Raw genomic sequence first — 57671 nt, forward strand, 5'->3', positions numbered from 1 at the left:
AACCCGGACAGCCGGCGCAGGGCGTCGGCGAACCGCACGGGCTGCCGGACGTTCCGCCACCAGTAGCCGGCGTCCAGCTCGCCGCCGTCGACCCGGTCGCCGGTCACGCTCGACACCAGGGGGACCTCGGCCGTGCGGGGCCGGATGGTGCGCAGGGCCGCCAGGAGCGGTTCGCGGATCTCCTCCATCTGGTGGCTGTGGTAGGCCACTTCGACCCGGAGCCGCTTCACGGAAGCGCCGGCCGCCTCCAGCCGCGGGATCAGCGCGTCCATGGCGCCGGCGTCGCCGGCGAGGGTCGTCGCCGTCGCGCCGTTGACCGCCGCCACGTCCACACCGTCGGACAGATACGGGCGCAGGGCGTCCTCCGGCATGTCCACGGCCGCCATCACCCCGCGTCCGGCCAGCCGGGCCTGGAGGCTCGCGCGGTGGTACGAGATCGTCAGCGCGTCCCGCAGCGTGTACACGCCTGCCGCGTGGGCCGCCGCCACCTCGCCGACGCTGTGCCCCACGATCGCGGCGGGCTCGATGCCCCACTCGCGCCACATCGCGGTCAGCCCCGCCTGCACCACGAAGTTGGCGACCTGTGCGTACAGCGTCTCCGTCAGCCGTGACTCCGGCTCGGGACGGCTCAGTTCGGCACCGATCGACAGGCCGAGGGGCGCGAGGATCTCGTCGCACGCCGCGACGGTCTCGGCGAACCGCTCGGACGTGCGCAGCAGTTCGGCGCCCATGCCCCACCACTGCGGGCCCATGCCGGTGTAGACGAAGGCCACGCCCGGCCGGGACGCGGGCCGGGCGGCGGGCTCCAGCGCCCGCAACTGCTCGGCGGCCCGCGCCGGTTCGTCCGCGACGACGAAGGCCCGCACCTGGTGGTGCTGGCGCTGCCGTGCCGCGGCCCGCGCGGCCCGGTGCAGGGCGGGCGCGCCGGGCTCCGCCAGCAGGTCCGCGTACCGCTCGGCGAGCGCCCGCAGCGCCTGCGGGTCGCGGGCCGACAGCGGCAGCAACCGGGGCGCCCCGCCGTCGGGTTCGCCCGGGGCGGCTTCCTGTTCCGAGGCGGCCTGCGCGGCAGGAGCGGCCACGGCGGCAGGGGCCTGTTCGAGGATGGCGTGCGCGTTGGTGCCGCCGAACCCGAAGGAGTTCACACCGGCGCGGCGCGGGCCGTCCCACGCCGGGAACGGGACCGTCTCCGTGGGCACACGCAGCGGCAGCGAGTCGAACGGGATCTTCGGGTTCGGCTTCTCGAAGTGCAGATTGGGCGGGACGAGGCCGCGTTCGAGACAGAGCGCGGCCTTGATCACACCGGCGACCCCGGCCGCCGCCTCCGTGTGCCCGAAGTTGGACTTCACCGAGCCGATCCAGCTCGTGCGGCCCGGGTCGCCGAGCACGGTGCCGATGGCGTCCGCCTCGATGGGATCGCCCACGGCCGTTCCCGTGCCGTGCGCCTCGTAGTACCCGACCGAGGCGGGGTCGACGTCCCCCGCAGCGCATGCCCGGCGGATCACCGCACGCTGGGCCTCGGCGCTGGGAACGGTGATGCCCGGTGTCCGCCCGTCCTGGTTCACGGCGGTGCCGCGCACCACCGCGTAGATGTGGTCGCCGTCGCGCTCGGCGGCGGCCAGCGGCTTGAGGAGCACGATGCCCGCGCCCTCGCCGCGTGCGTAGCCGTTGGCGCGGTGGTCGAAGGACTTGCACCGTGCGTCCGGGGAGAGGAACTGGCCCTTGGACATGAGGATCGTGGTGACCGGGTTGGTCATCACGTTGACCCCGCCCGCCACGGCCAGTTCGCACTCGCCGCGGGAGACGGCGACGCAGGCGTGGTGGAAGGCGACCAGCGAGGAGGAGCACGCGGTGTCCATCGTCAGCGACGGCCCGTGCCAGTCGAAGGCGTAGGAGAGCCTGGCGGCCAGCATCGTCATGCTGACGCCCGTCGGCGTGGACGTACCGATCAGTTCCCGTTCGGTGACGCCGAGTTGCTGTGTCGCGGCGTCGAAGGTGAACCCGCCGATGTAGCTGCCGACGCCGGTCCCCGCGGTCCGCTCCGGGGGCAGGCCCGCGTCCTCGAACGCCTCCCAGGCGACTTCGAGGAGCAGCCGCTGCTGCGGGTCCAGCGCGGCGGCCTCCCTCGGCGTCATACCGAAGAAGCCGGCGTCGAACCGGTCGACGCGGTCCCGCAGGAAGCCGCCCTGACGTACGGTCATCCGGCCCGGGGTGGCCGGGTCGGCGTCGTAGAAGGCGTCCGCGTTCCAGCGGTCCGGCGGTATGTCGCCGATGGCGTCGGTCCCGGATATGAGCAGATCCCAGAAGCCGCGCGGGTCGGTGATGCCGCCGGGATAGCGGCAGCCGATACCGATGAGGGCCACCGGCTCCTGCACCGGCGCCCCGCTCGCGGCGTCCGTGTCCTGCCCGGCGGCTGTACCGGCACTGCCCGGCGCCTCGGTGACCGACCGACTCATGGTTCGTCCTCCCCGGGCAGCGCCCCGATCAAGATCACGTACGCCCCACACGATCGCATACGACCGCGGCGACTCCCCGCGCAGGTTCACCACAGCAATCGGACGGGGTTGCCGTGAACCGCGCATGGCGACACGGTTATCGGCGTGTAACGGACGCCCGAGGCCGCCTCGCTTTCCGGCAGCACGCTTTGCAGAGCTGTGCGCGCCGCCCTTCCCGTGAGGGGCCCCGGACCGGGCCGGACGGCCCTGCCGGGGCGTTCCCTGTGCGGTGACGCGAGCGAGGGTGCTTCGGTTGCCCGGCCCGGTCATCCGGTTTCGTCGACCGGTCCCGTCGACCGATCCGGTTGACGAGGGCGCCGACCGGTTCCGTTGACCGGAGAATGAAACTGTAACTAGTCTGGTTGCGGTTGATCGGTGCGACGGCGGGAGCGGCGGATGGCGGGGCTCAGCAGCAGGAGCGCGGTCGCCGTGCACGCGCTGGCGATGCTGGCGCACCGGCGTGGCGGCTCGCTCACCTCCGCGGAGATCGCCGACAGCCTGGAGAGCAACCCCGTCCTCGTGCGGCGTGTTCTCGGCCGGTTGCGGGACGCCGGGCTGGTGTGGTCCACCGAGGGGCGGGGCGGCGGATGGTCGCTGGCCCGCGCGCCGCGGGACATCACGCTCTACGACGCGTACGCCGCCGTCGAGGAGGGGCAGATCTTCTCCCGGCATACCCATCCGCCCAGCGGGGCCTGCGAGGTGGGGCGCGGCATCGGCACTCTGCTCGACGCCGAGTTCCGGGACGCGGAGCGCGCCCTGGAGGAGCAGCTCGGCAAAACGACGATCGCCGGACTGCTGCGGCGGATCCTGGCCTTCGACGGCGAACCGGGGAGCCACTGATCACCTGACGACGCGGGCCCGGCCCGCGTCGTTCCCGCACGAGCAAACTGTAACCAGCACGGTTGCAATTCTGGTGCCTCGCGGCTCTGGGCCTCAGCGCCCCGCGGACCCTCCGCGTACACCCGTCCCGCACATCGACCCCCGAACGCCAGGAGTGACAGCGGTGCCCCAGGAATCCGAAGCGACGACGGCGAACACCGAGGTCCGCGGCCCCGCGGGTCCACGACCTCGTGATCAGTCGTGCCCATGTCTTCGACGGCCGCCGGGCGCTCGCCGGTCTGTACGACATCGCCGTCGACGGCGGAGAGATCGCCGGTGTCTCGGCCCGGCCGCTTCGGGGCAGGCGCCAGGTGGACGCGGACGGGGGATGGGTCGTGCCGGGCCTGATCGACACGCACATCCACTTCTACGATGTGCGGGCGGTCTCCGGGCCGGAGTCGCTGCGGGCCTTCGAGCAGAGCGAACTCCCCGGAAAGCTGGGCCTGTTCCTCGACCACGGGATCACCACCATCAAGTCCGTGGGCGACCCGACGGACGGCATCCTCCGTACACGGGCCGCGCTCGCCGCCGGCACGCTGCGGGGCCCGCGCCTGCTGGCGACCGGTTGCGGTATCACCGGACGCGGCGGGCATCCCGCCGCCACCGTCTTCGGCGGCAACCCCTGGGCACGCGCGCGCTTCACGGGCGAGGCCGAGAGCGTGCAGCAGATGCGCGACCTGGTGCACCACCTCGCCGACCGCGAGGTGGACGCGGTCAAGCTGCTCTCGGAGGGCGCGTGCGCACACTCCGGCGGGCCGGCCTACCTCTGGCAGAACCCCGCCTTCCCGGACGGTGTCGCACTGGAACGGCTTCCTCTCGAACTCCTCCGGGCGGGCGTCGAGGCCGGGCACGAACGGGGCCTTCGGGTCACCGTGCACACCACTCAGCAGGCCGCGGCACGCGAGGCGATCGAGGCCGGGGCGGACGGCCTGGAACACGGCGTCACCGTCGAGCCCCTCACCGACCACGCGCTCATCGACCTGATGCTCGACCACGGCGTCACCTACACGCCGACGCTGTGGATCGACGACGCCCGCCCGGACGCGCGCGGCAATCTCCGGAAGGCCGCCGAGGCCGGTGTGCACATCGCGCTGGGCAGCGACACCTTCAGCGGCCGGGGCCGGTACGGGGCCAACACCCTGGAAGAGGCCGAGTTGATGGTGGCGGCCGGGATGACACCGGCCCAGGTGCTGGCCGCGGGCACCAGCGGCGCTGCGCGGCAGTGCGCCCGGCCCGATCTCGGTGCGGTGGCTCCCGGCAAGCGCGCCGATCTGCTCGTCCTGAACGCCGATCCCACCGCGGACATCACCGGCCTGCGGGACCTCCGCATGGTCGTCCTCGGCGGTGAACCCGTCGTCGACAAACGCTAGCTGCGCGGTGGGAAGCCTCCTCGCCCGCACCGGCGGGGGAGGCATGCGACCGGGGCGGCCAGTGGCTTCCGGGCCGCCCCGGGGGTGTTACTTGTTCACCGCGAACTGCATCAGGGCCTGTTCGTTGCCCTGCTTGATCTTCCCGGTCTCGTTGATGACCTTCAGCTTCCAACCGCCGCCCGTGCGCATGGCCTTCGCGATGGCACAGCCGTTGTCGGTGGTGAGCAGGCTCGGCCAGATGTCGGCGACCTGCTCGCTGCTGCCGCCCGTCGAGTCGTACACCTTGAAGCTGATGTTCCGCGCCTTGTTGAAGGCGCTGCCCTTCTTGTAGGCGGCGGCGACGAACACGATGGAGGTGATGTTGGACGGGATCTTGTCGAATTCGACGGTCACCGTCTCGTCGTCACCGTCGCCGCGGCCGGTCTGGTTGTCGCCGGAGTGCAGCAGGGAGCGATTGCCCATCGGATCCAGGGAGTCCAGGCCCGCGAGCCGGACCGGGTCGCCTCCCTGCATGGCGATCGCGATCAGATCGAGGTCGGTGCCGACCTTCCGGCGCAGCTTGCCCATGACGCCGCCGCTGCTGCCGGCGGTCGGGTCCCAGGAGACCCCGATGGACAGATGGGTCACGCCGTCCAGGTCGGCCGGCTCGTCGTCCTTCGTCAGCGTAATCATGCGTATTCCTCCAGGTGGGACATATGCCATCAGTCTGCCTGGTGGCTTCCTGCCGCGGCCTACCGGGTCCGACGCGTGCGGGCTTCTCCCGCGGTGCTCCGCTCCGTTGGGGCCGCACCCGCGGACGAGCGACGACTTCAGGCCACAATGAGCCGTGTTCACCGTGGGCGGGAGGGGAGGCCGGGATGGCCGAGGGGTTCAAGCGCCGCACACCGAGCCGGTGGGGGGAGGGTGCCGCGCTGCGGGACGAGATCCTCGCGGCGGCGGCACGGCTGTTGGCGCGGTCGGGACGGGAGGGCGATCTGTCCCTGCGCGCGGTCGCCCGTGAGGTGGGCATCTCGGCGCCCAGCATCTATCTGCACTTCAAGGACCGTGCGGAGCTGGTGGCGACGGTCACGCAGCGGGCCTACGAGTGGCTGGTGGCGGAGTTGTGCGAGGCCAGGGAGCGCGGTTCGGCGGACGGGCCGCGCGCGGGGCTGCGTGCGATGGTGCAGCGGTACTGCCGGCTGGCGCTGGACAATCCGCGGTTCTACCGGCTGATGTTCGGCATCGAGCGGATCGAGGTGCCCCGCGAGGAGAGGGCCGCACATCCGGTGTGGCTGGTGTCCGAGGTGTGGGCGGAGGCGGTGGCGGCCTGCCGGGAGGAGCGCACCGGCCGGGCCGACGACGCGCGGGTGGCCAGGCTGTTGTGGTTCTCCCTGCACGGGGTGGTGGCGATGGCCATGTCCACCCCGTTCGAGACCGACCGGCGGGCCCTGGAGGAGATGGCGGACGAGCTTCTCGATGTGGCGATGACCAGATAGTGCGGGTGGGCGAGGCCGCTTCCGTCCAAATGGTTGCCCAGGGCACCTAACGGTGTTAGCAAAACGGGGACGCGAATCCCCTGCCCACGGAGGCACGCATGGCCGACACCGCGACATCCGCCCCGGCGGGATTGCCCGAACACCCCTCACCCCGGGCGGCCGGATGCCCCTTCGACCCGCCCCCCGCCCTCCGCTCGCTCCAGACGGACCGGCCCGTCTCCCGGGTGCAGATCTGGGACGGCAGCCGGCCCTGGCTGATCACCCGGCACGAGGACGTGCGCACCCTGCTCAACGACCCGCGCGTCAGCGCCGACGCCACCCGCGACGGCTATCCGCACCGCTCCGCCGCGATGCAGGGCAGCGACCCCGCCAGCCAGACGTTCCTCACCATGGACGATCCCGAACACGCCCGGCTGCGCCGGATGGTGACGGCGCCTTTCGCGATCAAGAAGATCGAGGCGCTGCGGCCGTCCATCCAGAAGATCGTCGACGATCTCGTCGACACCCTGCTCGCCGGCCCCAAACCGGTGGACCTCGTCGAGGCGTTCGCGCTGCCGGTGCCCAGCCTCGTCATCTGCGAACTGCTCGGCGTGCCCTACGAGAAGCACGACTTCTTCCAGCGCAACACCCGGATCATCGTCCGCCGCACCTCCACGCCGGAGGAGGTGGCGGCGGCGAACGCGGCGCTCATCGACTACATGGACGACCTCCTCGCCGACAAGCTCGCCCGGCCCGCCGACGACCTGCTGTCCGTCCTGGCCACCGAGCGCGTGGCGACCGGCGAGCTGACCCGGCGCGAGGCCGCGCGGCTGGGCAATCTCCTGCTCGCGGCGGGCCACGAGACCACCGCCAACATGATCGCCCTCGGCACCCTCGCCCTGCTGCGGAACCCCGGCCAACTCGCCCTCCTGCGCGAGACCGAGGATCCCGAGGTGGTGGCCGGAGCGGTCGAGGAACTGCTGCGCTATCTCAACATCACCCACTCCGGCCGCCGCCGGGTGGCGCTGGAGGACATCGAGGCCGGCGGTGAGACGATCCGCGCGGGCGAGGGGATCATCTTCGCCAACGACGTCGCCAACCGCGACCCGGCGGCCTTCCCCGGCCCCGACCGGCTCGACCTCACCCGCAACGCCCGCCGCCATGTCGCCTTCGGCTACGGCGTGCACCAGTGCCTCGGCCAGCCGCTCGCCCGTGTCGAACTCCAGGTCGTCTACGGCACGTTGTACCGCCGTATCCCGACCCTCGCCACGGCGATACCGTTCGACGAGATCGAGTTCAAGCACGACGGCATCGTCTACGGCGTCTACAAGCTTCCCGTCACCTGGTGACCCCCTCCAACCCCTCGCGGAGAATCGAGAAGCCCATGCGCGTGGAAGTCGACCGGCCCCGGTGCGTCGCCTCCGGACAGTGCGTCCTGGTCGCCCCCGACGTCTTCGACCAGGACGACGACGGCATCGTCGTGACGCTCGACGAGCGCCCGGACGCCCCGCGGCACGAGGACGTACGGGAAGCGGCCGCGATCTGCCCGGCCGCCGCCATCGCCCTGCGGGAGGAGTGACGGCCCACCGCCGTCGCGGCCCGTCACCCTGACAACCGCACGCCAGCACAACGCCAGCACAACGCCAGCTCCACGACAGCCCCTGACGGAGGCCCCGGCGCCGGACACCGGCCGTCGGGGCCTCGCGCTGTGTGACGAGCGCCACAGGTGCAGGAAAACCTCACGTCCCGCGCAGGCGTCTAGCGGGTGTGAGATCAGTGAGGAAGCGAGCGGGCGAGGCCGACGAGGAGCGCCTCGTCCGGCAGGTGGCCAAGGGCGACCGCGCCGCGTTCGAGGAACTGTACCGGCGTACGGCGCCCTGGCTGGCGGTGCGGCTGCGCCGCCGCTGCGCGGACGAGCAGCTCGTCGCCGAGGTCATGCAGGAGACCTATCTGGCCGTGTGGCGCGCAGCGGGCGCGTTCGCCGGCTCCACGGTGGGCGGGACCGCCGTCGGCTGGCTGTGGACGATCGCCGCACGCCGCCTCGTCGACGCCTTCCGGCGCCGGGCGCACCACGCCGAGCCGCCCCCCGCCGCCGCGTTCCCGGACGCGGCGCCGGCGGCCGAGGACGAGGCGCTCTCCGCGTCCGTCGGCGGCGACGTCGGGGACGCGCTGCGGAGCCTGGCACCCGAACTCAGACAGGTGTTGCAGGCCCTCGTGCTCGACGGGCTGTCGGTGCGGGAGGCCGCCGTCCTGCTCGGGCTGCCGGAAGGGACCGTCAAGACCCGCGCCCGCCGGGCCCGGATCGCGATGCGAAAGGCGTTGGCATGAGTGGCGAACACGCGTCGGTGCGGATCATCGACGCCTATGTGCGCGGGGGCGGCGAACTGGCCGCCGACGAGACCTGGGCCCTGGAGGCCCATCTGGAGGCGTGCCACGGATGCCGGGAGCGGCTGTCGGCCGCCGTCACGGCACAGGAGCCCGCCGTGACGGAACTGGTCGACACCGTGTGGTCCGGCCTCGAACCCCGGCTCGCCGCCACAGCGCCACGGCCGCGCCGGCGGCGGTGGCCGGTGGAGCTGAGAGCGTGGCTCACCCCCGCGATGGTGCCCTGGCTGCTCATGGCGGCGGGCGTGACGCTGCTCGCGCTGCTGCTCGACCTGAGCGGCGCCCGCTTCGGCGAGGCGTCACCCGTACTGCTGCTCTCCCCGGTGCTGCCCGTGCTCGGCGTCGCCGCCGCCTGGTCGCGTGGCCTCGACCCCGGGTACGAGCTGACCGCCTCCACACCCAGGGCGGGGCTCCACCTCGTGCTGCGCCGCACCGCCTCGGTGCTCGCCGTCCTCGTCCCCGTCCTGCTGCTGGCCGGGTGGGCGACCGGGGTCATGGTGGCCCACTGGCTGCTGCCCTGCCTGGCCTTCACCACGACGACCCTCGCGCTCGGCGGGCTCATCGGGGTGACCCGGGCGGCCGTCGCGCTGGTCGCCGTGTGGGCCGCCGTCATCGCCGCGCCCGCCCTCGCCGCCGGCCGGGAGAGCTTCGCTCTGCGGACGGACGGACTGCCCGTCTGGGCGCTGATCGCCGTGCTCGGCACCGGTGTCGTGATCGCCCGCAGGGGCGCCTACTCCGTGCTGGGAGCCCACCGTTGAACCTCGGAAAGGAACACCGCATGACGCCCGCAGTGAGCGCGGCCGACCTCGCGCCGACGTCCTACGCCTGGCAGATCCGGGCCACCGGACTGAAAGTGGCGGCCGGCCGGAAACGGATGGCCGTCGACGGGCTCGATCTCTCCCTGGACACGGGAGTGCACGGTCTCCTCGGCCCCAACGGCGCGGGCAAGACCACCCTCATCCGCGCGCTGGCCACCGTGCTGCGCCCCGCAGCCGGCAGCCTGGAACTGCTCGGCGAGTCCGCGGGCGGCACCGGAGAACACCGCGCGCTGCGCCGCAGGATCGGCTATCTGCCGCAGGAGTTCGGCTACTACAAGCGCTTCACCGTGCGCGAGTTCGTCGAGTACATGGCCTGGCTCAAGGAGGTCCCCAAGGCGGAGATCCCCGGCGCCGTACAGCGTGCCGTGGAACGCGTGGGCCTCGCCGACCGCGCCGACGACCGGATGAAGGCGCTCTCCGGCGGCATGGTGCGGCGCGCCGGCATCGCCCAGGCCATCGTCAACGATCCCGCGATCCTGCTCCTGGACGAACCGACCGTCGGCCTCGACCCGGCCCAGCGGCTGCGCTTCCGCGAACTCCTCCAGGAGCTGGGCCTCGACACCTGCGTGGTCGTCTCCACCCACCTGGTGGAGGACGTCGCCGCCGCCTGCACCGACGTGGTGCTCTTCGCCGACGGCCGGCTCGTCTTCCAGGGCACCCCCGACGAACTGGCGGCCGCCGGCGGACCCGAACACGTCGGCGACAGCCCGCTGGAGCGCGGCTACTCCGCGCTGCTGGCCGGCTCGGACAAGGGGAGGGGATCCTGGTGAACGGCCGTGTCCTGCGTACCGAGTTGCGGCGCACCGTCGCACCGTGGGCCGGGGCCGTCGTCCTCGTCCTCGCCCTCGCCTTCCTTCTGCTGATCCCCGGGCCCTGGAGCAGGGGCACCGTGCGCTGGACCGACCAGTGGACGTCCCTGGCGATGTGGACCCGCAGCCTGCTGGTCTACCTGTGGCCGCCGGCCGTCGGGCTCGGCGCGCTCCAGGGGCTGCGCGACCACCGCGCCAGGATCTCCGAGCTGTTGACGAGCACACCGCGGCCCGCCTGGCACCGCGCCGCCGCACTGGCCGGCCCCTCGGTGCTCACCCTGGTCGCCGCCTTCGCGCTGCTCGTCGCCGTCGGCGCGGTGCAGGTCCTCGCCGGGCCCGCGTACCAGCACCTCGGCTGGCTGCCGATCTCTCTGGTGGGAGCGCTCTCCCTCGCCGTGGGCGCCGTCCTCGGCATGGGCCTCGGGCGGGCACTGCCGTCCGTGCTCACCCCTCCCGCTGTCACTGTGGCCGCCTTCGTGTTCATCACCCTGTTGCGGGTCTCGTCCGACACGGCGGTCCCCACGCCGCTCGTGTCCAACCGGCTCTCGCTGCTGTCCCCGGCGGTCTCCCAGGTGCGCGAGGTGCTGCTGACCCTCTCCGCCTCCGCCCATCTCGGGCAGACGCTCTGGCTGCTCGGCCTGGGCGCGACCGGCTTCGCGCTGCTCGCCGCCGCCACCCGCCGCGGCCGGCTGCTCGCCTGGACGCCCGTGCTGGCCGGCGCGGTGCTCGCGCTGCTCGTCCTGCCGTCCGATCCGCGCCGCACCTACGTCGTCGACGAGGCGGCCGCGGCCATGGTCTGCGAGGGACCCGTCTGTGTGACCAAGACCCACCAGGCACGGCTCCACGAACTCGCGGACGCCGGCAAGCAGGCGCTGCACGAGATGCGCGGCGCCCTGGGCGACCGGGCACCGCGGCAGATCCGGGAGAGCACCGAGCTGCGCGCACTCGGCGACACACCGCAGCGCTCCCGCGAGGCCGTGCTCGTCGACTTCGACGACGGCATGATCGCCGCCGCCGAGGGCAGGGAACTGACCCGGGCCCTCCTCGCCGAGGGCCTCGTTCCCTCCTGCTCCCCCCGCACCGGGAACGAGAGCGGCACGCTCCAGGACATCGCCGCACAGAGCATCGCCGCCGGCTCGGTCACGGGCAAGCTCGAACCCTTCGGCGGGACCGCGCACCAGGCGGCCGACCAGAGGGAGATCGCCCGCCCCGCGTGGCAGAGGTTCCAGGCGCAGCCGCGCGCGGAACAGCGCACCCGGATCCGGGCCGCACACACCGCCGCGCTCTCCTGCAAGGGCGATGTGCTGCACAAGCTGTCCGCGGGCGGCGCCCGATGAGGTGGCTGACGTTGTACGCGCGTTCCCGGCAGATGCCCGTCTCCCTCGCGGCCGTCGTGATCAGCGCCGTGGTGGGCTGGGCCCTCGGCCGGGGCGGCCACGACGGGCCGGGCGATCCGCAGATGGCCGCGCTCGCCCTCGCCGCCGGAACGACCGCCGCCTCCACCGGACTCGGCGGGCAGGACGTCGCGCTGGACCGGACGGCCGCGATCCGCTGGAGACCCCGCAGGGCCGTCCACGTCCTGCTCGCGGGCGCCCTCGTGGCCGCGGTGGCCACGGCCGTGCAGACGCTCGGCGACGACCTGGGCGCACCCGCGTTCCTGCTGCGGGACAGCGCCGGACTGATGGGACTCGCCGCGCTCGGCGCCGTCGTCTGCGGGGCGCAGTTCGCCTGGACGCTGCCGATCGTCTGGCTGGCGGCCTCGCTCTTCGCGCCGCCGCCGGAGAGCGTCCCGGCGCAGGTGCTCTCCTGGATGCTGCTGCCGGCCGGCACACCGGCGGGCACCTGGACCGCCCTCGCCCTCACGGCGGCCGGCACCGTCGCCTACGCCTTCGCCGGTCCGAAACGCTGAGGGCCCGACGCCGGTGCCCGGCCCCGTCCCGTGCGAGCGGGCCGGGGCCGCACCGGTGTCCGGAGCGGGCGCCCGCGCCCGGACGCCCGCCGGCGGACCATTACCATCCCGGCCATGACGAAGCCCTTCACCCACCGGCTGCGGGTGCGCTACAGCGAATGCGACCAGCAGAACGTCGTGTTCAACGGCCACTACCTCTTCTACTACGACGTCGCCCTGACCGAGCTGTGGCGCGAGACCGCCGTGGACTACGCGGCCATGGTCGCGCAGGGCACCGATCTCGTGGTGGCCGAGGCACGTCTCGCCTACCGCCGCAGCGCCCACTTCGACGAACTCGTCGACATCGAGATGCCCGTCACCCACCTGGGGACGACGAGCCTGATACTGAGCCCCGTCTTCAAGGTCGGCGAACGGCTCGTCGCCGAGGGCGAGGTGCGGCACGTGTTCGTCGACACCGCGGCCGGCGGCAAGCGGGAGATGCCCGATGCCGTCCGCTCGGCCCTGCTGCCCCACAGCACACCGGAGGCCGCGCAACGGGCCGGGGGCCGGCCGTCCGACGACGAGCAGGAGCGCCGCGCCGGTCGAAGCAACTCCCGGTCCAGCTGATACGGGCCCGGGAAACGGGAATCGCGGGGTTCGGCGCTGACGTCAGGGCCCGGGCGTCGCATCCGCCACCGACAACGCCCTCCCGCGGTTGACGCCTCGTCAGGTCGGTGCCGTCCCACCCCGACACCCGTTCCGGCCGCTGTCACGGGACACCGGGGAGGACGGGGGAGAGGAGGGCGTGGCCGGTGGTGGTCGCGGTGGCGAGAACCGCGAGGGCACCGAGACAGTAGGCCGGATCGGCGAGGGTGCGGCGGGGCAACCGGCGTTCCGTGCGGCGCGGATGGGCGCCGAAGCCACGGGCGTCCATCGCCAGGGAGACCCGTTCCGCGTGCCGGATGCCGCCCGCCAGCAGCGGTACCAGCATGCGGGCGGCACGCCGGGCGGCGGCCAGCGGCCCGCGCCCGCCGTCCGCGCCGCGCATCCGGTGCGCGGCGCGGATGTGGTCCGCCTCGGCCCGGAAGACGGGCACGAACTGGAGCCCGGCGAGCGCCGCGTGGGCGAACCGGTACGGCACACGCGCCCGGCACACCAGCGCGGTACGCAGCCCCTCGGGGGTCGTCCCGGCACCGGCCAGCAGCGACAGGGCGGCGATGGCGCCGATCCGCGCGGCCACGAGCGCGCCGTACCGCAGGGCGCCCGCGTGCAGGTGCAGCGGGCCCCAGGACAGCGCGATCGGGGTGCCCGCGCCGACGTCGGCGGAGGCGAGCAGCGCGAACAGCACGGTGAACCAGCACAGCAGGAGACCCGCCGCCGCCAGCGCCGGCAGGGCGCGGCCCGGGTGCGGCAGCGTCCCCGCCAGGTGGACGGCCACGGCGGCGAGCAGCAGGAAAGCGGGCACGGCGGGGTCACCGGCCAGATAGGCCACGGCCATCGCGACCAGCGAGACGCCCAGCTTGACCAGGGGATCGACCCGGCGCAGGAAGCCGCGTCCCGCCTGCGGTGGATCCCCCGCGGGGGAGTGCGGTCCGGGCGCCGGGCCGTGCGGGGCGCTGCCGGGCCGGTCGGTCGTCATGGTCGGTCCTCTCCGCCGGCGGGGCCGTCGCGTCCGTCCCGGTCATCGGCTCCGTGGGGGCCCTCGGGTCCGCCGCGGTCGTCCGGCTCGTCGGGCCCGACGGGGGTGACGGCCCCGGCGAACCCGTCGAACTCGCCGGGCCTGCCGAGGTCGTCGAGTCGGCACACCCGGGACCAGACCGGATCGTGCGCGGCGAGCCGGGCAGCGAAGCGGCGTACCGGTGGTGGGCGGAGTCCGGCCGCGTCCAGGAGCGTGTCGTCGCACAGCACGTCGCGCACCGGAGCGTGGGCGGTGAGCCGGCCGCGGGAGAGCAGCGCCAGGTGCGCGGCGTGGTCGGCCACCAGCTGGAGGTCGTGGGTGACGGCGACGACGGTGGTGCCCGCCGCCCGCACCTCGTCGACCAGCGCGAGCAGTTCGGCCGTGCGCGCCCGGTCCTGTCCGAACGTCGGCTCGTCGAGCAGGAGCAGACGCGGGCCGGTGATGAGCGCGGTGGCGACGGACAGCCGGCGCTTCTCGCCGTGCGAGAGCAGGAAGGGGCTCCGCTCTGCGTACCGGGTCAGGCCGAAGCGGTCCAGGGCCGCGTCGACCCGCGCCCCGGTCTCCTCCCGGCCGAGGCCCAGCAGCCGCGGCCCGTGGGCGAGTTCGGCCCGCACGGAGCCGGTCACGAACTGGTGCTCGGGGTTCTGGAAGACGTAGCCGATCCGGCCCGCCGCGCCCGGCCACCCGCCGGCGCGTCTGCCGCGGGCGCCCGTGCGTACCGGGCGGCCCTCGACGCGTGCCTCGCCGTGCGAGACGGCGGTGAGCCCGGCGAGCGTGCGCAGCAGGGTGGTCTTTCCGGCGCCGTTGGTACCGGCCACGGCCAGGAAGTCGCCGGGCGGAACGGTGAGCGAGACCGCGTCGAGCACGGTGCGTCCCTGCCGGCGGACGGTGACGGACCGCAGCTCGGCCACGGGCGCGCCCCCGGAGCCGGCCGGACGGTCCGGGGTGTCCGCCGGGCTGTCCGCCGGGCGGGGCAACGGCCGGGCAGCGCACGGGGATTGGGCGCCACCGGGGTGCCCGGCCGGAGTGGTGCGGGCCGGAACAGTGCGGGCCGGAACGGAGTCGGCCCGCACCGCGTCGGCCAGCTCCTCGGGGGTCAGCGGTGTGGTCCCGCCCGGTGCCGGGCCCATCCGTTCGGCGATCTCGACGGCGGCGGGCCGCCATCCGCCCACCTCGGCCAGGAGCCGTGCGTGGCGCCCGAAGACCTCCCGCGGCGGTCCCTGGGCGCGGACCCGCGCCCGGTGGTCGAGGACGACGACGCGGTCGGCCAGCGGTGCGGCGTCGTCCAGTTGGTGCTCGATCAGCAGGGCCGTGGTGCCGTTCCGGCGCAGCCCGGCCAGTACCCGGTAGAAGTCGCGGACGGCGAGCGGGTCCAGGTTGGCGGTGGGCTCGTCCAGGACGAGCACGGCCGGGCGCATGGCCAACGCGCAGGCGAGCGCGAGGCGTTGACGTTCGCCGCCGGAGAGGGAAGCGGGGTCGCGGCGCAGCCCGGCGGGGCCGGTGTCCAGGCCGACGGCGCGCAGCGCGGCGAGGGCGCGCCGCTCCACCTCGGCGGCGGGGACGAGGGTGTTCTCCGGGCCGAAGCACACCTCGTCGAGCACGGTGCGGGTGACGATCTGCGCGTCGGGGTCCTGGAAGACCATGCCGACCTCGGTGCACAGCCGGGCCGTGCCCGTGGTGCGGGTGTCGGTGCCGCGCACGAGGACCGCACCGTCCAGGTCGGCCGGTGCGCTGTGCGGGATCAGCCCGTTGACGGTGAGGGCGAGCCCGGATTTGCCGGCGCCCGACGGGCCGAGCAGCAGCACCAGTTCGCCCGGGAACAGTTCGAGGTCGGTGCCCTCGCCGGTCCAGGTGCCGGCGGCATGGTGGCGGACCCGGACGCCGCGCAGACGCACCAGGGGGCCGGAGCCGGGGCCGGGGTCGGCGCCGGTGTCGGGGCCGGTGCCGTCGGCGGGTGCGGCGGAGGGCGTGACGGACGGGGTGGCGGTGGCCGTCGGGCCGGGTGCCGGCCGGGTGCGGGGTGGGTTCATCGTCCGCCGGCCTCCGGACCGGTTCCGGGCGTGGCGGGGGCGGAGGCAGCGGTGGAGGCGGCACCGGTGCGGACGGCGGTGCCGATCCCGGATCTGCTGAGCTTTCCGCCGAGGAGCACGGAGAACCAGGCGAAGACGACGGAGCTCGCGAGCGCGGTGGCGAGCACGGCGGCCAGTACCCCGGCCGCCAGCTGCCCGAAGCCGATGAAGCCGGCCGTCCACACCCCGCTGACGACTCCGATGAGCAGGCCGGAGAGCAGGAAGGTGCCGGTGCCGAGCCGCCGGTACCGGGTGAGCAGGAAGGGCAGTTCGAGCAGCAGCCCCCACAGCGCCATCATCACGATCATGAACGGGCCGTAGCCGGAGCCGAATCCGGCGACCAGCCCAGCGACCGTCGCGGCGAGCACACCGGTGCCGAACCGGGGCAGCAGCGCGACGGCGACCAGCGCGGGCAGCACCCACAGGCCGTAGAAGAGCGACACCAGGACCGGCATGCTCGCGGTGGCGTTGGCCAGGATGTTGGCCGGTATCAGCACGATTCCGAACGCGGCGCCGACGGCGACGCAGGTCATGCTCGTGCGGGTGGTGAACGGTACGGGCGGTGCCATCCGGTTCCTCTTCTCTTTCTCTTTCTCTCTTCTTCCTCTCCGGCTGTCCGGCCGGCCGGTGACGTGCGCGGCCAGCTTATAGCATTGACAATCATTTTCAATAAGGTTTGGATGGGGCCGCCGGTCACCTCCGGGAGCCGGTGAACGAGCGTGGAAGGAGAGCGCGTTGAACGACCGTTGGCTCCGCTGCCGGGCGCCCCGTGCCGACCCCCGGGTGCGCGTGGTGTGCTTCCCGCACGCCGGCGGCACGGCGGGCCCGTACGCGGCCTGGGGTGCGGCCCTCGACGGCCGGACGGAGCTGTCGGCCGTGCAGTACCCCGGGCGCGAGGAGCGCATCGAGGAGCCGCCCCCGCACGACCTCGACGCACTGCTGAGCGGTGTGTGCCGTGCCCTGCTGCCGCTCGCCGGCCGCCCGCTGGTGCTGTTCGGGCACAGCCTCGGCGCCGTCGTCGCCTACGAGACGGCCCGCCGGCTGACCCGGCAGGGAGCGCCGCCCGCCCGGCTGGTGGTCTCCGGCCGGCGCGCCCCGTGCGTGCCGGTGACCGGGGATCTGCACACCCGGTCCGACGACGCCCTGGTGGCCGAGCTGGCGCGGCTCGGCGCCACCAGCGCGGAACTGCTGGCCGAGCCGGCCTTCCGCACCGTCTATCTGCCCGCCGTACGCGCCGACTTCGCCCTGGCCGAGACCTACCGGTACGCCCCCGCCGGGCCGCTGCCCTGCCCGGTGACCGCCGTCATCGGCGCGGCGGACACCGAGGTCGACCACGACCAGGCGAGCCGGTGGGCCGCCCACACCACCGGCGCGTTCACCCTGCACACCGTCCCCGGCGGCCACTTTTGGTTCGTCCCGGACGACACCGGCGTGCTGCACCTGCTGCGTACCGCGGCGCACGAGGCGTCGCGGCCCGTTCCCTCGGAAAGCGAGACCCCCGCGTGAACATGCCCGACGGCCTGATCGAACGTCATGTGCCCTTCCTCGCCGATCGGATCGCCACGGCCACCGTGCTGTGCGCCGGCTCGGACGCGCCGTACCTGCTCTACGAACGCGACGGTTCCGTCTCCTGGGCGGAGGGCGAAGCGGTCGTCGTGGAGGCCGGAGCGGAGGGCGCCACCGTCGGGGTCGGAGGCACCCGGCGCCGGCAGCCCGCCGTCGCCGGCGTGCACCCGCTGGCCGCGGCCGGCCGCGCCGTCGAACTGGTGGGCCGCGGCAACTGGCGGGCCCACGGCTGGGTGGACTTCTCCTATGTGCGGGCGCGTGCGGGCGCGGGCCCCGAGCCCGGCGGCCGGCCGGCGGTGCGGTTCGTCCTGCCCCGGCGCGAGGTGCGGATGCGGGGCTCCGAGGCGCTGCTGCGTGCCGAGGACGGCGCGGCGCTCGACCGGCTGGAGCGCAGACTGTGCGCGGCCGCCGACCGGGCGGAGGCCCTGACGCACGGGGACGGCCCCCGCCGGGCGGCCGTGCCCGTGGACCCGGACGCCGGAGCCGTCCGCTACCGGGAGGACGTCGCCCGGGCCGTGCGGGAGATCCGCGCCGGGCGGCTGGAGAAGGTCATCCTCTCCCGGACCGTTCCCGTGCCGGGCGCCGTCGATCTGCCCGCCACCTATCTCGCCGGGCGCCGGTCGCACGAGCCGGCGCGCTCCTTCCTGCTGCGGCACGGCGGTCGCGAGGCCGCCGGGTTCAGCCCCGAGATCGTCGTCCGGGTCGGCGCCGACGGCACCGTCACCGCCCAGCCGCTGGCCGGAACCCGCGCGCTGACCGGGGAGCCGGAGGCCGACGCGGAACGCCGGGCCGAGCTGTACCGGGACCCGAAGGAGGTCTACGAACACGCCGTCTCGGTACGGCTGGTGCAGACCGAACTGGAGAGCGTGTGCATCCCCGGGACGGTGCGCACCGGCGAGTTCATGACCGTCGAGGAACGCGGCAGCGTGCAGCACCTCGCCTCCCGGCTGTCCGGGCGGCTCGCCGCCGGGGCCGGCCGGTGGAGCGCCCTGGACGCGCTCTTCCCCGCCGTCACCGCCTCCGGCATACCCAAACAGGCCGCCTGCGAGCTGATAGCCCGGAGCGAACCGGAGGAACGCGGCCTGTACAGCGGCGCGGTGGTCACCGTGGACGCCGACGGGACGCTCGACGCGGCACTGGTGCTGCGCAGCGTCTACCGGGACGGCGGACGGACCTGGCTGCGCGCCGGGGCCGGCATCGTCGCGCAGTCCGACCCGGAGCGCGAACTGGAGGAGACCCGCGAGAAGTTGCGGGCCGTCAGCCGGTGTCTCGTGGCGCCGCACGACGTGGCGGCCGGCGGCCCGCACCCGGAACCGGCGGCCCCGGCCCGGGCGGCGTCGTGAGCCGCGACGACGGGCCCCTGCGTGTGGTGGTCGCCGGCACCGCCTTCGGCAGGATCTACCTCGACGCGGTACGGGCCTCCGCCGGGGCCTTCACGCTCACCGGCGTCCTCGCCAAGGGCAGCGACTTCTCCCGCCGCCTCGCCGAACGGGAGGGCGTGCCGCTGTACACCGCGCCCGAGCAGGTGCCCGACAGCACCGACATCGTCTGCGTCGTCGTCCGCTCCGGCGCCACCGGCGGCCCGGGCTCCGAACTGGCCCGCGCCTTCCTGCGCCGCGGCATGCACGTCCTCCAGGAACACCCGGTGCACGCCGACGAGATCGTCGAGAACCTGCGTGCGGCCCGGGACGGCGACGCGGCCTACGCGGTCGACACCCTCTACCCCGACCTCGCGCCGGTGCGCGCCTTCCTGGCCGCCGCCGCCACGCTGCGCGCCCGCGGCCCGCTGCGGTTCCTGGACGCCGCCTGCAACAGCCAGGTCGCCCATCCGCTGCTCGACGTGCTCGGCCGGGCCGTCGGCGGACCCAGGCCCTGGGCCTTCGGCGCCTGCCACGAGCCGGACGCCGCACTCGCCGCCGCCGCGCACGGGCCGCAGCCCTTCCGGACGCTGCACGCCGTCCTCGGCGGCGTACCGGCCACGCTGCGGGTGCAGAACCAGGTGCACCCCGACGACCCGGACAACCACTCGTTCCTGCTGCACCGGATCGCGCTCGGCACCGACGCCGGTGTGCTCACCCTCGCCGACACCCACGGGCCCGTGCTGTGGAACCCCCGGCTGCACGCCCCGCGGGACGCCACCGGCCGCCTCGTGCTGGCGGGACCGGGCACGGAACGGCTCGCCGCCGCGTCCACCACCCGGCTCCACCGGGCCGCCGGCAGCTATCACGAGGTGTTCGCACAGCTGTGGCCGCAGGCGGTGCTGTCCGCCCTGCACCGGCTGCGGGAGGCCGCCGCCGCACCCGCCCGCCGGGCCGCCGCCGGCCAGTGGGCGCTGACCGTCGCCCGCTGCTGGACGCAGCTGACCGCCCGGCTGGGCATGCCCGAGCTGATCCGCCCGCCGGAGCCCCCCGTCGTGACCGCCGACGAACTGGCCCGCGCGAGCGCCGGGTCGCCGCCCGGCGGCGGTGCACCGGCCGGCACCGCCGACCCGGCCGCCGCACCCCGCCGGCCCGCCGCGGCCGGCCCGCGAGGAGGACGAGAGGGATGACGGACCACCGCACCGCCGCCGGACGGCCCGCGGCCGGCGAGGGACGGACAGGAGAGCCGACGGGCACCCGGTGCAGCCATGTGCTGCTGCGGGTACGGGAACTGCCGCGCGCCGTGGCCGACTTCCGGGCCGCGGGCTTCGAGGTGGCCTACGCGACCGCGCCCGAGCACAAGGCCCTGCACGCCCACGTGTGGTTCCGCGAAGGCCCCGTCATCGAACTGCTCACCACCCCGCCCGGCGCCCGCTGGATGCGGCTGCCCGTCACCCTGCGGTTCGGCCGTGGCGCGGGCGCCCGCATGGTGCGCTGGGCCCGGCAGGACGAGGGCTTCTGCGATCTGGCCCTGCTCGCCGACGCCGACGGCTTCCCCGAGCGGCTGCGGGCACTGCGCCGCGCGGGCGTACCCGGCGGCCGCCCGGTGCACTGGCGGCGACGGCGCCCGGACGGCGCCGCCACCCGCTTCTCCTTCGCCTACCCGCGCGCCCACCGGCTGCCGTTCCTGGTCACCCCCTACGACCCGCCGCAGCACCCGCCGGACGTCCGCCATCCCAACGGCGCGACGGCGCTGCGCACCGTCGTGCTCGGCGTCGCCCCGGCGGATCTGCCGGCCGTGCGGCAGCTCACCGGCACCGACCCCGGCGACCTCGGCCTGCCCGGGCTGCGTATCGAGGAGGCGGAGACCACCGGGGTGCGCGCCGTCGAACTCGCGGGCCTGACCACCGCGCCCGCCCCGGAACTGCTGCACGGCGCCGTACTGCGCCCGGCCGTCGAAGCCCCGCACACCACACACCGCAAGGGACCCCGCACACCATGACCGTACCCACCACCGCGACCGAGATCGTCGACGAACTCCACAGCCTGGGCGCGGAGTTGTGGGCCGAGGACGGCCGCATCCGGTTCCGCGCGCCGCAGGGCGTGCTCACCGAGGAGCGGCGGCAGGCGCTGCGCGGCCACCGGGCCGAGATCCTGGCGCTCCTGGCCGCCGAGGACGCCGCCGGGACCGTCGTCCCCGACCCCGGCGCCGCCGGCGAGCCGTTCCCGCTGACGGATGTGCAGACGGCCTATCTGCTCGGCCGGAACGACTCCTTCGGCCACGGCGGCGTCGCCTGCCACGGCTATCTGGAGGTCGGCTACCCCGCGGTGGACCCGCGGGCGCTGGAGGACGCCTGGAACGCGCTGATCGCACGCCACGGCATGCTGCGCGCCGTCGTCCACGAGGACGGCTCCCAGCAGGTCCTCGACGAGGTGGCACGCTGCCGCGTCGCCGTCACGGACCTGCGGGCCGCGCCGCCGCACGAGGCCGCGGCCCATCTGGCCTCCGTACGCGAGGAGATGGGGCACCGCACCTACGACACCACGCGCTGGCCGCTGTTCGAGCTGCGGCTGACCCGCACCGGCCCCGACGACCCCGCCGGGCCCGGCGGCACGGCGGACATCCTGCACTTCTCCCTCGACTCGCTCATCGCCGACTGGGGCAGCGCCCGGATCCTCCTCGACGAACTGGACACCCTGCTCGCGGCCCCGGACCCGGCCGACACCTCCGTGCTGCCGCCGCTCGACCTCTCCTTCCGCGACTACCTGCTCGCCGAGCGGGCGCTGCGGGACACCGCCCGCTACCGCAGGGACCGCGCCCACTGGCGCTCGCGCACCGCCGAGCTGCCCCCGGCACCCGAACTGCCCCGGCGGCCCGCGGAACAGGGCGGCGGCGCGGAAGCCGCGCCCCGGTTCGTCCGCCACGGCTTCCGGCTGCCCGAACCGGCCTGGGCGCGGCTGCGGGAACGGGCCGCCGCCCACGGCCTCACCCCGACGAGCGTGCTGCTCGCGGCGTACGCCTCCGTACTGGACCGGTGGAGCCGCCGCTCCCGCTTCACCGTCAACCTCACGCTGCTCAACCGGCTGCCGCTGCACCCCCAGGTCGACCGGCTGGTGGGCGACTTCACCTCGGTGAGCCTGCTGGAGGTGGACGGCCTCGCGGGCTCCGGGCTGCGCGAGCGGGCCGCCCGGCTGGGGGAGCGGCTGTTCACCGACCTCGACCACCGGCTGTACTCCGGTGTGCAGGTGATCCGCGATCTGGCCCGGGAACGCGGCCGCGCGGCGGCCCTCATGCCGTACGTGTTCACCAGCGCCCTCGGCGTCGGCCCCGGCACCACGGCGAGCGGCCGCACGCCCGGCGCCGGCATCACCCAGACCCCGCAGGTCCTCCTCGACTGCCAGGTCGGCGACGGCTCGGGCGCCCTGGAAGCGCACTGGGACGTGCGCGCAGGCGCGTTCCCCGACGGCGTGGTCGAGGACATGCTCGACGCCTTCGGCACGCTGCTCACCGCGCTCGCCGACGACCCGGCGGCCTGGGAGGACCCCGAACCGGTGGCCCTGCCCGGCCGGCAGCGGCGCGAACGCGACGCCGCCAACGACACCGCGGGCCCCCTGCCCGACGGACTGCTGCACCACGGCTTCTTCGAGCGCGCCGCACGCGCACCGCGGGAGCCCGCCCTGACCGGGGTGTTCGGCACCGTCCGGTACGGCGAACTGGCCCGTACCGCCGGGGCGGTGGCCCGGGCGCTGCGCGCGGCCGGCTGCGTGCCCGGCGACCGCGTGGCCGTGCTCACCGACAAGGGCCCCGAGCAGGCCGCCGCCGTGCTGGGAACCCTGCTGGCCGGCTGCGCCTATGTGCCCGTGGACGCCGCCCAGCCCGCGCTGCGCCGGCGCGGCCTGCTCACCGGCGCGCGGGTCCGGCACGTACTGACCCAGTCCTGGACGGTCCCGGACGACGGGCTGCCCGACGGCCTCGCGCACACCCGCGTGGACGCGCTGGAACCCGTCGACGAGGTGCCCGCGGCCCCCGACGGCGACCCCGACGCCCCCGCCTACATCATCCACACCTCCGGCTCCACCGGCGCCCCCAAGGGCGTCGTCGTCTCCCACCGGGCCGCGCTCAACACCGTGCGGGACATCAGCGAACGCTTCGGCGTCACCGCCCGGGACCGGATACTGCAACTCGCCCAGCTCGGCTTCGACCTGTCGGTCTACGACCTGTTCGGCGGCCTCGCGGCCGGTGCCGCCCTGGTGCTGCCGGACCCCGCGCGGCACGCCGACCCCTCCCACTGGGCCGAGCTGTGCGCCCGCCACGCCGTCACCGTGTGGAACTCCGTGCCGGCCCAACTGCACATGCTGGCCGACTATCTGGAAGCCGAACCGGTCGCCCTCCCGGCACTGCGGCTCGCGCTGCTGTCCGGCGACTGGATACCCGTGACGCTGCCCGCCCGCATCCGCGGCCTGGTGCCCGGTCTGCGAGCGGTGTCGCTGGGCGGCGCCACCGAGGCGGCGATCTGGTCCATCCACCACCCGATCGAGGAGGCCGACGCCGGCCGGACCGCCGTCCCCTACGGCCGCCCCCTGCGCAACCAGGGCTTCCAGGTGCTGGACGAGGACGGCCGGGACTGCCCGGTCTGGGTGCCCGGCGAGCTGTACATCACCGGGGCCGGGCTCGCCCTCGGCTACTTCGACGACCCCGCGCTGACCGCACGGCGCTTCCCCGCGGGCGCACCGGGCGGCGCCCGCCACTACCGCACCGGCGACCTGGGCCGCTATCTGCCCGGCGGGGAGATCGAGTTCCTCGGCCGGGAGGACACCCAGATCAAGCTGCGCGGCCACCGGATCGAACTCGGCGAGGTGGAGGCGGCCCTGCTGGCCCACCCGGGCGTCGGCGCCGCCGCCGTCGTCGCGGAGAGCACGGCGGACGGCGCCCGGCAGGGAGCCGACCGGGCGCTGCTCGCCTTCGCCGAACCCGCCCGGCGGACCCCCGCGGACACGGCGGAGGCCGACGCCCGGCTGCGCGCGGCGGCGGCCCGGTTCGCCGGCCGTCAGCTGACCGGGGCTGCCGCCGAGCGGGCGGCAGCACACCACCGGGCCCTGCACCACGCCGCCCGGCTGTCGATGCTGCACGGGCTGCGGGCACGCGGCGCCTTCGCCGGGCCGGGACCGTGCACCGCCGAGCAGGTGCTGGCGGACGCCCGGGTGCACGAGCGGCACCGGTGGCTGGTGCGCCGCTGGCTGGCGGTCATGGCCGAGGGCGGTGCGCCCGGCGTCCTCACCGCCGGAGCCGACGGCCGCTTCCGCCCGGCACACCCGGACGGCACCGAAGCGGTCGAACACGCCTGGCAGCAGGTGGCCGAGGGCGTCGAACACGGCCTGTGCACACCGGAGTTCCTCGACTACCACCGTGCGCACATCCGCCGGCTCGACGCCCTGCTGGACGACGCACAGAGCCCCTTCGAGCTGCTCTTCCCGCAGGGCGGGGACGGCCCGGCCCGGGCCGTCTACCGCGACGACGCCCTCTCCCGCTACCTCAATCACGCGGCGGCCGCTGTCGTGCACCGCGCAGCCGCCGAACACCGGGGCGGCGGCCCGCTGCGGGTCGTCGAGCTGGGCGCCGGCACCGGCGCCACCACCTCCGCCGTGCTGCCGCTGCTGGACGGCTTCACCGTCGACTATCTGTTCACCGACGCCGACCCGTCCTTCCTGCCCCAGGCACGGCACACCTTCGGCGGGAACGCCCAGGTGCGCTACGGAGTCCTCGATGTCGACCGGGCCCCGCACACCCAGGGGGTCGCCCCGAACTCCGCCGACGTCGTCGTGTGCGCCGGCATGCTCAACAGCGCCCGGGACCCCGCGCGGGCCGTCGCCACCGCCGTCGAACTCCTCGCCCCCGGCGGCCTGTTGGTGGTCACCGAGCCCACCGCCGAACACCCGCACATCCTGCTCACCCAGGGCTTCATGATGGAACCGGCCGACGGCGACCGGGAGCGCGGCCCCTCCCCGCTGCTGTCGCCGGAGCGCCGGCGGCGGCTGTTCGCCGAGGCCGGGGCGCACGAGGTGTTCGCCCTGCCCGACGCGGACCATCCGCTGGCCGCGGCCGGCGCCGGCGTGTTCGTCCTGCGGGCGAAGAGCGACCGGGCGCCGCTGCGCGCCGACGAGCTGACGGCCCACCTGGCCGAGCGGCTGCCCGCCGCCATGGTGCCCGCACAGCTGCACGTCGTCGACGCGCTGCCCACCACCGCCAACGGCAAGATCGACCGGGCGGCGCTGGCCGGTCTGCGCCTCGGTGAACTCGCCGGCGCCGAACCGCCGTCGCCCGCCGGGGAGGGCGGCCTGGAGGACCGGCTGTGCGCGCTGTGGGCCCAGGCGCTCGGCACCGGCCGGATCGGCCCCGGAGAGAACGTCTACGACCGCGGCGCCGACTCCCTCGTCATGGCCCGCGTGGCCGGCCGGCTGCGCGAGGACGTCGCCGAGGCCGCCGCCTTCAGCTACGACGCGCTGCTGCGGCAGATGCTCAACGAGCCCACCGTCGCCGCCCTCGCCAGGGCGCTGCGCGCCGCACCGGGCGCCGCCGGCCCCCGAGAGGCCGCCGGCGCACCGGCCACCACCACGGGCAACGCCCTGCTCGTCCCCTTCGGCGGCGACCCAGCGGACGGGCGGCCCGGCGACGAACCCGGCACCGTCCGGGTGCTCTTCCACGCGGCGCTGGGCACCCTCGACTACTTCCAGCACCTGGGCCGCGCACTGGCCGGCCAGCGCCTCGGCCCGGTCGTCGGCGTGGCCGTGGCCGACGCCGAGGAGTACACCGCCACCGCACCGGAGCAGCTGGTGGCGACCGTCGCCGACCGCTACGCACAGCGCCTCGCCGACGAGGGCTGGACCCGCTTCCAGCTCGTCGGCTACTGCCTCGGCGGACTGCTGGCCACCGAGGTCGCCCGGCGGCTGAGCGAACGCGGCCTGGACGTCGTCGATCTGACGCTGGTGGACAGCATCCCCATGTTCATCGCCACCGACGAGGAACTGGCCTACGAGTCCATCTTCGTGCCCAACCTCGGGCTCGACCCGGTGCCCGCCGTCTTCGGCGAGGACGTCGCGGCGACGGATGTCTACCGCGCCGTCGAGCTGCTGACCGAGCGGCACGGCGGGAACATCCCCGCCGGGGCCCTCGCCGCCCTCGACGGGGATCCCGGACTGGCGGCCGTCGCCGCCGCGGCCCGCCGTGCCGGGGCACGCCCGCAGGCCGAACGCCTCGCCGGATACGCCCGCGCCGCCGAGGGCGACGCCGGGGTCCCGGTGGACGCCGAGCTGGTGCCGAACCTCTTCCGGGTGTGCCGGCACAGCATGCGCGCCGCCCACCTCGAACTGGAGCCCTACGCCGGGGACATGACGTTCCTGCGCGCCGCCGAACAGCAGTCGTTCGGCGTCACCGGCGGCGTCGGACATCTCGCCGCGCCCTTCTGGGAGCGCACCTGCCTGGGCCGGTTCACCGTGCACGACGTGCCCGGCAACCACTTCAGCGTCATCGAACCGCCGCACGTCCACACCGTGGCCGCGCACCTGGCCACGCCCTGGCGCACCCCCGAGGAGACCCAGCGAGGAGCACAGGCATGACGGACACCACCGTGGCGCACGACCCGGCGCCCGGCCGGCGGGACGAGCCCCTGCCCCAGGAGGCGGCCTCCGCGGACCGCGAGCGCGCCCAACGGCGGGACACCGCACGGGCGTTGACCGAGCTGCGCCGGCCGGTCGCCTGGATGACCCGGCTCGGCGTGCTGCTCGGCGGCCTCGGCGCGCTCGCCACCCTCATGCCGTTCGTGGGCATCGCGGAGATCGGCCGCACCCTGCTGGCCGAGGGGCCGCTCGACCGGGACCGGGTGCTCACCGCGGCCGTCGTCGTTGCCGTGACGCTGGTCGCCGGCTGGAGCTGCAACGGGGCGGCGCTGTGGATCACCCATGTCGCCGACGGCCGGCTCCAGGCGGACCTGCGCCGCCGGCTGGCCGCCAAGCTCGGCGAGGTGCCGCTGGGCTGGTACTCCGAGACGACCTCCGGCCGGGTACGCAAGGCGGCCCAGGAGGACATCGACGATCTGCACCACCTCGTCGCCCACCACGACGTGGAGCTGGCGGGAGCCGCCGTGCTGCCGGTGGCCGGGCTGGGCTATCTGTGCTGGGTCGACTGGCGCCTCGCACTGCTGGCGCTCGCCACCCTGCCCGTGTACCTCGTCGCGTACGGCTTCATGATGCGCGGATTCCAGGACAAGATGCGCGAGATGGACGCCGGCTTCGCCCGGGTCAGCGCGGCCATCGTGGAGTTCGTGCACGGCATCGCCGTGGTGAAGGTGTTCGGCGGAGCCCACCGGGCGCACGCCGGATACCGCCGCGCGGTGGGCGAGTACGGCGAGAAGTACGCGGGCTGGGTCCGCCCTGTGCTGAAGCTGGAGGCGTACACCTCCATGGCGCTGTCCGTCCCGGTGATCGCCCTCGTCGGGCTGGCCGGCGGGATCTGGTTCACCGACCGGGGCTGGGTGACCCCCGCCGACGTCCTCGCCGAGGTCCTCGTCGCCGTCGTCGTGCCCTCCACCCTGCTCACCCTGAACCAGGGCTTCACCGCCCAGCGCAAGGCCGTGGCCGCCGCCGGACGGATCGTCGGGCTGCTGGAGACCCCGGCGCTGCCCGTCGCCGAGCGGCCGCGTGCACCCCGGGGCAGCGACGTGGAGTTCGACGGCGTCCGGTTCGGCTACGACCCGCACACCCCGGTGCTCACCGGCATCGACCTGACCTGCCGGCCGGGCACCGTCACCGCGCTCGTCGGCAGCTCCGGCGCCGGCAAGTCCACGCTCGCCCAGCTGGTGCCCCGCTTCCACGACGTCGACGCCGGAGCCGTCCGGGTCGGCGGGACGGACGTACGGGAGATCGCGCCCCGCGAGCTGTACCGGCACGTGGGCTTCGTGCTCCAGGACGTGCAGCTGCTGCACGGCACCGTCGCGGACAATCTGCGGCTCGGCCGGCCGGACGCCACCGCGGAGGAACTGGTACGGGCCGCCGAGGCGGCACGGATCCACGAGCGGGTGACGCGGCTGCCGCGCGGCTACGACTCCGTCGTCGGCGAGGACGCCGTCCTCTCCGGCGGCGAGGCCCAACGCCTGGCCATCGCCCGCGCGTTGCTCGCCGACACCCCCGTGCTCGTCCTGGACGAGGCCACCGCGTTCGCCGACCCGGAGTCCGAGGCCGAGATCCAGGACGCGCTGTCCACCGTGGTGCGCGGCCGCACCGTGCTGGTGATCGCCCACCGGCTCACCACCGTCACCGGCGCCGACCGGATCGTGGTGCTCGACGACGGCCGCATCGCCGAACAGGGCACACACGGCGAACTGCTCGCCGCCGACGGGCGCTACGCCCGGATGTGGGCCGCCCAGGGCGGCGGCGAGCAGCACGACCTCGCACGGAACCCCGGCCCGCACGGCCCGCACGGTCCGCACCGCCCCCCGGAGGAGAACGAGCGATGATCCGTCACCTGGCCAAGATCCTGGGCCCGGCACACCGGGGCGCCCTGCGCCGCTACCTGGCCTGGCTGGTCGGCTACGCCGTCCTCGAAGGCGTCGCCATGGCCTGTCTGGTGCCCGTGCTGCGGGCCGTGTTCGAGGGCGACACCGGCCGGGCGCTGCGCATGCTGGCCGTGCTGGCCGCCGCCGTCCTCGCCACCTGCGTGGCCCGCTACCAGCAGGCCATGCAGGGCTTCCGGCTGGCGCTGGCCACCCTCGGCACGCTGCACGAGCGGCTCGGCGACCACGTCGTCAAGCTGCCGCTGGGCTGGTTCACCTCGGAGAAGGTCGGCCGGCTCTCCCGCAGCGCCACCACCGGCACGTTCATGGTCACCAACGTCTTCGCGCACATGCTGACGCCCGCCGTCAGCGGGGTGGTCACCCCGGCCACGGTGCTGGCCGCCATGCTCGTGCTGGACTGGCGGCTCGGACTGGTGCTGCTGGTGTGCGCACCCCTGCTGTACGCCACGCACCGCTGGTCCGCGTCCTGGATCGGACGCTCGGAGGAACAGCGGGACGCGGCCGACGCGCTGGCGGGCAGCCGCGTCGTGGAATTCGCCCGCAACCAGCGGACGCTGCGCGCCTTCGGCCGCGGTGTCGAGGGGTATGCCCCGCTGGAGGAGGCCATCGAGCGGCGCAGCCGGGCGGGCGGGCGGATGCTCGGCGAGACGATGCCGCGGCTGCTCGCCAACGGCCTGGCCGTGCAGCTCTCGTTCGCCGCGCTGGTCGCCGCCGGGGTGGCGCTGGCGCTGCGGGACGCCATCGAACCGGTCGCGCTGGTCGCCCTGCTGGCGCTGGCCGCACGGTTCGTCGGCCCGCTCAGCGAGGCCGCCGGTATGAGCGGCATGCTCCGCATGGCGGGCAACGATCTGCGCCGGCTGGCCGCGCTGTTCGACGAGCGTCCGCTGCCGGAGGCCACCGCAAAGGCCCCGCTGGAGCGGCCCGGCGAGATCGCCTTCGAGCACGTCACCTTCGGGTACGAGGAGGACGCCCCCGTACTGCGGGACGTCTCGCTGCGGGTGCCGCCGCGCACCATGACCGCCGTGGTGGGCGCGTCCGGCTCCGGCAAGACCACCCTCACCCGGCTGATCACCCGCTTCTTCGACGTCGACGCGGGCACGGTCCGGGTGGGCGGCGCCGACGTACGGGAGCTGCCCACCGCCCGGTTGATGGACCAGCTCTCCCTCGTCATGCAGGACGTCTACCTGTTCGACGACACGCTGGAGGGCAACATCCGGGTCGGCCGCCCCTCCGCCACGGACGCCGAGGTACGCGAGGCCGCCCGGCTGGCCGGGGTGGACGAGATCGTCCACCGGCTGCCGCAGGGCTGGCGGACCCCGGTGGGGGAGGGCGGAGCCGCGCTGTCCGGCGGCGAACGGCAGCGGGTCTCCGTCGCCCGTGCCGTCCTCAAGGCGGCGCCCGTCGTGCTGCTGGACGAGGCCACGGCGGCGCTCGACCCGGAGAACGAGAGGTACGTCCAGGAGGCGCTGCGCACACTGATGCGCACCTCGACGCTGGTGGTGATCGCGCACAAGCTGCCCACGGTGGTCGCCGCCGACCAGATCGTCGTGCTGGACGAGGGCCGCATCGCCGAACGCGGCACCCACGAGGAGCTGTTGGCGGCGGGCGGCCGCTACAGCCGCTTCTGGGAGCAGCGCCGCCGCAGCCGCGGCTGGCGGCTCGTCGGCGCCGGCGACCCCGGCCCGGAATCCGCCGCCGCACCGCCGGACGCCGCCGCCTCCGCTCCCTTCGCCTCCTCTTCGGCCCCTGGTCCCGCTGCCGCCGCCGCTCGGTCCGACGGGCACGGCGACGGCTCCGGCAGCACCGGGGCGGCCCGGTGATCGGGGTGATCGGCGGCTACGGAGACGTCGGGGAGCACGCGGTGCGCGCCCTCCACCGGGCCGGGCAGCGACTGCGGATCGGCGGGCGCGACGCACGCGCCGCGGCGCACGCCGCCCGCCGGGTGGACGGCGCGGAGCACGCGGCCGTCGACATCACCGACCCCGGCAGCGTCCGCGCGTTCGCCGAGGGACTGCGGGCGCTCGTCGTCTGCGCCGGGCCCTCCCGGTTCACCGGCACCACCGCGGCCGACGCCGCTCTGGCAGCGGGCGCCGACTACCTCGACGCCGCCGGCGACGCCCCGCACGCACAGCCGGAAGGCGCCCCGTTCGTGCGCGCCGGCCGGACCGCCGTGCTCTCCGCCGGGCTGCGGCCCGGGCTGACCGGGCTGTTCCCGCGCGCGGTCGCCGGCTGGGCACGCGCCGACGGGCTGACGCGGGTGCACGGCCTGAGCGTGCACACGCGGGTGGTCGACCGCTTCACCCGCACCGCCGCCCTGGAGTACGTCCACGGCGCCGCCGCCGGAGCCGCCCGCCCGCTCGCCGCCTGGCGCGACGGCGCGCCCCGGGCCCGGGCCCTCACCCGCCGCACCGCGACGGACCTGCCGTTCTTCCCCGGCAGAAACACCCTGCTGCCCCAACTGACCGCCGAGGACGAGCGGTTGGCGCGCGACCTGGGACTGGAACGGGGCGACTGGCTGACGGTGCTCTCCGGCGAGCACGTCACCGCCGCGTTCGACCGGGTGCACACGCTGCCCCCGGGCGAGGCGGCCGATCTGCTGTGCCGGGCGGGGCTGCTGGATCTCGCCGGGCGCAGGACGTCGGTCACGCTCGCCGTCACCGCCGAGGGGACCGGGCCGCACGGCCCCGGCAGCAGGACCGCCGTCCTGCACGGCACGGGCAACGCCCCGCTGAGCGGCGCCGTCCTCGCCCGGGCCACGCTCGCGGTCCTGCGCGGCGACATCCCGCCGGGGTGCCACCAGGCGGCCGACGTCCTCGACCCGGAGGCCACCGTCACCGCACTCACCGCCGACGACGGCTCCGGCGCCCCGCCTCCGCCCGCCCGTGTCGTCCATCTGCCCACGGACACCGCACCGTTCACCGCGGGCGCGGCCACCGAGGAAGGAACCCTGTGAACGCCGCACAGCCAGCGCACACCGCACGCCCCACGAGCCCCGCGGCCTCTGCGGCACCGGCGACTGCTGCGAACCCCGCGAACTCCCCGACTGCTGCGAACCCCGCGGAACCCGTGAGCGTGCACGGGTCCTCCAGCGCACCCCGGCAGGAGGAGGCCGATCCGCTGTCGGCCGGGCTGGAGCGGCTGGACGCCGTCAGCCGCGCCGCGATGGACCGGCTGCTGCGCCCCGCGCTGCCCGCCCGCGAACCGGAACTCGCCGCCGCCCTGCGCGCCGCGCCCCGGCACCGTGCGCTGCTGCGCCGCTGGCTGGCCACGCTGTGCCGCGCCGGGCTGCTCGCCCGCGACCCCGACGGCACGTTCCGCGCCGCCGCCCCCGCGCCCCCGTACCGGCCCGGTCAACTCGCCGACGCATACGCCGCGTTGGGGTTCCCGCCGGAGATGGCCCGCTACCACCGGGCCGCCCTCGACCGCCTGGCGGATCTGCTGAGCGACCGGATCAGCGCACAGCACCTGCTGTTCACCGGCCCCGGGCACGACGCCGCCCACGGGCCGGAGGCGGCGGCCGGGAGCGCGGCGCACGGTGTCCTCGGTGCCTACCAGCGCAATGTGTTCACCGCGTGGCTCAACGACCGCTGCGGGCAGCTGGCGCGTACCGCGGTGGCGCGCCGGGGCCGCCGCGCACGGGTGGTGGAGCTGGGCGGCGGGGCCGGTGTGACGACCGAGGCCGTCCTCGGTGCGCTGGCCGGGGCGCCACGGCTGTGCCCCGAGTACCTGTTCACCGATGTCTCACGGCTGTTCACCGCTGCCGCGGAGCGGATACCGGGCGTGCGCACCGCGCTGCTCGACATCGACGCCGACTTTCCCGCGCAGGGGTTCGCCGACGGCAGCGCGGACGTGGTGATTGCCGGCAACGTCCTGCACAACGCCGCCGACCTGCCGGCCACGCTGCGGCGCATCCGCCGACTCCTGTCTCCGGGCGGCGAGTTGCTCGTCCTCGACTCCGTGCGGGACACCGATGCCGTCCTCACCTCCCTGCACTTCCTGCTCTCTCCGCCGGCCGGATCCGAGCACGCCGACGATCCCCGTACCCGGTTCGCCGACCGGCGGTCCGGCACCGACGACGTCTTCCCCGATGCGGCGGCCTGGCGGGAGGAGCTGACGGGCGCCGGTTTCACCGTGTGTGCCACCCTGCCGCCGGAGGGGTCGCCGTACGCCGCCGCCGGTCAACTGCTGTGGCACGCCACGGCGGACCCGGAGCCGCGCGACGGGAGCGCCGGGCCGTCCCGGTCCGCGCGGCCCGCGACCGGGCTCCGGTTCGCCGACGCCGAACCCGACGCCGTGGTCTGCGAGATCGACGGGACGGCGTACCGCGCCGACGAGGTGGAGCGGGCCGTGCACGACGGCGGACGCGCCGGAGTGCCGCACACCGCACGGGAGTTCTTCGCCGCCGTCGCCGCCGTCCTGACCGCCTCTCCGCCGCTCCCGGCAGTCGGCACCCCGGGCACGCCCCCGCCGTGCACCGCCGTCCTCGCCGGGGACCGGGCGGGGGCGCGGGCGGCGGTGGAGACCTGGGCGCGCGGCGGTCGCGTCGTCTGCGCGGCACCGGACATCCCCGCCGCGCGGCTGCTCGCCCTGCTGGAGCGCGACGCCGTCACCGAGGCCGTACTGCCGCTGTCCTCCGTGCGGACGCTGCCGCGCGAGCCCGCCGCCGTGCTCACCGACCTCTCGACGCTCGCCCGGGTGCGCTGCACCGGCGGGGAGCCCACCGCGCAGGACACCGAAGCCTGGGCCGGGTTGGGCCCCGCGCCGGAGGCCGAGCTGTCCGGTCCCGCGCCGGAGGCCGAACTGTCCGGTCCCGCACCGGCCGAGCTGTCCGGCCCCGCACCGGACGGGAGCGCTCCGCCCGGCGGGGAGCACCCGGTCCGGAACGGCAGCACCGGCGGCGGCTCGGGCCGTACCGTCGGCGGCACGGCCGGTACGGGAGGCAGCTCGGACAGTGCCGGCGGCGGCACGGCCGGCACCGGTGGCAGCTCGGACAGTGCCGGTGGCTACGGCGGCACGGGCACGGGCACGGAAGCCGGGGAGCCGGGCGCCGGTCGCCGGGAGCCGGGCGCCGGTCGCCGGGAGGCGGTCGCCGGTCGCGGGGAGCCGGACGCCGGGCCGGACAGCCCGGTCACGCTCGCCGCTGCCGCGGGTGACGCCGCGCTGGACGGCGTCGACCAGCAGGCGGCGGTGGCCGCGGCCCGCGAAGTGGACCGCGCCGCGCTGCACACCATGCTGGGCACGCTGCGCCGCGCGGGCTGCTTCACCTCGCCCGCCGAGCAGCACACCGAGGCGCAGATCCGCACCGCCACCGGTGCCGCGCCCGCACACCACCGGCTGCTGCGCCGCTGGCTCACCGTCCTCACCGCCGAGGGACTGCTCGAAGAGGGGGCGGACGGTGCCTTCCGGCGCGTGCCCGGCCCGGAGTCGGGCACCGCGCCCGACCGGGTCTGGGAACGGGCCCGGCGGCGCTGGCTGGAGGTGTACGGCGCGGCGGACACCGTGGACCACGCGCGGCGCTGCGCCGAGGAGCTGCCCGCGTTGCTGCGCGGCGAGCACAGCGCGGCCCGACTCCTCTTCCCCGAGGGCGGTTTGGGGCATGCCCGTGCGCTGTACCGGGAGAGCGCCACCGCCCGCTACCAGCACCACGCGGCAGCCGAACTGGCCGCGGCACAGCTGCGTGCCCGGTCCGGGGCGGGCCGGCCCCACGTCCTGGAGGCCGGCGGCGGCACCGGGACCACCACGGAGGTCCTGCTCCCCGCGCTGCACCGGCTGCCGGGCCCGCCCGTCGACTATCTGTTCACCGACGTGTCGCCGTTCTTCCTCGGCCATGCCAGGGAGCGCTTCGGCGACCGCGTGCGCTACGGACTGCTGGACATCGACGGCGATCCGCTGGACCAGGGCCACCGCCCGGGAGAGGCCGATGTCGTGGTGGCCGGGGGAGTGCTCAACGCCGCCGTCGACACCGACGCCTCCGTGCGCGGGCTGGCCCGGCTGCTGACGCCGGGCGGGCTGCTGGTGCTGACGGAGCCGACCACCGAGGAGTACTGGGTGCTGGTGACCCAGGGCTTCTCGATGGCCGCACCGCGGGACGCGCGTGCCGCCACGGGCGCCAGCTTTCTGACCCGGGCGCAGTGGCTCGCCGTGCTCGACGGCGCGGGGCTGCGGCCGGTGGCCGATCTCCCCGGCCCGGGGCACCCGCTGGAGCCGCTGGGCCACCGGGTGTTCGCCGCCCGCGCCCCCGGCACCCACTGAACCGGCGCCGCACCACCGGCAGTCCGGCCCTTCCCGCCCGAGAACAGGGCCGGGGGAATCCAGCCCGGAATCCAGGCCCGGAAACCAGGCCCGGAACCAGGCCCGGAGGCCCGGCCCCGGAACCAGGACCCCCGAAGACGGGCCCCGGAAACAGGGCCCGGCAGACGTGAACCGGCAGACATGAACCGTAAGACGTGAACCGAGGAGCACCATGTGCGGAATCACCGGCTGGGTGGCGTTCGAGCAGGACCTCACCGGCCAGGGAGACACCGTCGCCGCCATGACCGCCACGCTCGCCGAGCGCGGCCCTGACGAGTCCGGCACCCGCCTGTTCCGGCACGCGGCGCTGGGCCACCGCAGGCTCGCCGTCATCGACCCGCCCGGCGGCCGGCAGCCGATGACGGCCGGAACACCGGCGGGGCCGGTCACCCTCGTCCACTCCGGGGAGGTGTACAACCACACCGCGCTGCGGGCCGAACTCACCGCGCGCGGCCACCGGTTCACCACCCGCAGCGACACCGAGGTGGTCCTGCGCGGCTATCTGGAGTGGGGCGAGGCGGTCGCCGAACGCCTCACCGGGATGTACGCCTTCGCGCTGTGGGACGAACGGCGGCAGCGGCTCGTGCTGGTCCGCGACCGGATGGGCGTCAAACCGCTGTATCTGCACCGCACGCACGACGGGCTGCTGTTCGGCTCCGAGCCCAAGGCCGTGCTCGCCAACCCGGTCTTCCCGCGCCGGGTGGACACCGGCTGTCTGCGCGAACTGGCGGGCTTCACCAAGGCCCCCGGCTGGTCGCTGTGGAAGGACCTGCGCGAGGTCGAGCCGGGCACCGTGGTCACCGTGGACCGGGCCGGGATGCGTGAGCGCACCTACTGGCGGCTGGAGACCACCGAGCACACCGACGACGCGGAGACCACCGTCGAGCGCGTCGCCGCGCTGCTCGGGGAGATCATGCCGCAGCAGCTCGTCTCGGACGTGCCGCAGTGCGTGCTGCTCTCCGGAGGGCTCGACTCCAGCGCCGTCACCGCGCTCGCCGCCCGCCACCAGCGGGAGACCGGCGGCAAACTGCGCACGTTCTCCGTCGACTTCGCCGGATACGAGGAGAACTTCCGCCCGGACGAGCTGCGCGAGACCCCCGACGCGCCCTACATCCGCGAGGTCGTCGCACACCTCGGCGCCGACCACCGCACGGTGCTGCTCGACTCCCGGTCCCTGCTGGATCCCGCGCTGCGCCGTGCCGTGGTCGGTGCCCGGGACATGCCCATCGGGCTGGGCGACATCGACAGCTCCATGCTGCTGCTGTTCCGGGCCATCCGGGAGCAGGCGACCGTGGCGCTGTCCGGCGAGTTCGCCGACGAACTCTTCGGCGGATACGCCTGGTTCCACCACCCCGCCGCCCGGGACGCCGACACCTTCCCCTGGCTCGCCTTCCAGAACACCTACACCGCCGACCGGACCGAGCCGCTGCGCCCCGAGCTGCGGGAGGCCCTCGACATCGGCGGCTATGTCGCCGACGAGTACGCGAGCGCCGTCGCCCGGGTCGAGCACCTGCCCGGCGAGGACGCCTTCGAGCGGCGGATGCGCACCAGCAGCCATCTGCACATCACCCGGCTGGTGCGGGCCATGCTCGACCGGAAGGACCGGATGTCCATGGCCGCCGGCCTGGAGGTCCGGGTCCCCTTCGCCGACCACCGGCTGGTCGAGTACGTCTACAACGCGCCCTGGGCGCTGAAGACCGTGGACGGCCGGGAGAAGGGGCTGCTGCGCCAGGCCGTCGCCCCGCTGCTGCCCCGCTCGGTGACGGAGCGGGTCAAGAGCCCCTACCCGTCCACCCAGGACACCGGATACGCCGCGGCCCTCCAGCGCCAGGCCCGCGACGTCCTCGCGGACCGCGACCACCAGGTGTTCGCCGTCTTCGACCGCGACTGGGTGCGGCGCACCGCCGACGCCGCCCCGGCGGCCGTGACCGGTGCCGCCCGCACCGGCCTGGAACGGTTCCTCGACTTCCACGTGTGGTCCGACGCCTACGACCCGGAGCTGACCGTGCCCTGACCCATCCTTCCGGTTCAGCCCCCGGTTCAGCCCCCGGCCCCGGCCCCGGCACCGGCACCGGCACGGTCCGCCGCTGCCCCGCAGGGTGCCGAACCCGCCGCGCACGGTCCGCCCTTGTCACGCACAGTGCCGAACCCGCCTCGCACGGCCCCGCACGTCCCGGCCCCGGCACACCCGCCGACCGCCGGGGCGGACAACCGCCGTCGCCCCCGCCCACCGCACCACCCGCACCACCCGACGACCGCCGCACACCCGACGACCGCCGCACACCCGGCGGCCCACCGCACGACAGGAGCACCCACATGACCGCGCCCACCCCGCCACTGCCCCTGGGAGAGGAGTTCATCCAGGACGCCCACACCGTCGCCGCCCGGCTGCGGTCGACGGCGCCGGTCCGCTTCGTCGAACTGCCCGGTGGTTTCCCGGTCTGGCTGGTCACCGGGCACGCCGAGGCCCGCGCCGCCGTCACCGATCCGCGGCTGAGCAGCCACGGCGTCTACGACCGGCTGGAGCGGATGCGCCTCGGCGACGGTGCCGACACCGAGAGCAGGTTCGCCCCCGAACTCGCCCGCAACCTGCTCAACCTGGACCCGCCGGACCACACCCGGCTGCGCTCCCTGCTCACCAAGGTGTTCACCGCCCGTGCCGTCGCCCCGCTGCGCCCCCGGATCGAGGCCATCGCCGACGAACTGCTCGACGCCATGGAGGCCGACGACGCGGCGGAGACCCCCGGCGGGGCCGGGGAGCACCGCGATCTGCTCGCCGACTACGCCCTCCCACTGCCCATCCGCGTCATCTGCGAACTGCTCGGCGTCCCCTTCGCCGACCGCGACCGGTTCACGGCCTGGTCGCGCACCATGGTCGCCGCCGGCACCCCGGACGAGATCGGCGCCGCCTCCCTGCGCATGGCCGGATATCTGGGGGACCTCGTCGAGCGCAAGCGCGCACACCCGGGCGAGGATCTGCTGACCCGGCTCGTGCACGTCAGCGAGGACGGCGACCGGCTCTCCCGCAACGAGCTGATCTCCACCGCCCTCGTCCTGCTCACCGGCGGCTTCGAGACCACCGTCAACCTCATCGGCAGCGGCACCCTGGCGCTGCTGCGCCACCCCGACCAGCTCGCCCTGCTGCGCGAACGCCCCGAGCTGCTGCCGGGCGCCGTCGAGGAGTTCCTGCGCTACGAGACGCCCAACAACCTCTCCTCGCCCCGGTACGCGACCGAGCCCGTCGAACTCGGCGGTGTCACCGTCCCCGAGGGGCACTTCGTGATGGTCTCCTGGCTCGCCGCCAACCGCGACGTCCGCTTCGCCGCACCCGACCGGCTCGACATCACCCGGCCCGCCGCCGGCCATCTCGCCTTCGGTCACGGCATCCACCACTGCGTCGGCGCCCCGCTGGCCCGGCTGGAGGGCGAGATCGCCTTCGGCCGGCTGCTCGCCCGGTTCCCCGGCCTCGCCCTCGCCGCCGCACCGGAGAACCTGCGCTGGCGGCACTCCACCGCCATGCACGGACTGGAGGAGCTACCGGTACGGCTGCACCCCGCACCTTGACCCCGCCCGTCCGCCGCCAGACCGAAGGACCGGCGACCGAGCACGAAGCGGGAGCCACTCACGCGCGAGAGCGCGAAGCCGAGCCGGAACGACGCGCGAGAGCGCGACGCGCGAGAGCACGACGCGGGCCGGCGCGACCGCACGCGAGCACGGCCCGCGAGAGCACAGCCCCGCGACAGCACGACGCACGACACGAAGGAACAGAAGGACGAGGACGACACCGTGCCCCAGCTCGACGGATTCACCCCCTGGCCCCGGCAGTTCGCCGACCGGTACCGCGCCGCCGGCCTCTGGAGCGGCACCACTCTCGGCGCCGTCCTGCGCGACAGCGCCCACCGCACCCCCGGCCGTACCGCCCTCGTCGACGGCGACCGCCGCTGGACGTACGCGGAACTCGACGCCGCCGCCGACCGCGTGGCCGACGGGCTGCGCGCCCACCGGCTGCACCCGGGCAGCCGCCTGCTGGTGCACCTGCCGAACAGCTCCGAGTTCGTCACCCTGCTGTTCGGCTGCTTCCGGGCCGCCGTCGTCCCGGTGCTCGCGCTGCCCGCGCACCGGGAGAGCGAACTGACGCACCTGGCCCGGCTCTCCGGCGCCGAGGCGTATGTGCTGCACGCCGACGGCCACGAGCAGCACCGGCTCGCCCACGCGGTCACCGGCGCCGCCCCCACCGTCCGGCACGTCTTCGCCGCCGGTCCGGAACGGCCCGGCCCCTGGGCCCCGTTCGCGGCGCTGCTCGGCCGGGACCGGGCGGACGGAACCGAGCCCGCACGCGGCGCCGGAACCCCGCCGGACCCCACCCCGGGCCCCGGCCCCGCGCATTCCGCCGCCGACTCCGCGCACCCCGGGGATGTCGCCGTGCTGCTGCTGTCCGGCGGCACCACCGGGCCGCCCAAGCTGATACCGCGCACCCACGACGACTACGCCTACAACGTGCGCGCCTCGGCACGCGCCGCGGGCTTCGACGCGCACACCGTCACGCTCGTCGCGCTGCCCGCCGCCCACAACTTCGCCCTCGCCTGCCCCGGACTGCTCGGCACCCTGTGCACCGGTGGCACCGTCGTGCTGAGCCCCGGGCCCGACCCGGAGACGGCGTTCCCGCTCCTCGCGCGGGAGCGCGTGACCACCGTCGCGCTGGTCCCGCCGCTGGTGCTGGCCTGGCTGGACGCGGCGGAACTCCTCGACCCGGACCTGAGCAGCCTCGCACTCCTCCAGGCCGGCGGCTCCCGGCTGAAGGAGGAGGCCGCGCGCCGGGTGCGCCCGGTGCTCGGCTGCGCCCTCCAGCAGGTGTACGGCATGGCCGAGGGGCTGTTGAACCTCACCCGGCTCGACGACCCCGAGGAACTGGTGCGCACCACCCAGGGCAGGCCGCTGTCGGAGGCCGACGAGGTGCGCGTCGTCACGCCCGACGGAACCTCCGTACCGCCGGGCGAGGCAGGCGAGTTGTGGGTGCGCGGCCCCTATACCCTGCGCGGCTACTACCGCGCCGAGGAGCACAACCGCACGGCCTTCACCCCGGACGGCTACTTCCGCACCGGTGACCTGGTCCGCACCCTGCCCACCGGCCATCTCGTCGTCGAGGGCCGGGTGAAGGACGTCATCAACCGGGGCGGGGACAAGGTTCCGGTGGAGGAGGTGGAGAACCATCTGCTGGCCCACCCCGCGGTGCACGACGTGGCGCTGGTCGGCTTCCCGGACGCGGAGATGGGCGAGCGCACCTGCGCGTTCGTCGTGCCACACGGTCCGGACGAGCCCACCCGCCGGGACCTGGTGGCGCATCTGACCCGGCGCGGCGTCGCCGCCTTCAAACTGCCCGACCGGGTGCGGACCCTGGCCGTCTTCCCCCGCACGGGAGCCGGCAAGGTCGACCGTGCCGCGCTGGCCCGGACCCTCACCACGCCCGAGGAGACCCGATGACCGCCCGCCGCGTCCCGGAACCCGTCGCCTACCCCTTCCACACGAGGGACGGGCTGGGCCTCGCCGCCGCCTACCGGGAGGCCCAGCGCACCGCCGGACCGATCCGTGTGCAACTGCCCTACGGCGAACCCGCCTGGCTGGTGACGCGGTACGCCGAGGCCCGCGCCGTGCTCGCCGACCACCGCTTCAGCCGCGCCATGGACGCCGTGCGCGACGCGCCGCGCACCACGCCCGTCAGCCCCATCGGGCTGGTGGCCACCGACCCGCCGGAACACACCAGGCTGCGGCGGCCCGCGGCGCGCGCCTTCACCGCACGGCGGGCGGAACGGCTGCGGCCCCGGGTCCGGGAGATCGCCGAGGCCGCCGCGCACCGGCTGGCCGCGCAGGGCCCGCCCGCCGACCTCGTCGAGGGCTTCGCCCTGCCGGTGCCGATCGCCGTCATCTGCGAGCTGCTCGGCGTCCCCACCGCCGACCGGGACCGGTTCCGGGGCTGGAGCGACACGGTGCTCTCCACCAGCGGCGCCACCCGGGAGGACTTCGGCGCCGCCACCGGGGAGTTGAAGGCGTACATGGCCGCGCTGCTCGCCCAGCGCCGCACCGAACCCGCCGACGACCTGCTGACCGCCCTCCTGCACGCCCGCGCCGAGGACGCCGACACCGCCGCCACCGCAGTCTCCGCCGCTACCGCAGTCTCTGCCGCCAGCGCAGCTTCCGCCGACACCGCAGCTTCCGCCGCCGTCGGCCCCTCCGCCACCGCCACCGCCACCGACTGCCCTGAGACCGCCGAGACCGTCACCGATACCGAAGCCGCTGCCGACTCCGCTGACACCGTCACCGACACCGCAGCCGCCGACTCCGCCGCCGACGCCCCCGACACCGCCGGGCCTCAACAGCACGGCACCGCATCCGGCGCCACATCCGGCACCGCACACGGCACAGCGCACAGCGCCGCGCACGGCACCGGCGATGCGCCAGGCACCTCCGCCGACGACGAACTCGTCGAGCTGTGCATCGCCCTGCTGCTGGGCGGCTACGAGACGACCGCCGCCCAACTGGCCAACTTCACCTGGGTGTTGCTCACCGAGCGCCCGGAGGTCCTCCCCGCGCTCGCCGACTCGCCGGGCAGCGCCGAGGCGTGGGTGGAGGAACTGCTGCGGTACGTACCGCTGGCCGCCTCCGCCTCGCTGCCGCGGTACGCCACGGAGGACGTCGAGGTCGGCGGCGTCCGGGTACGGGCCGGGGAACCGGTGCTGGTGGCGATCGGTGCCGCCGACCGGGACGGGCTGCGCTATCCGCGCCCCGACGACCTCGACCCCGGCCGGGACACCGGCGGCCATCTCGCCTTCGGCCACGGCATCCACCACTGCGCCGGGGCGGCGCTCGCCCGGGTCGAACTCCAGGAAGGGCTGCGGGCCCTCGCCCGGGTGCTCCCCGGGCTCCGCCCGGCGGGCGCGCCCACCTGGAGGACCGCGGCGTTCCTGCGCGGTCCGGCCGAGCTGCCCGTGCGCTGGTGACCGCCGCGGGGACGCCCGCCACCGCCCGGCGTCCGCCATCGGCCCCTGCCCCGCCCGTCGAACGGGCCCACCGAGACGAGCCGGTCCCGCCGGACCGGTGCGAGAAGAAGGACGACCCGTTGCCCCACGCCACCGACGACACGGCCGCCACCGACACGGCTGCCACCGACGACACGGCCGCCACCGACACCGCCGCCACGGACGCCGCCGCCGAGATCGAGGACCCCCGCGCCCTGCGCGCCCACCTCGGTGCGCTGCTCGACCTGCCCGCCGACACCCTGGGCGACGAGGAGAACCTCATCGCGCTCGGCCTCGACTCCCTCGGCCTGATGAAGCTCGCCGCACGCTGGCGCCGGGCCGGCGCACCCGTCAGCTTCGGCGAACTGGCCGCCGAACCGACCCTCGCCGCCTGGCACACCCTGCTCGCCTCCCGCACCGGCCTCGCCGAGGGCCCCGGCCCCGGCCCCGGACCCGGCACCCCCGCCGCCACCCCCGGCACGGCCCCGGCCGCGTCCGGCGACGGCGAGCCCTTCCCGCTCGCCCTGATGCAGCACGCCTATTGGGCGGGCCGCACGCCCGGCCAGCGACTCGGCGGTGTGGCCGCGCACTTCTACCACGAGTTCGACGGCACCGGCGTGCAGCCGGCACGCCTGGAGGCCGCCGTACGCGCCGTCCTCGCCCGCCACGGCATGCTGCGCACCCAGGTGCTCGACGACGGCACCCAGCGGATCCTGCCCACCGCGCCCTGGCCCGGGCTGCGGGTGCGGGACCTGCGCGACGCGACGCGGCAGGAGGCGGCGGCCGAGCTGGAGCGGATCCGCGCCCGGCTCTCCCACCGCAGGCTGGACATCGCAGCGGGCGAGGTCTTCGACGTCCGGCTCACGCTGCTGCCCGACGGCCGGACCAGGACCCACGTCAACCTCGACATGGTCGCGGCCGACGCGCTCAGCCTGCGGGTGCTCCTCGCCGACCTGGCCGACTGCTACACCACGGGCCGCGCCACCCGCCCCGCGCCGGACTACGACTTCCGCCGCTACCTCGCCGACCGCGAGGCACACCGGGCGGGTCCGGGCGCCGCCGCCCTGGCCGCCGACCGTGCCTGGTGGCGCGAGCGGCTGGCCGAGCTGCCCGGTCCCCCCGGGCTGCCCGCCGCCGAGGACGGCGCCGACGACGCCACCACCGTCGTGCGCCGGCACCGCGTCCTGGACCCGGAGCAGACCGCCGCGTTCGCCGCGCACGCCCGCGCCCAGGGACTGACCCCGGCGATGGCGCTGACCGCCGTGTTCGCCGAGGTCCTCACCGCGTGGAGCGACGACCCGGCCTTCCTGCTCAATCTGCCGCTGTTCGACCGGGAGCCGCTGCACCCGGATGTGGACGCGCTGGTCGGCGACTTCACCTCGTCCGTGCTGCTCGCCTGGGACGGCGCCGCGCCGGGCGGGTTCGCCGACCGTGCCCGGCGGCTCCAGCGGCGCTTCCACGCCGACGCCGCACACGCCGGTCACTCGGGCGTCGAGGTGCTGCGCGACCTCAGCCGGGAGCGCGGCGCACAGATCCTCGCCCCCGTGGTGCACACCAGCGCCCTCGGCCTGGGACCGCTGTTCCCCGAAGCGGTACGCCGGTGCTTCGGCGACCCCGTGTGGATCATCTCCCAGGGGCCCCAGGTCTGGCTCGACGCCCAGATCACCGAGGTGTCCGAGGGGCTGCTGGTCAACTGGGACGTCCGCGAGGACGCCTTCGCACCCGGCGTGCCGGACGCGATGTTCACCGCCTACGGCACGCTGCTGGACCGGCTGCTCGCCGACGCCGAAGCCTGGTCGGAGCCGGTGCCCTGCCTGCTGCCGCCCCGGCAGCGCGCCGTACGCGACCGGGTCGGCGCCACCGGCGCCCCGCCCGGCGCCGGAACCCGGCTGCACGACGCCTTCTTCGCCCACGCCGCGGCCGAACCCGCCGCCCCCGCCGTGCTGTGGGGAGACGACGGGCCATCGCCCGGCGAACTGCCGCACGAGGCACCGTCACCCGACGGGCCACCGCACGACGGGCCACCGCGCGACGGACTGCCGCACGGCGGGCCGCCGCACGACAGGTGGAGCTACGGCGAACTCGCCGCGCGGGCCCTGGCCGTCGCCGGTCATCTGCGGGCGCGGGGCGTGGGCCGCGGTGACCTCGTCGGGATCCGCGTGCCGCAGGGGCCCGCACACACGGTCGCCGTGCTCGGTGTGCTCGCCGCCGGGGCGGCCTGGCTGCCGGTCGCCGCCGACGGGCCCGAGGCACGCCGGCGCCGCATCCTGGACGCGGCCGGCGCCCGGCTCGTCCTGGACCCCGGGGAGCTGGCGGAAGCACAGCGCGCCGAACCGCTGCCCGGACCCGTGCCCGGAGCGGCCGAGGACCTCGCCTATGTGCTGTACACCTCCGGTTCCACGGGCGAGCCCAAGGGCGTCGAGGTCCCGCATGCCGCGGCGATGAGCACCGTCGCCGACCTCGTGGAACGGTTCGGCCTCGGCCCGGACGACCGCACCCTGGCGCTCTCGGCCCCCGAGTTCGACCTCTCCGTCTTCGACCTCTTCGCACCGTGGCAGCGGGGCGGCGCGGTCGTCTGCGCCCAGGACGCCGGACGCCGCGACGCCACCGCCTGGCTCCGGCTGCTGCACTGCCACCGGGCGACGGTCCTCAACTGCGTTCCCGCGCTGCTGGAGATGCTGCTGACCGTGCTGGAGTCCCGGCCGGACGCACCCGACGCCACCGCGGGACCGGGCGGACTGCCGCTGCGCACCGTGCTGCTCGGCGGCGACCGGGTGCCGACCGACCTGCCCGCACGGCTCGCCGCGCAGGCGCCCGGCTGCCGGTTCGCCGGGCTCGGCGGCACCACCGAGACCGCCATCCACTCCACCGTCCAGGAGGTCACCGCGCTGCCCGTACCCGCGCACTGGACGCAGGTGCCGTACGGCGTCCCGCTGAGCGGTGTCGTCTGCCGCGTCGTCGACCCGCAGGGCCGGGACCGGCCCGATCTGGTCCCCGGCGAACTGTGGATCGGCGGCGGGGGAGTGGCACGCGGCTACCGCGGCGACCCCGCGCGCACCGCCGACAGCTTCGTCGAGCACGACGGCCGCCGCTGGTACCGCACCGGCGACCGCGCCCGGTATCTGCCCGACGGCACCCTGGAGTTCCTCGGCCGCGCCGACCACCAGGTGAAGGTACGCGGCCACCGGGTCGAACTCGGCGAGATCGAGGCCGCGTTGACGGCACACCCGCGGGTGGCGCGGGCCGTCGCCGTTCAGCTGCCCTCCGGGCGGCTCGCCGCCGCCGTGACCCACGGAGCGGACCGAGCCGCCGGGCCGGGCCCGGCCGGCGACGCGCCGCCGCCCGACGACACCGGCCGTGCCGGCGCCCCGCCCGGGGCAACGCCCGCGCCGCAACCGGAGCCCGGCATACGGGAGTTCCTCGCCACGCGCCTGCCCTCCGCCATGGTGCCCGGCACCGTCGCGGCGCTCCCCGCCCTGCCGCTCACCGCCAACGGCAAGGTCGACCGGGCCGCCGTCCGGGCCCTGCTCGCCGAGGACGGGACGACCGCCCCCGGCGACGGCGCGTCCGGACACCACGAACCGCCGCGCACCGAGGCCGAGCGGCTGGTCGCCGCCGCCTGGCAGGACGTGCTCGGCACGCCCGCGCCCGGGCCCGGCCGCGGGGACGACTTCTTCGCGCTGGGCGGCGACTCCCTGCTCGCCACCCGGCTCCTGGCCAGGCTCCGCGCCGACGGGGTCTCCGGGGCCGCGCTCGGCGCCCTGTTCGCCCACCCCGTGCTGGCCGACTTCGCCGAGACCCTCCACCCGGGCACGGCCCACCGCGCCCCCACCGCGCCCCGGCCCGACCCGGAACACCGGCACGACCCCTTCCCGCCGACCGATGTACAGCTCGCCTACTGGCTGGGCCGCGACGAGCAGTTCACCCTCGGCGGCGTCGGCTGCCACTTCTACCGCGAGTACGACATACCCGGACTCGACGTGGCCCGCCTGGAAGAGGCCGTCAACCGGCTCGTGGCACGGCACGAGATGCTGCGTGCCGTCTTCGGACCCGACGGCGACCAGCGGATCCTGCCCCGGGTGCCGCGCTTCACCGTCCCCGTCACGGACGCCGGCGACGACCCCGACGCGGCCTTCGCCGCCCTGCGCGAGAACAACTCCCACCGGGTCTTCGATCCCGCCCGCTGGCCGCTGTTCTCCCTCTCGGCCGTCCGCGCGGGCGACCGCGTCCGCCTCGCCGTCGGCATGGACAACCTCGTGCTGGACGCGCTCAGCATCCTCACCTTCTCCGCGGAACTCTCCGCGCTCTACGCCGACCCGGACACCCGACTCCCCTCCGTGGACGTCTCGTTCCGCGACTACGTGCTCGACGCCGCGCCCGGCACCGAGGAGCGCGAAGCCGCCGAACGCCACTGGAGCGCGCGGCTGGACGACCTCCCGCCCGCGCCCCGGCTGCCGCTCGCCCGCGACCCCGCGGCGGTCGGCCGGCCCCGCTTCGTCCGGCGCACCGCGACCCTCGGCGCCGCGCACCGGCGTGCCCTCACCGAACGCGCCCGCGCCCACGGCCTCACCCCCTCGGCCGTGCTGCTCACCGCCTACTGCGAGGTGCTCTCCCGGTGGAGCGCCGACCCCGAACTCACCGTCGATCTCACCCTGTTCGACCGCCGTGAGGTGCACCCCGACATCCCGCACGTGCTCGGGGACTTCACCTCGCTCGTGCTGGTCGGACACCGGCCGCGCCCCGGCGAACCCTGGCTGGCCGGGGCCCGCCGCACCCAGCACGAGCTGTGGGAGGCCCTCGACCACCGCGCGGTCTCCGCGGTGCGGGTGCTGCGCGAGCTGGCCCGCCGGACCGGCAGCGCCGAGACGACCGTGCCGGTGGTCTTCACCAGCGCACTCGGCCTGACAGCGGGCGGCGACCCGGGTGGACTGTTCACCGACCAGGTGTACGGCATCACCCAGACCCCGCAGGTCTGGCTCGACCACCAGGCCGTCGAACGGCCGGGCCCCGACGGGCCCGGCATCGACCTGCACTGGGACGCCGTCGAGGACCTCTTCCCCGAGGGCCTGCTGGACGCCATGTTCGACGCCTACGTCGCCCATGTGCACGCGCTGTGCGAGCAGGACTGGAACACCGAACTGCCGGTACCGCTGCCCGAGGACCAGCGCGCGGTGCGCCGGGACGTCAACGCGACCGAGGCACCGCAGCGCGAGCCCCTGCTGCACGCCCCGTTCTTCCGGCACGCCGCCGCACGGCCCGACGCCCCGGCCCTGTTCGCCGAGCGCCCCCGGCGCACCGTCGGCTACGGCGAACTCGCCCTGCACGCACGGCGGATCGCCGCACTGCTCACCACGCACGGGGTGACCCCCGGCGAGCCGGTCGCCGTCTGCCTGCCGAAGGGACCGGACCAGATCGCCGCCGTCCTCGGCGTGCTCGCGGCCGGCGCCGCCTATGTGCCCGTCGGCGTCGACCAGCCGCCGGTCCGCAGGAACCGCATCCTGGCCACGGCCGGGGCCCGGCTGGCGCTCACCGCGGACACGGCGGGAGCCGACTGGCCCGTCCGGCGGCTGACCCTCGACGAGGGCGCCCGGCACGCCCCGGCCGCCGACCTTCCCGACCCGTCCCCGGACCAGCTCGCCTACCTCGTGTTCACCTCCGGCTCCACCGGGGAACCGAAGGGCGTGGAGATCACCCACCGGGCCGCCGCCAACACCGTGGAGGCCATCGGCGACCGCTACCGGACGGGGCCCGCCGACCGCGTACTGGCCGTCTCCGCGCTCGACTTCGACCTGTCCGTGTACGACGTCTTCGGTCTGCTGGGCGTCGGCGGGGCCGTCGTCACCATCGAGGAGGACGAGCGCCGCGACCCGGCACGCTGGGCGGAGCTGGCCCACCGGTACGGCGTCACCGTCTGGAACACCGTCCCCGCGCTCCTGGACATGCTGCTGATCGTCCTGGAACACCGTCCACGGGCCGCCCCGTCGCAGCTGCGGCTCGCCCTGCTGTCCGGCGACTGGATCGGCCTCGACCTGCCCGGCCGGCTGTCGGCCGCGCTCCCCGGATGCCGGCTGGCCGGGCTCGGCGGCGCCACGGAGGCGTCGGTCTGGTCCAACGTCCACGACATCCCCGACGCCGACGCGCTCGATCCGCTGTGGCCCTCGGTGCCCTACGGCCGCCCGCTGCGCAACCAGCGCTACCGGGTCGTCGATCCGCTCGGACGGGACCGCCCGGACTGGGTGCCCGGCGAGCTGTGGATCGGCGGCACCGGCCTGGCACGCGGCTACCGGTCCGCACCGGAGGCGACCGCCCGCGCTTTCGTCGTGGACGGGCAGGGCCGCTGGTACCGCACCGGGGACCAGGGCCGCTACCGGCCCGGCGGACTGCTGGAGTTCCTGGGACGGGCGGACGACCAGGTCAAGCTGCGGGGACACCGCGTCGAACTCGGCGAGGTGGAAGCGGCGCTCGCCGCGCACCCACAGGTCGCCCGGGCCGTGGCGGCCCTCGCCGAGGACGACGGCGACCGCCGGCTCGTCGCCGCCGTCGTACCGCACCGCCCCGCCACCGCGACGCCGCCCGGCGGGCCCGCCACCGGGACGGACCCGGGGACACCCGCCGCCGGCGGCGGGCCCGACGAGGCGTCCCTGCGGGCCTGGCTGGCGGACCGGCTGCCCGCGGCGATGACCCCCGCGGCGCTGCGGGTGCTGCCGCGGCTCCCGCTCACCCCGAACGGAAAGGTCGACCGGGCGGCCGTCGCCGAAGCCGCCGCCCCCGCACCGGCCGGCCACGCGGACACCGCCCCGCCGACGGGCGACGAGGCGCCGGCCGCGGGACCGCACAGCGCCCTGGCCGCGCTGTGGGAGTCCGTGCTCGGCGTGCCCGTCCCGGGCCCGGACGCCAACTTCTTCGCCCTGGGCGGGGACAGCGTCAAGGCCGTACGCCTCGTCGAGCGGGCAGCCACCGAACTCGGCCACACCGTCCCGCTGGCCCGCTTCTTCGCCCACCCGACGCTGCGTGCCTTCGCCGCGTACCGGCCCGCACCGGCGGCGCCGTCCGACGAGGGCAGCATCTGACCGGACCCGCCCCCGGCCCCTCGTCCCGACCCGCGGCCGCGGGAGAGGACACGGGCCGGGCGGCGGAGGCGGATCGGGGAGGCGGACGGCCGGGTGTCAGGCGTGGCGGCGACACGAAGGCGTGGCGGCGCCACGGAGGCGGCGGTGGACGGTCGGGCGGGTCAGGTGTGGCGGCTTCGGGAGGGGAGGTGGACGGTCGGGGCGCGGTCGGCCCCGGTCACTGCCACGGAGGGCGCTTCGTCATGCCTTTGAAACGCCCCAGCACCTGGCCGAGCGCGCCGCCGGCCGTCCCGTGCTGTGCTCCGTCCTGCGGTGCCGGGGGGACGGCGGGCGACGGCGCCGCCGGGTCCGTGCTGCGCGCCGCGGCCAGTTCGGCGCGGAGGTGCTCCGCCTCCTGCCGGTAGGCGTCCCGGGAGGCCGTCATCGCGTCGAGCGCCTCGGCGTACCGGCCGACGAGCGAGCGGGCGCGCTCCAGCTCCTCCTCCCGGTCCAGCAGGTGCCACCGTTGCCGCAGGAAGCGCACCGCGCGCTCCGCCTCACCGGTCAGCGTCCGGGGCAGGGCCGCGAACGCCGTGATCCGCCACAGCAGTTCCGTCGGCTCCGAGCTGTCCAGGAAGAGGTTGCGCACGGTGAAGCGGTCCGCCTCGTAGGCCGGGTCCGCCGGCAGCGTGGGCAGGACGACGGCCCCGCCGCGCGGCACGTTCACGTGGAGGTCCTTCAGCGCCCAGTTGACGATCTGCGCCTGCTCGGGGGCCGCCCGGTGCTCCACGACGCGGTGCCGCAGGCCCGGCGGCAGGAAGGAGGCCAGCGGGCGGCGGCCCTGCTCGGCCGGTGTCATCGCCTCGTGGATGACGACATGGATGTTCCAGCTCTTGCGGGCGCAGTCCTTCAGCAGGCGCCGCATCTCCTTGTCGTCCTCCGGGAGCCGGTGCGTGGCCCGCAGCCGGGGCCCCGGCACCATGTCGTGGTCCCAGGCGACGAGGTCGCTGTCGGGCCAGAACATGGTGGCGGGGGACGGCCACTCCTGGTCCCACGGCGCTTCCGCCTCCGCGGCGAGCACCCAGGTGACGGCCTCGCCGCGCCTGCGCCGCTCCACCACGTCGTACGTGGACAGCTGGGCACGCACGGTGACCTCGTCGGCCACCCGCCAGCGCGCCTCGAAGACCTGCCGGACGGAGGGGTCGAGCGTGGGGGCCCCGTCCTGGTCCTCGAAGGGGTCGGGGACACCGCCGACGGCGGAGGACGCGGCGTCGGCGGGGTCGAGGTCGAGGAAGTCGTCGATCACCCCGGCGGCCTTGAGGGCGATGAGGTTGCGACGGATGTCCTGCTCGGGGGAGGAGCCGAGGTGGCGCCCGTGTCCCAGCCATATCGTCTCGGGGACGAGGGGCGGGGCGAGGGGGGAGGAGTCGTTGGTCTTCGGCATGGCGTCGATCTGTGGGGGGTCGCGGACGGGACCCAGTATGGCGGTCCGGCCGCGGGCGCGGACGGGGTGTACGGACCTTGAGACATCCGCCCGCCGCGGACGGGCCGCCGCGGACGGCGGTGTGCCGGGTCCGACAGCCGTCAGCCGACGGGCAGTTCGCCGCCGGGCACCGGCTCCCGTGTGCGGGGTGCGACGCGGAGGAACAGGGTGAGTGCGGCGCCGAGGGCGTAGCAGGCGCCGAACACCCACATCACGCCCTCCACGCCCAGCGGGGTGAGGCACAGGCTCACCAGTGCGGGACCGGCCGCGGTGCCGAGGCCGGCGCCGAGGTTGAGGCCGGCCATGGCGGCTCCGGTCCGCCGGGGCGCCAGCAGCGGCATCAGCGCGGACATCGGGGAGAAACCGGCCAGGCAGGCGCAGAACAGGCAGCCGGTGAGCAGGGACAGCCAGAAGCTGTGGGTCGTGGTGGGCACGTAGTAGAAGGCGACCGTGGTGACGGCGCAGCCCGCGCAGCCCATCCAGCGCACCACCGGGCTGATGCCGTAGCGGTCGCTCCAGTACCCGGCGAGCAGATTGCAGCCGAGGTTCACCATGTACATCACCGAGTAGATGGTGAGCCAGTCGCCGAGGGAGAAGTCCAGCGACCTGGTGAAGTAGACCGGCAGGAAGACCGGGAAGCCGAACTGGGAGACGCCGTTGATGACGCGGACGACGCCCGCGACGGCGACCTTCGGTTCCTGCCACAGGATGGAGACGCCCGTCAGCAGACTGCGCAGCGGGTTCTCGTCCGCACGCACGGGCGGACGGTCGCCGCCGGGGGCGCGCACGGTCAGCGCGACCGCGGTGCCGGCGGCGATGACGCACATCGCCGCCCACAGCGTGGGCAGCGGCCCGATGGCGGCGATGCTCGCCTTGGCCACCAGGGGGCTGAGAGTGGAGAACCCGGCGATGTAGGCGAACCAGAACCAGCCGACGGCCATGCCCAGCCGCTGCGGTCGGGCCGTTCTGATGACCCACATCAAGAACCCGTAGGCGAACAGCGGATAGCCGAATCCGCGCAGCCCGTAGCAGGCCAGCAGCAGCACTTCGACGTGCTCCAGCACGCCCAGCGTCACGAACAGGACATGGAAGACCACCCAGATCGCGGCTCCGGCGAGCATCAGCCGGCGCGGACCGATGACGTCGGAGAGGGCCGCCGCCATCCAGGCCGATATGCCCGCGGTGACGCCGTACAGGGTGAACATCAGCGCGATACGGCCGGCGCTGAAGCCCTCGTCGGTCAGGAAGGCGGACAGATAGCCCTGTTCGACACCGTCTCCGATCATGAACAGGGCCAGTGCGAGATAGCCCGTCGCCAGGCTCTTGGGAATGCCGATCCTGTCGAAGAGGTTCTTGGGGGCGCCGAGGTCCGGCATCGCTCCACCTTCCGTGTGTCTCCGGGCGATCAGTGAGCGGCGGTCGCTGCCGCGGGGCCGGCCGCGCCGGGCCCCGCGGCCGTGGTTCAGGCGCGGTCGAGGTAGGCGGCGTCGTGGAAGCGCACTTCCGCGGCGAGGAACCTGCCGAAGACGGCGGTCAGTTCGGTCTCCGTCTCCGGGAGGATCTCCAGCGCGTCGACCTCGGCTTCGAGGAACCGGACCTGCGTGGTGAAGGGCGCGACGGTGTGCAGATGCACCCAGTCCGCCACCTGGGGCCGTGCCGACGGGGAGCGGTCGGCCGTCGCGCACCATGTGGCGTACAGCGACTCCGCCGCGTACATGCAGGTGACGATGCCCGGGTAGCCCAGGGTGTCCGCCACGTCCAGGGCCTCCTCGGTGAGGACGGACGCCTGCTCGTGGGCGCGCGGGCCGGTTTCGGGGACGCCGGTGGTCTCCAGCGCCTTGGTGAAGTACGCGTACTGGTCCGTGACCAGCGCGTGCAGGGAGTCGCTGTGCCCCCGCAGCGCACGGGGGCCGGGGGCCTCGCGCACCGCGGCACCGGCGAGCCGGGCCGCCGTGTCCACGAACTCCCGCTCGAAGAGCAGATAGCGGGCGAAGACGTCGTCGTCGACGGTGTCGTCGGTGACCTCGCGTACGAAGCGCATGGCGAGGGCCTGTTCCCACATCTGCGCGTTGCGGCTCCTGAGCCGTGCGCTCAGCGTGCCGGGCCGTGCGGACTGCGGGCTGGGACGGGAATTCGGCATGGGGGTGCCTCCGCGGGTGCTTCCGGCCGTCGCCGGTGGGGTGTCGGGGGCCCGGCGGCCGGCAGAGTCGGCCGCCGGGCAGGGCGGGGGAGGGGAGTGCCCGCGCCGGGCGGGGGAGAGAGAACGAAGGAGAAGGGGAGCGCCGGGTGCGGCCGGACGGCCGGGGCGCGCGCCGGTTACGGCAGCCGGTATCCGGCCTTGGCCGCGTGCCGGGTGAAGGAGCGGACCTTGTCCCGGTCGACCCGCCCCCACCAGCGGTCGTTCTCCTTCAACGCGGAGGCCACGATGGCGCCGTGGCACAGGGACAGCAGACGCTCGGCGTTGCCGTCGTTCATGCCCGAGCCGATGATGACCGGCAGCCGGGTGGCGTCCATGATGCCCCGCACCTCGCTCTCCCCGGCCTCGTCGCCGGTGCGTCCGCCCGTCGCGATGAGGACGTCCGCGTCGAAGAACTCCGCGTCCTCGGTCTGCTCGGCCAGCGACCTGTCGGCGATGATGGAGTGCGAGCCGTGCTTGACGTGCACGTCGGCGAAGACCTTCAACTCCTCGGCGCGCAGCCGCGCCCGGTACCGCGTCGCGGACGGTGCCAGGCCCTCGATGAAGCCCTCGTTGGCGACATAGGCGTTCGCCCACTGGTTGACCCGCACGAACGACGACTGCGCCGCCTGCGCGGTGGCTATCGAGCAGTGCGCCCCGTTGGCCAGGACGTTGACGCCGACGGGCAGGCCCACCTTCTCGCGCACATGGTCGCCGAGCACCGCCAGCGTCGCGGCCGTCTCGAAGCCCTGGTCCTCCGGTTTCGGGAAGGGCAGATCCCAGGCGTTCTCGACGATCAGGCCGTGCACACCGCCTTCCCGGTAGGCCCTCGCCTCCTCGACGGCGAACCGGATCAGGTCGGCCACCGGCTCCCCGCGGTAGTGCGGGCTGCCCGGCAGCGGGGGACAGTGCACCACGCCGATGACGACGCGGTCGGTGCCGAAGATCGTCTCCAGCGCCGAGTCCTTCGGGGGGAAGACGCCGAGCGGCCGCTCGTTGCCGGTGCGGTCGGCAGGGTTGTTCATGGGTTCCTCTCTTGTGCGGTCAGGCGGACGGTGCGGCCGGTTCTGCGGCCGTGCCCACCTGGTTGGAGAACTCGAAGCACGCGGTGTACCCCGCGGCGACGAGCCGGGACCAGTGGTCGAAGGCGTGCTCGGCGCTGGGGAAGTACCAGATCTCCACGTGCGAGTAGTCGCCCTGCCCGCGCACATGGAACCGCCCCTGCCTGCTGGCGCCTTGCCGCAGGGACAGCTCGCGCTGCGCACGGAACGCCTCCTCGCGGCGCGCCTGTTCCTCGGGCGTCAGCTCGAACCAGGCGGTGCGCGGCAGGGAGTGGTGCAGCCAGACGACGTCGTTCATGTCACTTCCTCCGGAGGGCGTCGTCGAGCCGGGTCCGACGCCCGATGTAGTGGCGGGAGGTGGTGAACTTGAAGTCCGCCACCCGTGCGTGCTCGCGCATCGCGCGGTCCACCATGGCCACGCCGGGGACACGCCACACCCCGATGTGGTCCCACCGGCTCGCGCCGTCCAGCCGGTGCCGGCCGGTGATGGCCGCGCCGTCGCGTACGTCGGAGGCGAACGCCACGTCGCACTCCTCGTCGTAGGCGCGCCGCTGCTGTGCGGTCGCGGCCTGCCAGGCGCTGTTCCAGCTCCACAGGGCGAAGAACGCCCACTCGTCCTCCCGGCGGGAGGCGGGGCCGACCACGGGCAGGAACTCCCGCTGCCCCAGCAGCCATGCGGTCCTGAAGACCCGGGACCAGCCGGCCTCCTCCAGCCGTCGCGTGCCGGCCAGCGCCGACGACGGCGACGGGGCCTCGAACATGCCGACGTAGTCGACGTCGTGGGAGAAGCCGGTGGCGTAGACGGTGGGGACGTCCCGGTGCGGCGCGGCCCGTGTGCTCTCCGTCCCGGCGGGGACGTCGCGGCAGGGCGCGGCCCGCGCGTCCTCCGTGCGCTCGCCGGGGCTCGCCTCCTCCGGCTCCCCGCCGTCCGGGCGCTCCCCGTCGAGGATGCGGTCGACGGAGAGCCACCAGCCCTCCGCGCGCAGCGCGTCGAGTTCCGCCCCGAGGGCGGCGGCCGTCCGGCCGGTGTCGCCGGGGGCCGGGGTACGGCGGCGGACGAGGAAGACCACGGCGCACCGCTGTCCCGGCGCGGCCTCGAAGACCTCGGTCTCCTCACTCAGCAGGCTCATCTCAACTCCCCGGGCGGGTAGGGGTTTTCGCGGCTGCGTCCGGCGCCGACGGGGGCCCGGCGCCGCCGCGCAGCAGCCGGTTCACCTCCGCGCGCGTCGCGTAGGCCGGCCGGGCGCCCCACCGCGAGCAGCTGTGGGAGGCGGCCGTGACCGCGTAGCGCAGGGAGGCCACGGGATCGCCGGTCTCCAGCATCAGGCCGACGAACGACCCGGCGAGGCAGTCGCCCGCGCCGGTCGTGTCCACCACCGGCAGCGGCGGCCCGGCCGGAGGGCGCACGGCGATCTCCTCGTCGGGTGTGCACCAGCGGGCGCCGTCGGGGCCGTCGGTGAGGATCACCGAGCGGACGCCGAGGGCGAAGAGCGCCCGCTGGGGAGCGGGCCCCAGGGCCCGGGCGGCGCGCGCGTTGCAGAACACCGCGGCGGCGCCGTCGAGATGGCCGGCGAGCGTGCCGATGCCGTCCGGGAACGTCGCCGGTTCCAGATCGACCGACCAGGGGACGCCGGCCCGCGCGCACCGGGCGATCAGCGTCCGGGCCGCCGCCGGGTCGTAGACCGCGGTGTGCAGCCAGCCCGCCCCCGCCAGCTCCAGCCGCCGGCAGGTGGCTTCGCTCGGGTACATCCGCGCGCCGGGCACCAGGATGAGGTGCTTCTCGCCGTCCTCGCCGAGCGTGATGACCGCCCGGCTCGACCGGCCGTCCGAGATCTCGGGCCGGAAGTCCACGCCCGCGCCCTGCGCCTGTGTCACGCACTCGCGGCCGGCGGCGTCCGATCCCACCGCGCTGACCAGCGTCGTCGGTGTGCCGGTCAGGGAGCAGGCGAGGGCCGCGTTGGTCACCACTCCGCCCAGCGCGTCGGTGAGTTCGGTGCTCACGACCTTCTCGTCCGCGGTCGGCAGGGCGGCGACCCGGACGGTGGTGTCGAACACCGAGTCGCCGACGAAGACCGCCGTTCGCTGTGCGGCCGTCATGGGCGGGTGAGTTCGATACGGAAGCGGTACCGGTCGGCCCGGTAGGTGATCACCACGTACTCCAGCGGGACCGCGGCCGGCGACAGGGAGCGGCGCCGGGCGACGAGGATCGGCGCGCCCCGGGTGACGGCCAGCCGCTGGGCCAGGTGCGCGTCGGCCACACCGCCCTCGATGTACTCCCGGCCCGCACTGATCCGGGTGCCGGTGGTCCGCTCGATCCAGTCGTACAGCGAGGTGGAGCCCATCGTCTCCGCGTCCGGTGCCGTACCGGGGTCGACGATGCGGGGGGAGAGCCACGAGACGCTGGAGGCGATCGGTTCGCCGTCGGCGAGCAGCACCCGGTCGACGCACAGGGCCTGTTCGCCCTCGTCGATCTCCAGCTCCCGGGCGGTCTCCGCGGGGGCGGGCAGCACCGAGACGGCGACGGGGCGGTAGCCCGGCGTGAGCCCGCGTGCCCGCATGTCGTCGGAGAAGGAGGACAGCAGGTTGAGCGGCTGGTCGACCTTCGGCGGCAGGACGATGGTGCCCCGGCCGGACCGCCGGCTCACCAGCTGGTCGTTCTCCAGCTCGTTCAGCGCGCTGCGGGCGGTGGTCCGGCTGACGCCGAAGCGCCGGGTGAGCACCGTCTCGGACGGCAGGGCCTCGCCCGCCACGAACTCCCCTTTGGAGAGGGCGGAACGCAGCCGCTCCGCGATCTGGTGCCACTTCGGCACCGGGCCGTCCACCAAGTCTTCGTCGTCCCAAGCCATGACGGTAAGCATGCGAACGTCATGACGTTTGGTCAACGGATCACGTCCCGTAACTTTGGGTTGTGTGTGACAACGGAGAGCGACGGTGCGGAAGTTGGTGCCGTGGCCACGAGGGGCGGGAGAGAGGAATGCGCAGGGGCGTGGCGAAATACCCCGGAATGCCCGGGGGTGAGACGGAAGGAGAGGCAACGAGACGTGGAGGGGAGCCCGTTGACGGGACGGTCGCGGGCCTTCTACGGTCCCTCACCAGCGATCCGGCGCGGCCCCGGCACACAGGGGCGGACCGCCGGTCGAGCGCCGCCCGTGCCCGGGCGGCCCCCGTCGCCGGCCCGGGTCCCCGGGCCGTGCACCGCCGCGCGGCCACGGTCCGGACGCGGCGGCCGATGTTCACGTTCCGTCAGGACCGCCGTCGGCGGTGACCCCACGGCGGGACGGCTCCGAGAGTGGGTTCCTTCGCATGATCGTCTTCTGTGGGTACGCCAACAGCGACCTGACGGTGCACGTCCCGTCCCTGCCGGGCGCGGGAGACCGCGTCCAGGCGTGCGGCATCCAGCGGTACGACGGGGGGATGGCGGCGAACGCGGCGGCCTCCGCCGCCCGCATGGGCGCCGACGCCCGGTTCGCCGGGGTGGTCGGCCCCGATCCGCTGAGCACCGCGTTCCTCGCGCAGCTCGGCGCGGACGGTGTGAACACCGAATGGGCCTGCCGCGACGGCCACTTGACCACCGCCGTCATCCTGGTGACCCCGGACGGCGAACGCTCCGTCATCAGCGAGGACGACGACCTCACCGAGGAGCGGCTGGCACGGGTGCTCACGCTGCTGTCCGACGCCGGAGGGGGCCGGCTCTACCTCGACGGATACCGGTTCCCCTGGGCGGCGGCGCCGCTGGCACAGGCTCCCGGCCTGCGTACCGTCGTCGATCTGGACGGCTGCGAGAGCGCCGAGGGGGCGCGGGCCGCGCTGTCGGTGGCCGAGCACGTGATCCTCGGCCGTGCGCGGGCCGAGCGGCTTCTGGGGCCCGACGCCGGTGCCGCGGCGGTGGCGCACGGCACCCATGTGCTGGTCACCGACGGCGCCCGCGGCTGGCGTCTGCACACCCCGGAGGGCGAGGAACACACCGGTGCTGCCCTCGACGTCACCGCGCGCGACGCGACCGGCGCCGGTGACTGCTTCACGGGCAGCTACCTCGCCGAACTGGAGCGCGGCGCCCGGCCGGACGAGGCGGCCCGCTTCGCCTCCGTGGCGGCGGGCCTGTCCGTGACACGGGAGGGAGCACGTGCGCGGCTGCCCGGCCGGGCCGAGGTCGCCGCGCACCTCGCACGCGCCGGGGCCGGCCTCCCCCGCGGGTAGCCGGCCCCGGTGCCTCCTGCCCGGCGGTGTGCCGGGCCGCGGTCTGAGGGAGACGCGGAGGCGTCACCC

40 protein-coding genes (2 of these 40 running past the window's edge) are annotated in these 57671 nt (G+C 75.2%); 26 read left to right on the forward strand and 14 right to left on the reverse strand.

Annotated features, from left to right (window positions below):
• Positions 1-2453 carry the beginning of a type I polyketide synthase gene (locus tag SCA03_RS02595; RefSeq protein WP_086816348.1) on the reverse strand. 4768 nt of this gene lie to the left of the window's left edge, so 2453 of the gene's 7221 nt are visible here — the first part of the coding sequence; its start codon is at positions 2451-2453; its stop codon lies off the left edge, out of view.
• A gap of 435 nt (positions 2454-2888) precedes the next feature.
• On the opposite strand from SCA03_RS02595, the gene SCA03_RS02600 reads away from it, so the two are divergent.
• Both SCA03_RS02600 and SCA03_RS02605 read left to right on the forward strand, forming a co-directional pair.
• Positions 2889-3332, forward strand: a complete 444-nt coding sequence (locus tag SCA03_RS02600; protein ID WP_086816346.1) for an Rrf2 family transcriptional regulator — start codon at positions 2889-2891, stop codon at positions 3330-3332.
• Between the two features lie 230 nt (positions 3333-3562).
• Positions 3563-4741 carry an amidohydrolase family protein gene (locus SCA03_RS02605; protein WP_086816344.1) on the forward strand — a complete coding sequence of 393 codons (1179 nt, stop codon included), beginning with the start codon at positions 3563-3565 and terminating at the stop codon, positions 4739-4741.
• Between the two features lie 87 nt (positions 4742-4828).
• Here SCA03_RS02605 and SCA03_RS02610 read toward each other — a convergent pair whose 3' ends face one another.
• Positions 4829-5413, reverse strand: a complete 585-nt coding sequence (locus SCA03_RS02610) for a TerD family protein (protein ID WP_030874910.1) — start codon at positions 5411-5413, stop codon at positions 4829-4831.
• A 185-nt stretch (positions 5414-5598) separates the two neighbouring features.
• On the opposite strand from SCA03_RS02610, the gene SCA03_RS02615 reads away from it, so the two are divergent.
• The 9 genes from SCA03_RS02615 to SCA03_RS02655 all read left to right on the forward strand — a co-directional run bounded on the left by SCA03_RS02615 (position 5599) and on the right by SCA03_RS02655 (position 12722).
• Positions 5599-6216, forward strand: a complete 618-nt coding sequence (locus tag SCA03_RS02615) for a TetR/AcrR family transcriptional regulator (RefSeq protein WP_030874909.1) — start codon at positions 5599-5601, stop codon at positions 6214-6216.
• A gap of 98 nt (positions 6217-6314) precedes the next feature.
• Complete coding sequence (locus tag SCA03_RS02620; RefSeq protein ID WP_030889980.1) at positions 6315-7544, forward strand: cytochrome P450; 1230 nt, start codon at positions 6315-6317, stop codon at positions 7542-7544.
• A gap of 35 nt (positions 7545-7579) precedes the next feature.
• Positions 7580-7774 (forward strand): ferredoxin, encoded by a 195-nt coding sequence (locus tag SCA03_RS02625; protein ID WP_030874907.1) that lies wholly within the window; start codon positions 7580-7582, stop codon positions 7772-7774.
• A gap of 188 nt (positions 7775-7962) precedes the next feature.
• Positions 7963-8523 (forward strand): RNA polymerase sigma factor, encoded by a 561-nt coding sequence (locus SCA03_RS02630; RefSeq protein ID WP_030874905.1) that lies wholly within the window; start codon positions 7963-7965, stop codon positions 8521-8523.
• Positions 8520-9338, forward strand: coding sequence for a zf-HC2 domain-containing protein (locus tag SCA03_RS02635; protein WP_030874903.1), 819 nt, complete (start codon positions 8520-8522; stop codon positions 9336-9338). The genes SCA03_RS02630 and SCA03_RS02635 overlap by 4 nt, the downstream gene beginning before the upstream one ends.
• Before the next feature lie 20 nt (positions 9339-9358).
• Positions 9359-10168: an ABC transporter ATP-binding protein gene (locus SCA03_RS02640; RefSeq protein ID WP_030874901.1), complete on the forward strand. Its 810-nt coding sequence runs from the start codon at positions 9359-9361 to the stop codon at positions 10166-10168.
• The gene (locus SCA03_RS02645) at positions 10165-11544 is read left to right on the forward strand and encodes a hypothetical protein (protein WP_086814587.1); all 1380 of its coding nucleotides are present in this window, start codon (positions 10165-10167) and stop codon (positions 11542-11544) included. Before SCA03_RS02640 ends, SCA03_RS02645 begins: the two co-directional genes overlap by 4 nt.
• Positions 11541-12116 carry a hypothetical protein gene (locus tag SCA03_RS02650; RefSeq protein WP_030874898.1) on the forward strand — a complete coding sequence of 192 codons (576 nt, stop codon included), beginning with the start codon at positions 11541-11543 and terminating at the stop codon, positions 12114-12116. Before SCA03_RS02645 ends, SCA03_RS02650 begins: the two co-directional genes overlap by 4 nt.
• Positions 12117-12230: 114 nt before the next feature.
• Entirely contained in the window at positions 12231-12722 is a 492-nt protein-coding gene (locus tag SCA03_RS02655; protein ID WP_086814588.1) for an acyl-CoA thioesterase, read from the forward strand.
• Positions 12723-12864: 142 nt separating this feature from the next.
• On the opposite strand, the gene SCA03_RS02660 is transcribed toward SCA03_RS02655, so the two are convergent.
• The 3 genes from SCA03_RS02660 to SCA03_RS02670 are packed head-to-tail and all read right to left on the reverse strand — an operon-like array spanning position 12865 to position 16411.
• Positions 12865-13734 (reverse strand): energy-coupling factor transporter transmembrane component T, encoded by an 870-nt coding sequence (locus SCA03_RS02660; protein WP_051855521.1) that lies wholly within the window; start codon positions 13732-13734, stop codon positions 12865-12867.
• Positions 13731-15803 (reverse strand): ABC transporter ATP-binding protein, encoded by a 2073-nt coding sequence (locus tag SCA03_RS02665; RefSeq protein WP_141275177.1) that lies wholly within the window; start codon positions 15801-15803, stop codon positions 13731-13733. The genes SCA03_RS02660 and SCA03_RS02665 overlap by 4 nt, the downstream gene beginning before the upstream one ends.
• Positions 15800-16411 (reverse strand): ECF transporter S component, encoded by a 612-nt coding sequence (locus SCA03_RS02670; RefSeq protein ID WP_086814256.1) that lies wholly within the window; start codon positions 16409-16411, stop codon positions 15800-15802. The genes SCA03_RS02665 and SCA03_RS02670 overlap by 4 nt, the downstream gene beginning before the upstream one ends.
• A 166-nt stretch (positions 16412-16577) precedes the next feature.
• On the opposite strand from SCA03_RS02670, the gene SCA03_RS02675 reads away from it, so the two are divergent.
• The 14 genes from SCA03_RS02675 to SCA03_RS02745 all read left to right on the forward strand — a co-directional run bounded on the left by SCA03_RS02675 (position 16578) and on the right by SCA03_RS02745 (position 48706).
• Entirely contained in the window at positions 16578-17348 is a 771-nt protein-coding gene (locus tag SCA03_RS02675; RefSeq protein ID WP_030874890.1) for a thioesterase II family protein, read from the forward strand.
• Between the two features lie 2 nt (positions 17349-17350).
• Positions 17351-18751: a salicylate synthase gene (locus SCA03_RS02680; RefSeq protein ID WP_063767330.1), complete on the forward strand. Its 1401-nt coding sequence runs from the start codon at positions 17351-17353 to the stop codon at positions 18749-18751.
• The gene (locus tag SCA03_RS02685; RefSeq protein ID WP_086814260.1) at positions 18748-19956 is read left to right on the forward strand and encodes a Gfo/Idh/MocA family oxidoreductase; all 1209 of its coding nucleotides are present in this window, start codon (positions 18748-18750) and stop codon (positions 19954-19956) included. Before SCA03_RS02680 ends, SCA03_RS02685 begins: the two co-directional genes overlap by 4 nt.
• Positions 19953-20768, forward strand: a complete 816-nt coding sequence (locus SCA03_RS02690; RefSeq protein WP_169729601.1) for a VOC family protein — start codon at positions 19953-19955, stop codon at positions 20766-20768. Before SCA03_RS02685 ends, SCA03_RS02690 begins: the two co-directional genes overlap by 4 nt.
• Complete coding sequence (locus SCA03_RS02695; RefSeq protein WP_086814255.1) at positions 20765-26380, forward strand: non-ribosomal peptide synthetase; 5616 nt, start codon at positions 20765-20767, stop codon at positions 26378-26380. The genes SCA03_RS02690 and SCA03_RS02695 overlap by 4 nt, the downstream gene beginning before the upstream one ends.
• Positions 26377-28275 carry an ABC transporter ATP-binding protein gene (locus SCA03_RS02700; RefSeq protein ID WP_086814253.1) on the forward strand — a complete coding sequence of 633 codons (1899 nt, stop codon included), beginning with the start codon at positions 26377-26379 and terminating at the stop codon, positions 28273-28275. Before SCA03_RS02695 ends, SCA03_RS02700 begins: the two co-directional genes overlap by 4 nt.
• Positions 28272-30152, forward strand: coding sequence for an ABC transporter ATP-binding protein (locus SCA03_RS02705; protein WP_086814251.1), 1881 nt, complete (start codon positions 28272-28274; stop codon positions 30150-30152). The genes SCA03_RS02700 and SCA03_RS02705 overlap by 4 nt, the downstream gene beginning before the upstream one ends.
• Complete coding sequence (locus SCA03_RS02710) at positions 30149-31285, forward strand: saccharopine dehydrogenase NADP-binding domain-containing protein (protein WP_107428932.1); 1137 nt, start codon at positions 30149-30151, stop codon at positions 31283-31285. The genes SCA03_RS02705 and SCA03_RS02710 overlap by 4 nt, the downstream gene beginning before the upstream one ends.
• A gap of 113 nt (positions 31286-31398) precedes the next feature.
• A complete protein-coding gene (locus SCA03_RS36725; RefSeq protein WP_141275178.1) occupies positions 31399-34584 on the forward strand; it encodes a methyltransferase in 3186 nt (1061 codons plus the stop codon).
• Positions 34585-34795: 211 nt separating this feature from the next.
• Entirely contained in the window at positions 34796-36637 is a 1842-nt protein-coding gene (asnB, locus tag SCA03_RS02720; protein WP_030874867.1) for an asparagine synthase (glutamine-hydrolyzing), read from the forward strand.
• A gap of 302 nt (positions 36638-36939) precedes the next feature.
• Positions 36940-38187, forward strand: coding sequence for a cytochrome P450 family protein (locus SCA03_RS02725; RefSeq protein WP_086814697.1), 1248 nt, complete (start codon positions 36940-36942; stop codon positions 38185-38187).
• A gap of 222 nt (positions 38188-38409) precedes the next feature.
• Positions 38410-40104, forward strand: coding sequence for a (2,3-dihydroxybenzoyl)adenylate synthase (locus SCA03_RS02730; RefSeq protein ID WP_086814696.1), 1695 nt, complete (start codon positions 38410-38412; stop codon positions 40102-40104).
• Entirely contained in the window at positions 40101-41618 is a 1518-nt protein-coding gene (locus SCA03_RS35915) for a cytochrome P450 (RefSeq protein ID WP_230988451.1), read from the forward strand. The genes SCA03_RS02730 and SCA03_RS35915 overlap by 4 nt, the downstream gene beginning before the upstream one ends.
• Positions 41619-41737: 119 nt before the next feature.
• On the forward strand, positions 41738-48706 hold the full coding sequence (locus tag SCA03_RS02745; protein WP_141275179.1) for a non-ribosomal peptide synthetase: 6969 nt from the start codon (positions 41738-41740) through the stop codon (positions 48704-48706).
• Positions 48707-48923: 217 nt separating this feature from the next.
• On the opposite strand, the gene SCA03_RS02750 is transcribed toward SCA03_RS02745, so the two are convergent.
• The 8 genes from SCA03_RS02750 to SCA03_RS02785 all read right to left on the reverse strand — a co-directional run bounded on the left by SCA03_RS02750 (position 48924) and on the right by SCA03_RS02785 (position 56251).
• A complete protein-coding gene (locus SCA03_RS02750; protein ID WP_141275180.1) occupies positions 48924-50129 on the reverse strand; it encodes a hypothetical protein in 1206 nt (401 codons plus the stop codon).
• Between the two features lie 140 nt (positions 50130-50269).
• Positions 50270-51544 carry an MFS transporter gene (locus SCA03_RS02755; RefSeq protein ID WP_037865469.1) on the reverse strand — a complete coding sequence of 425 codons (1275 nt, stop codon included), beginning with the start codon at positions 51542-51544 and terminating at the stop codon, positions 50270-50272.
• An 86-nt stretch (positions 51545-51630) separates the two neighbouring features.
• Positions 51631-52308, reverse strand: coding sequence for a TenA family protein (locus tag SCA03_RS02760; RefSeq protein ID WP_141275181.1), 678 nt, complete (start codon positions 52306-52308; stop codon positions 51631-51633).
• Between the two features lie 176 nt (positions 52309-52484).
• Complete coding sequence (locus SCA03_RS02765; protein ID WP_030874855.1) at positions 52485-53369, reverse strand: BtpA/SgcQ family protein; 885 nt, start codon at positions 53367-53369, stop codon at positions 52485-52487.
• Between the two features lie 19 nt (positions 53370-53388).
• Positions 53389-53703, reverse strand: a complete 315-nt coding sequence (locus SCA03_RS02770) for a hypothetical protein (RefSeq protein ID WP_030874853.1) — start codon at positions 53701-53703, stop codon at positions 53389-53391.
• A gap of 1 nt (position 53704) precedes the next feature.
• Positions 53705-54535, reverse strand: a complete 831-nt coding sequence (locus tag SCA03_RS02775; RefSeq protein WP_086817448.1) for a hypothetical protein — start codon at positions 54533-54535, stop codon at positions 53705-53707.
• 1 nt (position 54536) lies between these two features.
• A complete protein-coding gene (locus SCA03_RS02780) occupies positions 54537-55502 on the reverse strand; it encodes a carbohydrate kinase family protein (RefSeq protein ID WP_030874846.1) in 966 nt (321 codons plus the stop codon).
• Positions 55499-56251: a GntR family transcriptional regulator gene (locus SCA03_RS02785; RefSeq protein WP_158102341.1), complete on the reverse strand. Its 753-nt coding sequence runs from the start codon at positions 56249-56251 to the stop codon at positions 55499-55501. The genes SCA03_RS02780 and SCA03_RS02785 overlap by 4 nt, the downstream gene beginning before the upstream one ends.
• Before the next feature lie 457 nt (positions 56252-56708).
• Here SCA03_RS02785 and SCA03_RS02790 point away from each other — a divergent pair, with 457 nt between their 5' ends.
• Complete coding sequence (locus tag SCA03_RS02790; RefSeq protein WP_086817453.1) at positions 56709-57602, forward strand: carbohydrate kinase family protein; 894 nt, start codon at positions 56709-56711, stop codon at positions 57600-57602.
• A 63-nt stretch (positions 57603-57665) separates the two neighbouring features.
• Here the strand turns inward: SCA03_RS02790 and SCA03_RS02795 are convergent, their stop codons facing one another.
• Positions 57666-57671, reverse strand: the 3' portion of a protein-coding gene (locus SCA03_RS02795) for a lysozyme (RefSeq protein WP_030874833.1). The gene runs 846 nt beyond the window's last position; 6 of the gene's 852 nt are visible here — the last part of the coding sequence; the start codon falls outside the window, past its right edge; its stop codon occupies positions 57666-57668.

This window comes from Streptomyces cacaoi, assembly GCF_006539165.1.
Lineage (GTDB): Bacteria > Actinomycetota > Actinomycetes > Streptomycetales > Streptomycetaceae > Streptomyces > Streptomyces cacaoi.

Excerpts from the sequence above, each read along its gene's own strand:
- SCA03_RS02600 (WP_086816346.1), top strand. The coding sequence starts at position 2,889 with ATGGCGGGGCTCAGCAGCAGGAGCGCGGTCGCCGTGCACGCGCTGGCG.
- SCA03_RS02610 (WP_030874910.1), bottom strand. The coding sequence starts at position 5,413 with ATGATTACGCTGACGAAGGACGACGAGCCGGCCGACCTGGACGGCGTG.
- SCA03_RS02615 (WP_030874909.1), top strand. The coding sequence starts at position 5,599 with ATGGCCGAGGGGTTCAAGCGCCGCACACCGAGCCGGTGGGGGGAGGGT.
- SCA03_RS02620 (WP_030889980.1), top strand. The coding sequence starts at position 6,315 with ATGGCCGACACCGCGACATCCGCCCCGGCGGGATTGCCCGAACACCCC.
- SCA03_RS02625 (WP_030874907.1), top strand. The coding sequence starts at position 7,580 with ATGCGCGTGGAAGTCGACCGGCCCCGGTGCGTCGCCTCCGGACAGTGC.
- SCA03_RS02635 (WP_030874903.1), top strand. The coding sequence starts at position 8,520 with ATGAGTGGCGAACACGCGTCGGTGCGGATCATCGACGCCTATGTGCGC.
- SCA03_RS02640 (WP_030874901.1), top strand. The coding sequence starts at position 9,359 with ATGACGCCCGCAGTGAGCGCGGCCGACCTCGCGCCGACGTCCTACGCC.
- SCA03_RS02650 (WP_030874898.1), top strand. The coding sequence starts at position 11,541 with ATGAGGTGGCTGACGTTGTACGCGCGTTCCCGGCAGATGCCCGTCTCC.
- SCA03_RS02655 (WP_086814588.1), top strand. The coding sequence starts at position 12,231 with ATGACGAAGCCCTTCACCCACCGGCTGCGGGTGCGCTACAGCGAATGC.
- SCA03_RS02660 (WP_051855521.1), bottom strand. The coding sequence starts at position 13,734 with ATGACGACCGACCGGCCCGGCAGCGCCCCGCACGGCCCGGCGCCCGGA.
- SCA03_RS02665 (WP_141275177.1), bottom strand. The coding sequence starts at position 15,803 with ATGAACCCACCCCGCACCCGGCCGGCACCCGGCCCGACGGCCACCGCC.
- SCA03_RS02670 (WP_086814256.1), bottom strand. The coding sequence starts at position 16,411 with ATGGCACCGCCCGTACCGTTCACCACCCGCACGAGCATGACCTGCGTC.
- SCA03_RS02680 (WP_063767330.1), top strand. The coding sequence starts at position 17,351 with ATGCCCGACGGCCTGATCGAACGTCATGTGCCCTTCCTCGCCGATCGG.
- SCA03_RS02690 (WP_169729601.1), top strand. The coding sequence starts at position 19,953 with ATGACGGACCACCGCACCGCCGCCGGACGGCCCGCGGCCGGCGAGGGA.
- SCA03_RS02695 (WP_086814255.1), top strand. The coding sequence starts at position 20,765 with ATGACCGTACCCACCACCGCGACCGAGATCGTCGACGAACTCCACAGC.
- SCA03_RS02700 (WP_086814253.1), top strand. The coding sequence starts at position 26,377 with ATGACGGACACCACCGTGGCGCACGACCCGGCGCCCGGCCGGCGGGAC.
- SCA03_RS02705 (WP_086814251.1), top strand. The coding sequence starts at position 28,272 with ATGATCCGTCACCTGGCCAAGATCCTGGGCCCGGCACACCGGGGCGCC.
- asnB (WP_030874867.1), top strand. The coding sequence starts at position 34,796 with ATGTGCGGAATCACCGGCTGGGTGGCGTTCGAGCAGGACCTCACCGGC.
- SCA03_RS02725 (WP_086814697.1), top strand. The coding sequence starts at position 36,940 with ATGACCGCGCCCACCCCGCCACTGCCCCTGGGAGAGGAGTTCATCCAG.
- SCA03_RS35915 (WP_230988451.1), top strand. The coding sequence starts at position 40,101 with ATGACCGCCCGCCGCGTCCCGGAACCCGTCGCCTACCCCTTCCACACG.
- SCA03_RS02750 (WP_141275180.1), bottom strand. The coding sequence starts at position 50,129 with ATGCCGAAGACCAACGACTCCTCCCCCCTCGCCCCGCCCCTCGTCCCC.
- SCA03_RS02755 (WP_037865469.1), bottom strand. The coding sequence starts at position 51,544 with ATGCCGGACCTCGGCGCCCCCAAGAACCTCTTCGACAGGATCGGCATT.
- SCA03_RS02760 (WP_141275181.1), bottom strand. The coding sequence starts at position 52,308 with ATGCCGAATTCCCGTCCCAGCCCGCAGTCCGCACGGCCCGGCACGCTG.
- SCA03_RS02765 (WP_030874855.1), bottom strand. The coding sequence starts at position 53,369 with ATGAACAACCCTGCCGACCGCACCGGCAACGAGCGGCCGCTCGGCGTC.
- SCA03_RS02770 (WP_030874853.1), bottom strand. The coding sequence starts at position 53,703 with ATGAACGACGTCGTCTGGCTGCACCACTCCCTGCCGCGCACCGCCTGG.
- SCA03_RS02775 (WP_086817448.1), bottom strand. The coding sequence starts at position 54,535 with ATGAGCCTGCTGAGTGAGGAGACCGAGGTCTTCGAGGCCGCGCCGGGA.
- SCA03_RS02780 (WP_030874846.1), bottom strand. The coding sequence starts at position 55,502 with ATGACGGCCGCACAGCGAACGGCGGTCTTCGTCGGCGACTCGGTGTTC.
- SCA03_RS02785 (WP_158102341.1), bottom strand. The coding sequence starts at position 56,251 with ATGGCTTGGGACGACGAAGACTTGGTGGACGGCCCGGTGCCGAAGTGG.
- SCA03_RS02790 (WP_086817453.1), top strand. The coding sequence starts at position 56,709 with ATGATCGTCTTCTGTGGGTACGCCAACAGCGACCTGACGGTGCACGTC.